Annotated in this window: 54 protein-coding genes (2 of these 54 cut by a window edge); 38 read left to right on the top strand and 16 right to left on the bottom strand. The window is 66.3% G+C overall.

What is annotated here, in order from left to right; all coding sequences use genetic code 11:
- The 4 genes in view from pgi to zwf are tightly spaced (at most 11 nt apart) and all read right to left on the bottom strand, a layout consistent with a single transcriptional unit that may run on beyond the window.
- Positions 1-1,279, bottom strand: the 5' portion of a protein-coding gene (pgi, locus tag ACW7G3_RS02690) for a glucose-6-phosphate isomerase (protein ID WP_456980928.1). Its footprint begins 392 nt before the window's first position; only the first 1,279 of its 1,671 coding nucleotides appear in the window; the start codon lies at positions 1,277-1,279; the stop codon falls past the left edge of the window.
- An 11-nt stretch (positions 1,280-1,290) separates the two neighbouring features.
- Positions 1,291-2,376 carry a transaldolase gene (gene tal, locus ACW7G3_RS02685; RefSeq protein WP_456980927.1) on the bottom strand — a complete coding sequence of 362 codons (1,086 nt, stop codon included), beginning with the start codon at positions 2,374-2,376 and terminating at the stop codon, positions 1,291-1,293.
- A complete protein-coding gene (locus tag ACW7G3_RS02680; RefSeq protein WP_456980926.1) occupies positions 2,373-3,119 on the bottom strand; it encodes an HAD family hydrolase in 747 nt (248 codons plus the stop codon). The genes tal and ACW7G3_RS02680 overlap by 4 nt, the downstream gene beginning before the upstream one ends.
- The gene (gene zwf, locus ACW7G3_RS02675; protein ID WP_456980925.1) at positions 3,113-4,501 is read right to left on the bottom strand and encodes a glucose-6-phosphate dehydrogenase; all 1,389 of its coding nucleotides are present in this window, start codon (positions 4,499-4,501) and stop codon (positions 3,113-3,115) included. The genes ACW7G3_RS02680 and zwf overlap by 7 nt, the downstream gene beginning before the upstream one ends.
- 260 nt (positions 4,502-4,761) lie before the next feature.
- Between zwf and ACW7G3_RS02670 the strand changes: the two genes are divergently transcribed.
- Both ACW7G3_RS02670 and ACW7G3_RS02665 read left to right on the top strand, forming a co-directional pair.
- The gene (locus ACW7G3_RS02670) at positions 4,762-6,546 is read left to right on the top strand and encodes a copper resistance system multicopper oxidase (protein WP_456980924.1); all 1,785 of its coding nucleotides are present in this window, start codon (positions 4,762-4,764) and stop codon (positions 6,544-6,546) included.
- Between the two features lie 5 nt (positions 6,547-6,551).
- Positions 6,552-7,649 (top strand): copper resistance protein B, encoded by a 1,098-nt coding sequence (locus tag ACW7G3_RS02665; protein WP_456980923.1) that lies wholly within the window; start codon positions 6,552-6,554, stop codon positions 7,647-7,649.
- Between the two features lie 343 nt (positions 7,650-7,992).
- On the opposite strand, the gene ACW7G3_RS02660 is transcribed toward ACW7G3_RS02665, so the two are convergent.
- The 5 genes from ACW7G3_RS02660 to ACW7G3_RS02640 form a co-directional block, all read right to left on the bottom strand.
- Positions 7,993-9,285, bottom strand: coding sequence for a replication-associated recombination protein A (locus ACW7G3_RS02660; RefSeq protein ID WP_456981147.1), 1,293 nt, complete (start codon positions 9,283-9,285; stop codon positions 7,993-7,995).
- 147 nt (positions 9,286-9,432) lie between these two features.
- Positions 9,433-10,725, bottom strand: coding sequence for a Yip1 family protein (locus ACW7G3_RS02655; protein ID WP_456980922.1), 1,293 nt, complete (start codon positions 10,723-10,725; stop codon positions 9,433-9,435).
- A gap of 136 nt (positions 10,726-10,861) precedes the next feature.
- A complete protein-coding gene (gene lolA, locus ACW7G3_RS02650) occupies positions 10,862-11,488 on the bottom strand; it encodes an outer membrane lipoprotein chaperone LolA (protein WP_456980921.1) in 627 nt (208 codons plus the stop codon).
- 108 nt (positions 11,489-11,596) lie between these two features.
- Entirely contained in the window at positions 11,597-13,948 is a 2,352-nt protein-coding gene (locus ACW7G3_RS02645) for a DNA translocase FtsK (RefSeq protein WP_456972128.1), read from the bottom strand.
- 98 nt (positions 13,949-14,046) lie between these two features.
- Entirely contained in the window at positions 14,047-15,111 is a 1,065-nt protein-coding gene (locus ACW7G3_RS02640) for an alanine dehydrogenase (protein WP_456980920.1), read from the bottom strand.
- A gap of 163 nt (positions 15,112-15,274) precedes the next feature.
- Here ACW7G3_RS02640 and trxB point away from each other — a divergent pair, with 163 nt between their 5' ends.
- The 4 genes from trxB to infA all read left to right on the top strand — a co-directional run bounded on the left by trxB (position 15,275) and on the right by infA (position 18,720).
- Positions 15,275-16,228 (top strand): thioredoxin-disulfide reductase, encoded by a 954-nt coding sequence (gene trxB, locus ACW7G3_RS02635; RefSeq protein WP_456972124.1) that lies wholly within the window; start codon positions 15,275-15,277, stop codon positions 16,226-16,228.
- Between the two features lie 137 nt (positions 16,229-16,365).
- The gene (locus ACW7G3_RS02630; protein WP_456980919.1) at positions 16,366-17,484 is read left to right on the top strand and encodes a GNAT family N-acetyltransferase; all 1,119 of its coding nucleotides are present in this window, start codon (positions 16,366-16,368) and stop codon (positions 17,482-17,484) included.
- Between the two features lie 164 nt (positions 17,485-17,648).
- Positions 17,649-18,401, top strand: coding sequence for a leucyl/phenylalanyl-tRNA--protein transferase (gene aat / locus ACW7G3_RS02625; protein WP_456980918.1), 753 nt, complete (start codon positions 17,649-17,651; stop codon positions 18,399-18,401).
- A 100-nt stretch (positions 18,402-18,501) separates the two neighbouring features.
- On the top strand, positions 18,502-18,720 hold the full coding sequence (gene infA / locus ACW7G3_RS02620; RefSeq protein WP_095209467.1) for a translation initiation factor IF-1: 219 nt from the start codon (positions 18,502-18,504) through the stop codon (positions 18,718-18,720).
- A 112-nt stretch (positions 18,721-18,832) separates the two neighbouring features.
- Here the strand turns inward: infA and clpA are convergent, their stop codons facing one another.
- Positions 18,833-21,115 carry an ATP-dependent Clp protease ATP-binding subunit ClpA gene (gene clpA, locus ACW7G3_RS02615; RefSeq protein WP_456972118.1) on the bottom strand — a complete coding sequence of 761 codons (2,283 nt, stop codon included), beginning with the start codon at positions 21,113-21,115 and terminating at the stop codon, positions 18,833-18,835.
- Between the two features lie 78 nt (positions 21,116-21,193).
- Complete coding sequence (gene clpS / locus ACW7G3_RS02610; RefSeq protein ID WP_456972116.1) at positions 21,194-21,514, bottom strand: ATP-dependent Clp protease adapter ClpS; 321 nt, start codon at positions 21,512-21,514, stop codon at positions 21,194-21,196.
- 96 nt (positions 21,515-21,610) lie between these two features.
- Here clpS and ACW7G3_RS02605 point away from each other — a divergent pair, with 96 nt between their 5' ends.
- The 6 genes from ACW7G3_RS02605 to ACW7G3_RS02580 all read left to right on the top strand — a co-directional run bounded on the left by ACW7G3_RS02605 (position 21,611) and on the right by ACW7G3_RS02580 (position 28,059).
- Complete coding sequence (locus tag ACW7G3_RS02605; protein WP_456981145.1) at positions 21,611-22,099, top strand: NUDIX hydrolase; 489 nt, start codon at positions 21,611-21,613, stop codon at positions 22,097-22,099.
- Positions 22,100-22,187: 88 nt separating this feature from the next.
- Positions 22,188-23,351, top strand: a complete 1,164-nt coding sequence (gene mnmA / locus ACW7G3_RS02600) for a tRNA 2-thiouridine(34) synthase MnmA (protein ID WP_456980917.1) — start codon at positions 22,188-22,190, stop codon at positions 23,349-23,351.
- Entirely contained in the window at positions 23,351-23,950 is a 600-nt protein-coding gene (gene hflD / locus ACW7G3_RS02595) for a high frequency lysogenization protein HflD (protein ID WP_456981143.1), read from the top strand. The genes mnmA and hflD overlap by 1 nt, the downstream gene beginning before the upstream one ends.
- 105 nt (positions 23,951-24,055) lie before the next feature.
- Entirely contained in the window at positions 24,056-25,249 is a 1,194-nt protein-coding gene (locus tag ACW7G3_RS02590; protein WP_456980916.1) for a methyl-accepting chemotaxis protein, read from the top strand.
- Between the two features lie 81 nt (positions 25,250-25,330).
- Complete coding sequence (locus ACW7G3_RS02585) at positions 25,331-26,302, top strand: ATP-binding protein (protein WP_456980915.1); 972 nt, start codon at positions 25,331-25,333, stop codon at positions 26,300-26,302.
- A 41-nt stretch (positions 26,303-26,343) separates the two neighbouring features.
- Complete coding sequence (locus ACW7G3_RS02580) at positions 26,344-28,059, top strand: EAL domain-containing protein (protein ID WP_456980914.1); 1,716 nt, start codon at positions 26,344-26,346, stop codon at positions 28,057-28,059.
- 2 nt (positions 28,060-28,061) lie between these two features.
- Here ACW7G3_RS02580 and ACW7G3_RS02575 read toward each other — a convergent pair whose 3' ends face one another.
- The 4 genes from ACW7G3_RS02575 to flgA form a co-directional block, all read right to left on the bottom strand.
- A complete protein-coding gene (locus ACW7G3_RS02575; RefSeq protein WP_456980913.1) occupies positions 28,062-29,261 on the bottom strand; it encodes an ATP-binding protein in 1,200 nt (399 codons plus the stop codon).
- A gap of 65 nt (positions 29,262-29,326) precedes the next feature.
- Positions 29,327-29,686 carry a flagellar protein FlgN gene (locus ACW7G3_RS02570; protein WP_456980912.1) on the bottom strand — a complete coding sequence of 120 codons (360 nt, stop codon included), beginning with the start codon at positions 29,684-29,686 and terminating at the stop codon, positions 29,327-29,329.
- Positions 29,686-29,997, bottom strand: a complete 312-nt coding sequence (flgM, locus tag ACW7G3_RS02565) for a flagellar biosynthesis anti-sigma factor FlgM (RefSeq protein ID WP_456980911.1) — start codon at positions 29,995-29,997, stop codon at positions 29,686-29,688. The genes ACW7G3_RS02570 and flgM overlap by 1 nt, the downstream gene beginning before the upstream one ends.
- A 91-nt stretch (positions 29,998-30,088) precedes the next feature.
- A complete protein-coding gene (gene flgA / locus ACW7G3_RS02560; protein WP_456980910.1) occupies positions 30,089-30,754 on the bottom strand; it encodes a flagellar basal body P-ring formation chaperone FlgA in 666 nt (221 codons plus the stop codon).
- A gap of 108 nt (positions 30,755-30,862) precedes the next feature.
- Between flgA and ACW7G3_RS02555 the strand changes: the two genes are divergently transcribed.
- The 14 genes from ACW7G3_RS02555 (at position 30,863) to ACW7G3_RS02490 (ending at position 45,031) form a co-directional block, all read left to right on the top strand.
- Positions 30,863-31,834, top strand: a complete 972-nt coding sequence (locus ACW7G3_RS02555; protein ID WP_456980909.1) for a chemotaxis protein — start codon at positions 30,863-30,865, stop codon at positions 31,832-31,834.
- Between the two features lie 99 nt (positions 31,835-31,933).
- On the top strand, positions 31,934-32,347 hold the full coding sequence (flgB, locus tag ACW7G3_RS02550) for a flagellar basal body rod protein FlgB (protein WP_456980908.1): 414 nt from the start codon (positions 31,934-31,936) through the stop codon (positions 32,345-32,347).
- 3 nt (positions 32,348-32,350) lie between these two features.
- A complete protein-coding gene (gene flgC / locus ACW7G3_RS02545) occupies positions 32,351-32,758 on the top strand; it encodes a flagellar basal body rod protein FlgC (protein ID WP_456980907.1) in 408 nt (135 codons plus the stop codon).
- Between the two features lie 20 nt (positions 32,759-32,778).
- A complete protein-coding gene (locus tag ACW7G3_RS02540; protein ID WP_456980906.1) occupies positions 32,779-33,453 on the top strand; it encodes a flagellar hook capping FlgD N-terminal domain-containing protein in 675 nt (224 codons plus the stop codon).
- Positions 33,454-33,491: 38 nt separating this feature from the next.
- Positions 33,492-34,715 (top strand): flagellar hook protein FlgE, encoded by a 1,224-nt coding sequence (gene flgE, locus ACW7G3_RS02535; protein ID WP_456980905.1) that lies wholly within the window; start codon positions 33,492-33,494, stop codon positions 34,713-34,715.
- A gap of 50 nt (positions 34,716-34,765) precedes the next feature.
- Positions 34,766-35,512: a flagellar basal body rod protein FlgF gene (locus tag ACW7G3_RS02530; protein WP_456980904.1), complete on the top strand. Its 747-nt coding sequence runs from the start codon at positions 34,766-34,768 to the stop codon at positions 35,510-35,512.
- A 72-nt stretch (positions 35,513-35,584) separates the two neighbouring features.
- The gene (flgG, locus tag ACW7G3_RS02525; RefSeq protein ID WP_456980903.1) at positions 35,585-36,370 is read left to right on the top strand and encodes a flagellar basal-body rod protein FlgG; all 786 of its coding nucleotides are present in this window, start codon (positions 35,585-35,587) and stop codon (positions 36,368-36,370) included.
- 17 nt (positions 36,371-36,387) lie between these two features.
- Positions 36,388-37,077, top strand: coding sequence for a flagellar basal body L-ring protein FlgH (gene flgH / locus ACW7G3_RS02520; RefSeq protein ID WP_456980902.1), 690 nt, complete (start codon positions 36,388-36,390; stop codon positions 37,075-37,077).
- 10 nt (positions 37,078-37,087) lie between these two features.
- Positions 37,088-38,218, top strand: a complete 1,131-nt coding sequence (locus ACW7G3_RS02515) for a flagellar basal body P-ring protein FlgI (RefSeq protein WP_456980901.1) — start codon at positions 37,088-37,090, stop codon at positions 38,216-38,218.
- The gene (gene flgJ / locus ACW7G3_RS02510) at positions 38,218-39,252 is read left to right on the top strand and encodes a flagellar assembly peptidoglycan hydrolase FlgJ (RefSeq protein ID WP_456980900.1); all 1,035 of its coding nucleotides are present in this window, start codon (positions 38,218-38,220) and stop codon (positions 39,250-39,252) included. The genes ACW7G3_RS02515 and flgJ overlap by 1 nt, the downstream gene beginning before the upstream one ends.
- Complete coding sequence (gene flgK, locus ACW7G3_RS02505) at positions 39,249-41,126, top strand: flagellar hook-associated protein FlgK (protein WP_456980899.1); 1,878 nt, start codon at positions 39,249-39,251, stop codon at positions 41,124-41,126. Before flgJ ends, flgK begins: the two co-directional genes overlap by 4 nt.
- Positions 41,123-42,325: a flagellar hook-associated protein FlgL gene (flgL, locus tag ACW7G3_RS02500; RefSeq protein WP_456980898.1), complete on the top strand. Its 1,203-nt coding sequence runs from the start codon at positions 41,123-41,125 to the stop codon at positions 42,323-42,325. The genes flgK and flgL overlap by 4 nt, the downstream gene beginning before the upstream one ends.
- A gap of 169 nt (positions 42,326-42,494) precedes the next feature.
- Positions 42,495-43,652: a flagellin gene (locus tag ACW7G3_RS02495; RefSeq protein ID WP_456981141.1), complete on the top strand. Its 1,158-nt coding sequence runs from the start codon at positions 42,495-42,497 to the stop codon at positions 43,650-43,652.
- Between the two features lie 236 nt (positions 43,653-43,888).
- Positions 43,889-45,031 carry a flagellin gene (locus ACW7G3_RS02490; protein ID WP_456980897.1) on the top strand — a complete coding sequence of 381 codons (1,143 nt, stop codon included), beginning with the start codon at positions 43,889-43,891 and terminating at the stop codon, positions 45,029-45,031.
- A gap of 116 nt (positions 45,032-45,147) precedes the next feature.
- On the opposite strand, the gene ACW7G3_RS02485 is transcribed toward ACW7G3_RS02490, so the two are convergent.
- Entirely contained in the window at positions 45,148-45,921 is a 774-nt protein-coding gene (locus tag ACW7G3_RS02485; protein WP_456980896.1) for a flagellar brake protein, read from the bottom strand.
- A 243-nt stretch (positions 45,922-46,164) separates the two neighbouring features.
- Between ACW7G3_RS02485 and fliD the strand changes: the two genes are divergently transcribed.
- The 12 genes from fliD to ACW7G3_RS02425 form a co-directional block, all read left to right on the top strand.
- On the top strand, positions 46,165-47,556 hold the full coding sequence (fliD, locus tag ACW7G3_RS02480) for a flagellar filament capping protein FliD (RefSeq protein ID WP_456980895.1): 1,392 nt from the start codon (positions 46,165-46,167) through the stop codon (positions 47,554-47,556).
- Positions 47,557-47,569: 13 nt separating this feature from the next.
- A complete protein-coding gene (gene fliS, locus ACW7G3_RS02475) occupies positions 47,570-47,983 on the top strand; it encodes a flagellar export chaperone FliS (protein WP_456980894.1) in 414 nt (137 codons plus the stop codon).
- A complete protein-coding gene (locus tag ACW7G3_RS02470; RefSeq protein WP_456980893.1) occupies positions 47,983-48,285 on the top strand; it encodes a hypothetical protein in 303 nt (100 codons plus the stop codon). Before fliS ends, ACW7G3_RS02470 begins: the two co-directional genes overlap by 1 nt.
- Positions 48,282-48,845 carry a PilZ domain-containing protein gene (locus ACW7G3_RS02465; protein ID WP_456980892.1) on the top strand — a complete coding sequence of 188 codons (564 nt, stop codon included), beginning with the start codon at positions 48,282-48,284 and terminating at the stop codon, positions 48,843-48,845. The genes ACW7G3_RS02470 and ACW7G3_RS02465 overlap by 4 nt, the downstream gene beginning before the upstream one ends.
- A 56-nt stretch (positions 48,846-48,901) precedes the next feature.
- Complete coding sequence (locus ACW7G3_RS02460; protein WP_456980891.1) at positions 48,902-49,534, top strand: response regulator; 633 nt, start codon at positions 48,902-48,904, stop codon at positions 49,532-49,534.
- 179 nt (positions 49,535-49,713) lie between these two features.
- A complete protein-coding gene (gene rpoN, locus ACW7G3_RS02455; RefSeq protein ID WP_456980890.1) occupies positions 49,714-51,123 on the top strand; it encodes an RNA polymerase factor sigma-54 in 1,410 nt (469 codons plus the stop codon).
- Positions 51,124-51,133: 10 nt separating this feature from the next.
- Positions 51,134-51,529 carry a response regulator gene (locus tag ACW7G3_RS02450; RefSeq protein ID WP_456980889.1) on the top strand — a complete coding sequence of 132 codons (396 nt, stop codon included), beginning with the start codon at positions 51,134-51,136 and terminating at the stop codon, positions 51,527-51,529.
- Positions 51,522-52,970, top strand: coding sequence for a sigma-54 dependent transcriptional regulator (locus ACW7G3_RS02445; RefSeq protein WP_456980888.1), 1,449 nt, complete (start codon positions 51,522-51,524; stop codon positions 52,968-52,970). Before ACW7G3_RS02450 ends, ACW7G3_RS02445 begins: the two co-directional genes overlap by 8 nt.
- Positions 52,971-53,042: 72 nt before the next feature.
- Complete coding sequence (fliE, locus tag ACW7G3_RS02440; protein WP_456980887.1) at positions 53,043-53,432, top strand: flagellar hook-basal body complex protein FliE; 390 nt, start codon at positions 53,043-53,045, stop codon at positions 53,430-53,432.
- Positions 53,433-53,457: 25 nt separating this feature from the next.
- A complete protein-coding gene (fliF, locus tag ACW7G3_RS02435) occupies positions 53,458-55,134 on the top strand; it encodes a flagellar basal-body MS-ring/collar protein FliF (RefSeq protein WP_456980886.1) in 1,677 nt (558 codons plus the stop codon).
- A gap of 10 nt (positions 55,135-55,144) precedes the next feature.
- Positions 55,145-56,140 (top strand): flagellar motor switch protein FliG, encoded by a 996-nt coding sequence (gene fliG, locus ACW7G3_RS02430; RefSeq protein WP_456981139.1) that lies wholly within the window; start codon positions 55,145-55,147, stop codon positions 56,138-56,140.
- Positions 56,137-56,568, top strand: the 5' portion of a protein-coding gene (locus ACW7G3_RS02425; RefSeq protein ID WP_456980885.1) for a FliH/SctL family protein. It continues 198 nt past the right edge of the window; 432 of the gene's 630 nt are visible here — the first part of the coding sequence; it begins with the start codon at positions 56,137-56,139; its stop codon lies off the right edge, out of view. Before fliG ends, ACW7G3_RS02425 begins: the two co-directional genes overlap by 4 nt.

Below are 56,568 nucleotides of genomic sequence, written 5' to 3'. Positions count from 1 at the left end.
CGCGCAGCGGACTGAGTGGTTCGCAGAAGCCGATAAAATCGCACGGCACCAGCCGCGTGCCCTGGTGGATCAGCTGGTAGAACGAATGCTGGCCGTTGGTGCCCGGCTCGCCCCAGTACACGGGGCCGGTCTGGTAGTCGACGCGGCGCCCGCCGAGGGTCACCGACTTGCCGTTGCTCTCCATCGTCAGCTGCTGCAGGTAGGCCGGAAAGCGCTTGAGGTACTGCGCGTACGGCAGCACGGCTACGGTTTCCGCGCCGAGGAAGTTGGTGTTCCAGATCGCTACCAGCGCCATCAGCACCGGCAGGTTGCGTTCAAGCGGCGTGTCGCGGAAATGCACGTCCATGGCGTGGAAGCCCGCGAGCATGTCGCGGAAGTGGTTCGGGCCGATCGCGATCATGGTCGACAGGCCGATTGCCGAATCCATCGAGTAACGGCCGCCGACCCAGTCCCAGAAGCCGAACATGTTGTCGGTGTCGATGCCGAAGTCGCGCACGCCGTCGGCGTTGGTGGACACGGCCACGAAGTGCTTCGCGACGGCCCCGCTCCTGTCGGCATGCGCGTCGCCGCCCAGTCCGTCCAGGCACCAGCGGCGCGCGGCGTGCGCATTGGTCAGCGTCTCGAGCGTGGTGAAGGTCTTGGAGCAGACGATGAACAACGTCTCTGCCGGGTCAAGACCACGCACGGCCTCGGTGAAGTCGGTGCCGTCGACGTTGGAGACGAACGCGAAGCGCATCTCGCGCGTGCTGAAATCGCGCAGCGCCTCGTAGGCCATGACCGGCCCGAGGTCCGAGCCGCCGATGCCGATGCTGACCACGTTGCGGATGCGCTGGCCGGAGTGGCCGGTCCATTGCCCGTCGCGCACGCGGTCGGCGAAGGCCGCCATGCGGTCGAGCACTTCGTGCACCTGCGCGATCACGTCGAGGCCGTCGACCTCCACGCGCTCGTTCTTGGGCATGCGCAGCGCCACGTGCAGCACCGAGCGGTCCTCGGTGCGATTGATGCGCTCGGCGGCAAACATCGCCGCGGTGCGTGCCTGCACTCCGCAGGCTTCGGCCAGTTCCAGCAGCAGGCGCAGGGTGTCTTCATCGACGCGCTGCTTGGAGTAGTCCAGGTACAGGCCGGCGCCTTCGGCACTGAGCCGCTGCCCGCGCGCGGGGTCGGCGGCGAACAGTTCGCGCAGGTGCGTGCCGACAAAGGCTTTCGCGTGCTCGGCCAACGCCGTCCACTGCGGACGCTGCGTCAGGGAAACCGGGCGATCCGTGGCAGGCGTGTCCATGGACATCTTACTCAGCGGACGCCGGCCAGCGACCGCGCCTTGTCGGCGATGCGCTGCAGCAGCTGGTTCCAGGACGTGACGAAGGCGTCGGCGCCGTCGCGCTGCAGCTGCGCGGCCAGCGCGTCGATGTCGACTCCGGCCGCGGCGATCTTCTCCAGCGTGCTGGCGAAGTCGCCGCCATCGTCGGCCAGCGCGCCGCGCACCTTGCCGTGCTCGGCGAAGGCGCGCAGCGTCTTCTCGGGCACCGTATTGATCGTGTCTGGTGCGGCCAGCGCTTCGACGTAGAGCGTGTCGGACGCCTTCGGGTCCTTGGTGCCGGTGCTCGCCCACAGCAGGCGCTGGGGCCGCGCGCCTGCCGCGGCGAGCTTTTTCCAGCGATCCGAAGCCAGCAGATCGCGATAGGCGCGATAGGTCTGCTGGCCCACCGCGATGCCCAGGCGGTTGTGCAGTTCGTCCGGCAGTTGCTCCGCGCTGGCCTTGTCCCAGCGGCTGATGAACAGCGAAGCGACCGAGCCCACCACCGGGTCCAGGCCGGCCTCGATGCGCCGCTCGATGCCGCGCATGTACGCGTCCGCGGACGCGACGTACTGCTGCATGGAGAACAGCAGGGTCACGTTGATCGGCACGCCGGCGAAGATCGATTCCTCGATCGCCGGCACGCCTTCCGGCGTGCCCGGGATCTTTACGTACAGGTTGTCGCGCCCGGCCTGCGCGTGGATGCGCCTGGCGGCCTCGATGCTGCCGGTGGTGTCTGCGGCCAGCAGCGGCGAGAGTTCCATCGACACCCAGCCGTCGACGCCGCCGGTGGCGTCGAACACGGGGCGGAACAGGTCTGCCGCCCGGCGCAGATCCTCCAGCGCCAGCTCGACGAACAGCTCCGCGTCGCGCTTGCCGGCGGCGAATTTCTCGCCGATGCCGGCATCGTAGGCGTCGCTGTCGCCGATCGCCTGGTCGAAGATCGTTGGATTCGAAGTCAGGCCGGTGATCGCGTACTCGTCGATGTAACGCTGCAGCGTGCCGTCGTCGAGGATCTCGCGGGTAATGTTGTCCAGCCACAGGCTCTGGCCGAGCTCGCGCAGGGATTGCAGGTGGTTCATGACGACTCCTGTCGTGTCGATACGGATTCGGGGCCCGCTGCCGATGCGGCGTGGCCGCAGGCGCGCGGGCCGAATTGTTGCAGGTCGAAGGCGGCCAGTTCGCCGATGTCGTCGATGGCCAGGTCGGGCGGCGGCTCGATGGACTGGCCATCGGCCTCGGACGCGTAATGCCCTTGGCGGACGAAGACGGTGGTCAGGCGTTCGCCCATCACGCGCTTCATGGCCGCCAGCAGCTTCGGCTTGTCGTCGACCATCACGTAGTGCCGCGCCGGGTAGCGCCGCTGCACCGCGTCGAGCATGTGCTGCTTGTGCAGGTAGATCAGCACCCTGCCCCGCATCGCTTCCCACAGGCCGGAATGCTGCACCTTGCGCGGCTGGAACACCACGTCGCCGTCGGACAGCACCACCGGCGTGCCAAGGTCATGCAGCCGCTCCACCGCTTCGAACGCGCCGGGGTAGACGCGCTCGGCGAACGGGTAGTCGAGCATGTAGCCGGACATGCGCAGCAGGTCGGGATCGTCTTCGCGGCCTTCGCGGAAGGCCTGCAGCGCGGCGAGGTAGTCGGCGTAGCCCAGCCGGCCGCGTTCGCGTTCGTACAGTTCCCAGTAGCGGTCGCCGGCGTCGGTACCGAAGTCGCGCCGCACGCGCGCGTCCAGGTCGGTCTTGAAGCGATCGTTGTCCAGCAGGGTGTTGTCGACATCCAGCAGGAAGACCACGTCGGTGGCGGGGTCGCGGTCTAGCACGGCGTGCTCGTTTCGGGCTTCGGGTCGTGCCAGCCTTCCTCGCCCTCGACGATGGCCGCCGCCGACGCCGGCCCCCAGGTACCGGGGTCGTAGATTTCGACCGGCGCGTGGTCGCGCAGCACCGGGTCAACGACCCGCCATGCCGCCTCCACCGCCGCGTCGCTGGTGAACAGGCCGGCATCGCCGCGGATCGCATCGCCGAGCAGGCGTTCGTACGGCGACTTTTCGTCGACGTGCTGGTGACGGGCGGTCAGCTCGACGGCCTCGCCGCGCATCTGGTCCCCGGCGCGCTTGACCCGCACACCGGTCGAAATCACCACTTCCGGGCTCAGGCGCAGGCGGAAGTAGTTCGAATGCGCCGGCTGGCTCTCGTCGAAGATCGACAGCGGCGGGCACTTGAGGTCCACCATCACCTGGGTCGAGGTGATCGGCAGGCACTTGCCTGCGCGGATGTAGAACGGCACCCCCGCCCAGCGCCAGGTGTCGATGTACAGACGCAGCGCGGCGAAGGTCTCCACGTCCGAATCCTTCGCCACCCCCGGCTCGTCGCGATAGCCGCGGAACTGGCCGCGCACCAGCTCGCCGGGCTCCAGCGGGCGCATGGCGCGGAACAGGCGCAGCTTCTCCGCCCGGATCGACTCGGGATCACCACCGATCGGCGCGTCCATCGCCAGCAGCGCGACCACCTGCAGGAGGTGGTTCTGGACCACGTCGCGGATCGCGCCGACACCGTCGTAGAAGCTGCCGCGGCCCTGCACGCCAAAAGCCTCGGCCATGGTGATCTGCACGTTGTCGACGTAGTCCCGGTTCCACAGCGGTTCGAGAAAGGCGTTGGCGAAGCGGAAGTACAGCAGGTTCTGCACCGCTTCCTTGCCCAGGTAGTGGTCGATGCGGAAGAGTGAGGATTCCGGGAACACCTCGTGCAGGGTGGCGTTGAGCACCCGGGACGAGGCCAGGTCGCGGCCGAAGGGCTTCTCGACTACCACCCGCGCCCCCCGTGCGCAGCCGCTGGCGCCCAGCGCGCGGACCACGGCCCCGAACAGGCTCGGCGGGATGGCCAGGTAGTGCAGCGGCCGCTGCGCGGCCCCGAGTTCCCTGCGCAGGCGCTCGAAGGTGCCGGCGTCGGCGTAGTCGCCGTCGATGTAGCGCAGCTGCGCGGAAAGCCGGGCGAAGGCGGCTTCATCCACACCGCCGTTGTGCTCCAGGCTGTCGCGGGCGCGTTCGCGCAGCTGGTCGACCGTCCAGCCGGCGCGGGCCACGCCGATCACCGGCATGTCAAAGCGGCCGCGCGCGACCAGTGCCTGCAATGCCGGAAAGATCTTCCTGTAGGCAAGGTCGCCGGTGGCGCCAAAAAGAACGAATGCATCGGAAGCGGAAGTCACGCGAACTCCTGATCCTCGTATCCATACTGCGTGTTGACGTACGGCCCTTGCCAATCAACACCATGCCATCGGTGGCGTAAGGCGCGTGTGTTCCAAATGTTCACCAGCCCCCCGTTCACCTTTATGCTTCGGACCGTCCGGGCGATACCAGGCCGACAGGTTCCGGATTGGTGCGCACATCAGGATCAGCGAGCGCACCATGGATCACTGCAGCTGAGATTCCCCCACCGCTGGTGGTCATCAACCTTTCCGGAGTTCCCATGTCATCCAGCTCTTTCGACCGTTCCGGACGGGTGTCTGCCCCGTCGCGGCGCCGCTTCGTCCAGGGCCTTGCTGCCGGAGGTGCCATCTCGGCCCTCGGGCTCTGGCCGCGTTCAAGCTGGGCCGTCAAGGCCGAAGGCGTACCCAACGTGCTCTCGGGCACCGACTTCGACCTGACCATCGGCGAAACGCCAATGAACTTCACCGGCGCCACGCGCCCCGCGATCACGGTCAACGGATCCATTCCGGCGCCGCTGCTGCGCTGGCGCGAGGGCACCACCGTCAACCTGCGGGTCCGCAATGCCCTGCCCCGCGGCTTCATCCATGGAGACCAGGCGTCGATCCACTGGCACGGCATCCTGCTGCCGGCGGACATGGACGGCGTGCCCGGGCTGAGCTTCAACGGCATCGACCGCGGCGACACTTGGCAGTACCGTTTCAATGTCGTGCAGGGCGGCACCTACTGGTACCACAGCCACTCCGGTTTCCAGGAGCAGGCCGGCCTCTACGGCCCGCTGGTGATCGAACCGCTGGAACCCGAACCCTTCGCCTATGACCGCGACTACGTGGTCATGCTCAGCGACTGGACCGACCTGGATCCCAAGCGCCTCTTTGACCGGCTCAAGAAGCGGTCGGATTTCGACAACTACGCCAAGCAGACGGTTGGCGACTTCTTCGACGACGTGAAGCAGCATGGCCTGGCCGCAACGGTCGAGGACCGCAAGATGTGGGGCCAGATGCGGATGACGCCTACCGACCTGTCGGACGTCAACGGCAATACCTATACCTTCCTCATGAACGGCACGACGTCACTCGGCAACTGGACCGGGCTGTTCCGGTCGGGCGAGAAGGTCCGCCTCCGCTTCATCAACGGGTCCGCGATGACCTACTTCGATGTGCGCATCCCGGGCCTGAAGATGACCGTGGTCGCGGCCGACGGCCAGTATGTGCACCCGGTCGCGGTCGATGAATTCCGCATCGCCACCGCCGAAACCTTCGACGTGATCGTCGAGCCGACCGGGCAGGACGCGTTCACCATTTTCGCCCAGGACACGGGCCGCACCGGTTATATCAGGGGAACGCTTGCCGTCAGGGAGGGCTTGCGGGCGCCGGTGCCCGATGTCGATACCAAGCCACTCCTCACCATGGACGACATGGGCCACGGCGGCATGGGTGGCGGCGGTCATGACATGTCCTCGATGTCGCACGGCGCCATGACCGGCAGTGCGATGGCCGGGATGGACCACGGCGCCGGCGGGATGCAGGAACACCCCGCGACCGAAACCGGCAATCCCCTGGTCGACATGCAGACGATGACGCCATCACCCCGGCTGGACGATCCAGGCATTGGCCTGCGCGATAACGGCCGCCGCGTGCTCACCTATGCCGATCTGCGGAGCACGTTCCGCGATCCCGACGGGCGCGAACCCGGGCGCACGGTGGAGTTGCACCTGACCGGCCACATGGAGCGCTTCGCCTGGTCCTTTGACGGACTGAAGTTCGCTGACGCGGAGCCCCTGCGCCTGAACTACGGCGAGCGCCTGCGGATCGTGCTGGTCAACGACACGATGATGTCGCACCCGATCCACCTCCACGGCATGTGGAGCGACCTGGAGGACGAATCCGGCAACTTCATGGTGCGCAAGCACACCGTCGATATCCCGCCGGGCACCAGGCGCAGCTACCGGGTGCGCGCCGATGCCCTTGGCCGCTGGGCCTACCACTGCCATCTGCTCTATCACATGGAAGCCGGCATGTTCCGCGAAGTGCGAGTGGAGGAATGAGCGCGATGATCCGTTCCAGCCGCCATTCCCTGGCCATCAGCCTGGCCTGCGCACTGTCTCTTGCCGCTGGGTTCGCGCCGGCTTGGGCGCAGGAGACGGACCACGCCTCGCACCATCCGGAAGCAGCTGCAACCCAGCCACCGGCCAAGCCCGTCGACCCGCACGCCGATCATGAGCCGAACCCGTCAGACAAGAGTTCCCATGATCACGGGACCATGGACCACGGACACATGGATCACGGCGCCATCAAACATGGGGCTGCGGATGCTCCCCGCAGCGACCACTCCACAATGGATCACTCCGGGATGGATCACCCGGACATGGACCACGCGGCCATGGGTCATCAGCCTGGTGCCGACCAGGATCTCCCCCCCACGGCCGAGCCGCACGAGCCCATCCCGGTTGTCACGCCGGCAGATCGGGCCGCGGCGTTCCAGGATCTCGACGCGCACGTGATGCACGGCGAATCGATCAACTCCTACTGGGCGCTCGATCGGCTCGAGGCGTGGGACGCGGATGAGCACGGCACCGGCATGGCCTGGGAAGCGAAGGGCTGGATCGGATCCGATTTGAACAAGTTCTGGCTCCGCAGCGGGGGCGAGCGTGCGGGGGGAACCACCGAGTCGGCGGATGTGGAAGTCCTGTACGGTCGTGCGATCGCACCATGGTGGGACGCAGTTGCCGGTGTACGCCATGACCTCGGCTTTGGCGGAAGCCCCTCGCGCACGTATGCCGCGCTCGGCCTCATCGGTCTTGCCCCGTACAAGTTCGAAGTCGAAGCCACGGCCTACCTTGGCGAGTCGGGCCAGGTCGGGCTCGCCGCGGAAGCCGAGTACGAAATGCTGTTCACCAACCGGCTGATCGGCCAGTGGCTGGTTGGGGGCGAGGCCTGGAGCAAGGACGATCCGGAGGTTGGAATCGGCAGCGGGCTGAGCACGCTCGAAGCCGGCTTCCGCCTGCGTTACGAGTTCCACCGGCAGTTCGCTCCCTACCTCGGGGTGGCCTGGGAACGCGCCTACGGCGGAACCGCGGACCAGCGTCGCGCACGCTCCGCAGGCGTCGACGACACCCGCATCGTGGCTGGCGTGCGAATCTGGTTCTGATGCGCGTGCAGGCGCTCCGGTCTTCGACTCCGGTATGAACAGCGCGCCTTCAGCGCTGTGACCAGAACAATTTCACGATGGGCGCTGCCTCGCGCCATTCCACACGGTAAGGCGCCCGCTCCCACGCGCGGCGAACGTGCGGCTCGATCTCCTTCCATGGACGGCCCGGATATATATCGCGGGCCTCGCGGGCGTAAAGCGCGCACAGTCGACTGTGACCGGACTGTAATGGAGATGCCTGACTACTCATGGTGTGCCCTCCCACTGCCATGCCGCCCCCTGCCCAGCCAGCATATACCTGCCACTGACCCTAAACAAACAATTCAATATCAAAGTATTGCAACTACTTCTTGATGTTGTTCCTGACCCCGCGGGCGCGGGCCTGCGCCCTCTTGGCCCGCAGCCGGTCCAGCTTCTCACCCAGCTTGATCTCCAGCCCCCGCTCCACAGGCTCGTAGTACACACGCTCCCCCATGGCATCCGGAAAGCCGGTCTGCTCCAGCGAAACACCCCCTTCCGCATCGTGGTCGTACTGATAACCACGACCGTAGCCCAGCTCCTTCATCAGCCCGGTGGGCGCATTGCGGATATGCATGGGCACTTCCTGGGTGCCGTATTTGCGCACGTCGGTACGCGCGGTGCCCCAGGCCTTGTAGGCGGCGTTGGATTTGGCGGTGCTGGCCAGGTAGATCGTCACCTGGGCAAGGGCCAGCTCGCCCTCCGGGCTCCCGAGCCGATCGAAGGCGTCCCAGGCGTCGATGGACATCTGCAGCGCACGCGGATCGGCCAGGCCGATGTCTTCCACCGCCATGCGGGTCAGCCGGCGAGCCAGATAGCCCGGATCCGCACCGCCGTCGAGCATGCGCGCCAGCCAGTACAGCGCGGCATCGGGGTTTGAGCTGCGCACGCATTTGTGCAGGGCGGACATCTGGTCGTAGAACTGCTCACCGCCCTTGTCAAAGCGGCGGGTGCGGTCGGCCAGCACCTGTTCCAATACGGCATCGGTGATGGTTCCGCCCTCGCCCCCCGCCACTTCCGCGGCAATCTCCAGCAGGGTCAGGGCCCTGCGCACGTCGCCATCGGCGGCAACGGCCAGCAGCTGCAGCTGCGCGGGCTCGATGCGCACTTCCCTGCCCCCCAGGCCGCGCTCACCGTCGGCCAGGGCCCGCTCGAGTGCCTGGCGGATATCGTCCGGCGACACCGCCTCCATCACATGCACCCGGCAGCGGGAAAGCAGCGCGGAATTCAGTTCAAACGAAGGGTTTTCGGTCGTTGCGCCAACGAAGATGATCGTGCCCTGCTCGATATGCGGCAGGAAGGCGTCCTGCTGTGCCTTGTTGAAGCGGTGCACTTCGTCCACGAACAGCACCGTGCGCCGGCCGCTGGCAAAGGTCTGCCCGGCTTCCGCCAGCACCTTGCGCACCTCCGGCAATCCGGACAGCACTGCGGAAACAGCGCGGAATTCGGCGTCGGCGTAGTGCGCGAGCAACAGCGCCAAGGTGGTCTTGCCGCAGCCGGGCGGCCCCCACAGCACCATCGAATGCACCCGGCCGGCTTCGATCGAGCGGCGCAGCACCGAATCCGGGGCCAGCAGCCGCCGCTGGCCGACCATTTCATCAATGGTCCGCGGCCGCATGCGCTCGGCCAGCGGACGCAGTCCTGCAGAGAGATCAGGACCGGGGGAAAGCAGGTCTTCCTGCACAGGGCACCTCACAGAATACGTGCGCCCAAGATACCAAGTTGGAAAACAGGCCGGTCCGCATGACCGACCCTTGCGCAGGATTTACTGGAGGGTCGCGACCTGCCGTTCGAGCTGACCAACGACGTTCCGGAGATCGTCGATGCTGTTGACCCGGCCGCTGGCTTCCACCCGGAACCGGTTGCCAACCACCACGCTGTACTGGCCGCGGTTGCTGCCGGAACTCCACTCCTCGTTGACCAGCTGGCCATCGCGGGTGAAGGTGCGCTCGTATCCGCTGTCGGTTTCATGGCTCTGGTCCATACCGAAGGCGCCGGCCATGGCCATCATCCCCGACATCGCGGCCATGTCCTGGATTTCCACGCTGATCCGGCCTGACCCGTCTTCCTCGGCATATTCGGCCGAGGCCTCGCTGATCTGCATGCCCATGGCGCCACTGCGGCTGGCGGAAATGCCGGTTCGGCGCATGTTGCCGATGGCTTCCGGCAGCAGCGCCCGCAGCTGATCGGCCGCCACCGCTTCCACCACCTGGCCATCCGCATCGGTACTTCCGGCGACCGCCCCCATCAGCGCGCCCAGCGCCTTGCCCTGCTCATCCGCGCTGCCGCTGGCCCGGGCCTGGTCCATCTGCTTGCCGGCTTCTTCCATCCGCCGGCCGAATTCCACCAGCTGGCCCATCCTGCTGTCGGGGTTCACAGTGACATTGCTGCTGTTTCCTCCCCCACCGGAGACGCTGCCCAGCATCCCCCCAGCCAATGCACCCATGCCGGTCACCGCTGCGATCAGCAGCCCCACGATCCAGCCAAGCACGATCGCAGCGATCACCGAGACCAAGGTGTAGATAGCTGCCTTCTCTGGCGGACATTTCATCGTATGCGGCAGGCCCAGGTACAGCAGATAGATGCTGTAGACCCCGCCGGCCAGCGCCAGCAGCCAGCCAACACCGGGAACGATCACGGCAATGCCGGCCACCCAGGCAGCGGTCCAGGCATAGCCGACCGCCTTGAGCGCCTGCACCTGGTTCTTTTGCCCCTCGAACTTCGGCGCCAACGCGTTGACGATCATCGCCACCACGTACAGCACGACCAGTCCCAGTACGTACCCGAGCACCATGCCCATCAGGCCCGCCATGAACGGCGTGGTGATCCTCATGCCGAACACGCTGTGGCCGATCAGGCTGCCCTTGATGAAGCCGGCCACCGCCGGAATTGCAGCCAGCAGCATGAAGTAGCCGGTATACAGGCTGGCGGTAGTTGCCGGCTCGGCCGCGATCGCGGGCCATTCGCTGCGCGGGGACAGCAGGATCGCCTTCGCCCGTTCAATGAGTGCGTTTGAACGACTATGGTCCTGCGCGGGAATCTGTGGTTCTGGCTGCATGTGACTGCCACTTCCTTAGCTGTTGGGTCTGTCCAATGCATACGCCGAACGCACGGCTTGCAGGACAGCCCAACGCAACCGGCCCGCGTTCGCACGCGGGCCGGAGTCATTCAAGCAGTCAGTCTGGCGGCAGAACTCAGGGCTCGCCCACCACGTCCACGCCGGGCGGCGGGGTGAAGCGGAAGGCATCCGCAGCGAAGGACGGGTTCTTCTGCCAGTTGGAAAATTCGATCGTGGTGCGCTGGCCCAGCGCATCCAGAATTTCCATCTTCACCAGGGAGCTATCGGCAAAGCCGAGCTGCGCGTTCTGGAACCCGGCGTCGGTGGCCTGGCGCGGCGCGATCTCCAGCCATTCCAAACCGTCTCGGGTGCCGCCCTTGCCGATCACGAAGTCGCGATCGAGCATGGCCGGGTCGATCAACGCTGCCAGGGGATTGCTCTGCTCTTCCTCGCCCTGCGGCCGCACGGTGACCTGCTCCAGGTCCGGATCGTAGACCCACACCCGGGTGCCGTCGGCAATGATCAGCTGCGGATACGGGTTTTCGTACTCCCAGCGGAACAGCCGCGGCGCTGAAAGGGCCACGCTGCCGCTGGAGCTTTCGCGCAACCGGCCGCTGCCGTCGTAGACCTGCTGGGAGAAGTTGCCCTGCAGTCCGCGCAGGTCGCTGGTGAAGCTGTCCAGGCTGGCGCGCGCATCGGCATGCGCATTCCCGGCAAAGGCGGCCGCAAGCAGGACAACCATGACACTGAGGATGCGGTTCATTGGTGCTCCGGGAATCAATCGGGTTGCGGAAAGTGTGCACAGGCGTGGCTGAATACGAGCCATGACGGCGCCGGGCCGTCACGCCCGAGCCGCTTGGTTGTTACCGGGCTACCTGGGAGGCGGAGGCGCCAGCACCGTGCGATCACCGTTGTTTTCAGGCGGACTCACGACCCCTGCCGCCTCCATGGCTTCGATCAGGCGCGCCGCGCGGTTGTAGCCGATCTTCAGCCGCCGCTGCACGCCGGAAATCGAGCCGCGCCGGGTTTCCGTGACGATCTTCACCGCCTCGTCGTACAGCGGGTCGCTTTCATCGCCACCGTCGGATTCAGGCAGCCCGGTGGCACCCACCACCACGCCGTCGCCCATGGTCTGGACCTCTTCCAGCACGCCGTCGATGTAGTTGGCACCGGTCCCCTGCTTGAGCTGCTCGACCACCCGGTGCACTTCTTCGTCGGACACGAAGGCACCGTGCACGCGCTCCGGCAGGGCCGTACCAGGCGGCATGTACAACATGTCACCGTGGCCCAGCAGGGTTTCGGCGCCGGACTGGTCCAGGATGGTGCGCGAATCGATCTTGGAGCTGACCTGGAACGCGATGCGGGTCGGGATGTTGGCCTTGATCAGGCCGGTGATCACGTCCACCGATGGACGCTGGGTGGCGAGGATCAGGTGGATACCGGCCGCACGCGCCTTCTGTGCCAGGCGTGCAATCAGCTCTTCCACCTTCTTGCCGACGATCATCATCATGTCGGCGAACTCGTCGATGATCACGACGATGTACGGCAGCGCCTCCAGCGGCTCGGCCACCGCCTCCGATTCGGAGTCGGGCCGGAACAGCGGGTCCAGCAGCGGCTGGCCGCTGTCCTGCGCTTCCTTGACCTTCTTATTGAAGCCGGCCAAGTTGCGCACGCCCACCGCGCTCATCAGCTTGTAGCGCCGCTCCATTTCGGCCACGCACCAGCGCAGGCCGTTGGCGGCCTCCTTCATGTCGGTGACCACCGGCGCCAGCAGGTGCGGGATGCCCTCGTAGACGCTCAGCTCGAGCATCTTCGGATCGATCATCAGCAGCCGCAGCTGGTCGGGGGTGGCCTTGAACAGCAGGCTCAGCACCATGGCGTTGACCGCCACCGATTTGCCGGAGCCGGTGGTACCGGCGACCAGCAGGTGCGGCATGCGCGCCAGGTCGGCAACGGTTGAGCGCCCGCCGATGTCCTTGCCCAGCGCCAGGGTCAGCGGGCTGGGCGATTTGTCGTACTCCTTGGAACGCAGCAGCTCGGACAGGTAGATCATCTCGCGCCGCGTGTTCGGGATCTCCAGGCCGATCACCGATTTACCGGGGATCACATCCACCACGCGTACAGACTTGACGCTCAGCCCGCGGGCGATGTCCTTGTCCAGCGAGCTGATCTGGCTGACCTTGATACCCGGCGCCGGCTCCATCTCAAAGCGGGTGATCACCGGCCCCGGCTGGGCCTCCGTCACTTCCACATCGATGCGGAAGTCCTTGAGTTTGAATTCGATCTGGCGCGACAGGGTTTCCAGCGTGTCCTCGTCGTAGCCCTTCGGCTGCGGCTTGGGTTCGTCCAGCAGCGACAGCGGCGGCAGGCCGGAATCACCGCCGCCAGTGCCGGTGAACAGCGGAATCTGCTGCTCACGCTTGGCCCGCTCGCTCTTTTCCACCTGCGGCGCGGCCGGCGGTTCGATCCTGACCGGCTCACGACGCACGCGCTTCTCGGTATCGGCCCGGCGTACTTCCACCCGCTCTTCGCGCAGGTCGCGCGCCCGTTTCCACTCTCCCGCCTGCTTGCTGCTGCGCCTGAGCAGGTCGGGCAGCTTCATTACCCAGCCGCCCAACCTGTCCATCACCGCCAGCCAGGACAGGCCGGTGGCCAGGGTGATCGAGGTCAATAGCAGGGCCAGCAGGAACAGGTTGCCGCCCACTCCACCGAACGCCGCGTACAGCGAATTACCCACCAGCCGGCCGAGGATGCCTCCGCCGCCGGCTGAGAAGTCGGCCGCGTTTGACGCGCCCAACGCAAGCAGGCCGCAGGCGGAGATCAGGAAGCCGCACAGTCCAACCAGGCGCAGCGCCGGCCCCAGGTCGGCCTTGCCATCGCCGTCGCTGTCCATGCCGAACAGCGCGATCCAGGCGATCGCTCCCAGCACCAAGGGCAGCAGGAACGCCACATAGCCGAACAGATAGCGCAGCACATCGGCCAGCCAGGCGCCCACGGGCCCGCCCACGTTGTGGAGCGGCTCGGTCACGTTGCCCGAATGACTCGACCAGGCCGGATCACTTGGGGAATAGGTGATCAGACTGGCAAACAGGTAAAGCAACAGCGGCGCGATCAGGATCAGCGCAATATCGCGCCACAGTCGCTGCCGGCGCGGATTGTCCCCTGCAACCTTGCGGGTGGTCCCGCGTTGCCGCTTGCCACGTTCTGTAAGCGCTTTCGCCACCGTGCCCTTTACCTTAAAAGTGTTCGCTATGCGGTTGATCTTAAATCAACAGTCGGGGCCCGGCGAATCTCTTTGCCTGCGCAAGGTGGTGCCACGGCTCAGCTGAGGTCCTGCAGCGCCGGATGGACCAGACTGCCGGCTTCCACATTGATCCCACGCACCAGCGCACGGTTGCCGCGCCAGTCGCCGTTGGCCAGTGCATCCACCCACGGGGTGATCGCCGCGCAGATCGCCTGCGATGCGGTCTGCGGCACCGCGCCTGGCATGTTGCCCACGCAGAAGTGGGTGACATCCTCGTCCACATAGGTTGGATCGTCCCAGCTGGTGGGCCGCGAGGTTTCAAAGCAACCGCCCTGGTCGATCGAGATGTCCACCAGCACGCTGCCGGTCTCCATCTGCCTGAGCATCTCCCGGCTCAGCACCCGGGGGGCCCGCGCGCCGGGAATCAGCACCGCGCCGACCAGCAGATCCGCCCCCGCCACCTCTTTCGCGATTGCTTCCTGATAGGGATACAGGGCAGTCACGTTTGCGCCCAGGCGCATCATGGCGTCCATCCGCTCCAGGCGCTTTTCAAACACCACCACGTTCGCGCCCATGGCGGCGAGCGTGGCGGCGGCCGATCCACCGGCCTGGCCGGCGCCGAACACCACCGCCTTGCCGCGCGAAGCCGCGGGCACGCCGCCCAGCAGACGGCCCTTGCCCCCGTTGGTGGCGTGCATGAGGGTGGTGCCCACCTGTACGGCGAGCTTGCCGGCAATCTCCGACATGGGCGCCAGCAGCGGCAGTGCCCCGCTCTCAAGCTCCACTGTCTCGAAAGCAACCGCAGTCAGTCCGATCTCCAGCAGACGCCGGGTCAGCTTTGGCTCGGCCGCCAGATGCAGATAACAGAACAGGAGATGGTCGCTGCGCAGGTACTCGATTTCGGCGCCGACGGGCTCCTTGACCTTGACGATCAGCTGGCCCCTTTCGTAAAGCGCAGCAGCATCGGGAGCAATGTTCACCCCAAGGCTGGCATAGGCCTGGTCGGCATGGCCGGAACGCTCGCCTGCGCCCTGCTCCACCCAGACCTCATGGCCGGACCTCACCAGATCGCCGGCGGCAGCGGGCACCAGGGCAACGCGTCCCTCGGCCGTTTTGGTTTCTTTCGGTACGCCGATTCGCAAGATCGTCTCCCTGGTGGCAACAGCAGCCGGGAGCAGCCATGCACGCCTGCGGATGCGGACGCTGTGTCGCGCTGGCAGCCTGCTGCTCGCCTTGTTTTGCGCTGGTCCGGCCCTCAAGCTATATGGCCCGAAAGGTCGTCTTTCCGCTGTCGCGAGTATACATGTGAGCACCCCCAAACACTGTCATCTGCTGATCCTCGGCTCTGGTCCTGCAGGCTGGACCGCTGCCGTTTATGCCGCCCGCGCCAACCTCAAACCGGTGGTCGTGACCGGCCTGGAAATGGGCGGTCAGCTGATGACCACCACCGAAGTCGACAACTGGCCGGGCGATGCCCATGGCCTGATGGGACCGGACCTGATGGCACGCATGCAGGCGCATGCCGAACGCTTCGAAACCGAGACGGTGTTCGACCACATCCACACCGCCGACCTGTCGCAGCGGCCGTTCCGGCTCAAGGGCGACAACGGCGAGTACACCGCAGACGCGCTGATCATCTCCACCGGCGCCACCGCCAAATACCTGGGGCTGGAGTCGGAGGAAAAGTTCAAGGGTCGCGGTGTGTCCGCCTGCGCCACCTGCGATGGATTCTTCTACAAGGACAAGGAAGTGGCCGTGGTCGGCGGCGGCAATACCGCGGTCGAAGAAGCCCTGTATCTGTCCAACCTGGCCAGCAAGGTCTATCTGGTCCACCGCCGCGACAGCCTGCGCGCCGAGAAGATCATGCAGGACAAGCTGTTTGCCAAGATCGAAGCCGGGAAGATCGTGCCGGTCTGGAACCACGTGGTGGACGAGGTGCTTGGCAACGAGGCCGGCGTGACCGGGCTGCGGGTGAAGTCGACGCTTGACGAGTCAACCCGGGAGATCGCCGTGCACGGCTTCTTCGTGGCCATCGGCCATACGCCCAACACCGGGCTGTTTGAAGGCCAGCTGGCCATGAACGACGGCTACATCGAGATCCGTTCCGGGCTGTCGGGCGGCGCCACGGCCACCTCGGTTCCCGGCGTGTTCGCTGCGGGCGACGTGGCCGACCAGCACTACCGCCAGGCGATCACTTCGGCCGGCTTCGGCTGCATGGCCGCGCTGGATGCCGAAAAATTCCTCGACAAGGGCGAGTAACTGCGCCTGCTGACCGCCTCATGGGCGGCTCCCGCCATTTGCGAACGCCCGGCCGCGGATGACCGCGCCGGGCTTTCCGGAGCCGCCAGGGTCATGCCATCTATCGTATCAATCCGGAAGATCATGCCGCCCTCGCAATGCTGACCACACGCATCGTTGATTCCCTTGCAGACGTCTCCCAGGCCCAGTGGGACGCGCTGCACGACGGTGCCAATCCCTTTGTGACCCAGGCCTTCCTGGCAGGACTGGAACGCCACGGCTGTCTGCGCGCCGAATGGGGCTGGACGCCGCATCACGTGACTCTGTGGCAGGGTGAAACCCTGGTTTCCGCGGTGCCGGGCTACCTGAAAACCAACTCCCACGGGGAGTTCGTTTTTGACCACGCCTGGGCACATGCATACGCCCAGTACGGACGCGACTACTTTCCGAAGTGGCTGGGCGCGGTGCCCTACTCTCCCGTTACCGGCCCCCGCCTCCTGGGTGACGCCCAGTACCGACCGGCCCTGCTCCAGGCAATTGAGTCCACGGCCACCCAACTCGGTTTGTCGTCGGCACACATCAACTTCCACACCCCGACCGAGGAGGCCGACTTCGGCCCCGCCTGGCTGCAGCGCACCGACGTGCAATATCACTGGCACAACAACGCCGGGTGGCCCGATTTCGAAGCGTTTCTTGCCGCACTGGACCGGCGCCGACGCAAGAACATCCGCCAGGAGCGGGCGAAAGTGGCCCGCGCCGGAATCAGCTTTCGCGTTGTCCACGGCGATGAGGCCAGCGAGCAGGACCTGGAGGCGATGTACGGCTTCTATCTGGCCACTTTCGCCGATTACGGCAATTCGCCGGCGCTGACGCTCGGGTTCCTTCAGCACCTGGCCCGCGCCATGCCACGTGCCCTGGTCATCGTACTGGCGGAGCTGGATGGCGAGCCCATCGCCGGCGCCCTGTGTCTGCGCGGCGGCGACACCCTCTACGGGCGCTATTGGGGTGCGGAGCGGGAGGTGCCCGGGCTGCATTTCGAGACCTGCTACTACCAGGGCATCGAGTACTGCCTGCGCGAGGGGCTGCGCGTGTTCGAGCCGGGGGCACAGGGCGAGCACAAGATCGCGCGCGGGTTCCTGCCAACATACGTGCGCAGCCGGCACTGGATCGCCGACCCGGCGTTCGCCGATGCCCTGCGCCGCTGGTGCGCGGAAGAGACCGCCTCCGTGCACCGCTACAAAGCCCTGCTGGACACCAGATCACCATTCACCCTGTAGGAGCGCGCCATGCGCGCGAAGCCGCGGGCCCTTGAGGGTCAGAGGGGTGGCCGCCAACCGTGGATCCTGGGGTCGCTTTCAACAAGGCTTCGCGAAACGAAGCAGATTTCACGCGGCTTCGCGCGCATGGCGCGCTCCTACAGGTCAGCCTCTAGAATGTGGGGATGCATTTCCGCCCGCCGCTGCTGTCTGCCGATCCGGATGCGCCGTTTCCGCCGGTGGAATCTGCCCTGCGTGAGCCGGACGGGCTGCTGGCGATCGGCGGCTGTTTGTCCCCTGCCCGACTGCTCAACGCCTACCGCCACGGCATCTTTCCCTGGTATTCGCAGGGTCAGCCGGTCCTGTGGTGGAGTCCGGATCCGCGCATGGTGTTCCACACCGACGGTGTGCACCTGGCCTCCCGGTTCCGCCGCACCCTGCGCCGCAGCAGCTGGGAGCTGCGCGCCGATTGCGCCTTCGCCGAAGTGGTCGAAGCCTGCGCCAAGGCACCGCGTCCCGGCCAGGCAGGCACTTGGATCACCGATCCGATGCGCCAGGCCTACCAGCAGTTGCACGACCTCGGCCACGCCCACAGCGTGGAGGTGTATGACGGCACTCGCCTGGTGGGTGGAATCTATGGCGTGGCCGTAGGCCGGATGTTCTTTGGCGAAAGCATGTTCAGCGCCGAATCGGGCGGTTCCAAGGCGGCCCTGGCCGGCTTGGCCGGGTGGCTGTCGGCCAACGGCTGGCCGCTGCTCGATGCCCAGGTGGAAAATGCGCACCTGCTGCGGATGGGGGCGGAGCGCTGGCCAAGGACGCGCTTCCAGGCCGAAGTGCAGCGCCTGGCCGCCCTGCCGGGTCTGGTCGGGTCCTGGAACGAGCCATTCGGCCGGGTTCCCGCGGCCGACCTGGTCCCACCCACCCCCGGTCCGGGCTGAGCCGGGCTGAGCCGGGCTTTGCCCGCGGACTTGGCCGTGTGGCATAATGGTTGACTGTTTTCATGGGCCGACCTCAGGCCCGCCAACCGACACAGGACGCATGGCGAAAGACGACGTCATAGAATTTGAAGGCACCGTTTCCGAGACCCTCCCGAACACCATGTTCCGGGTCAAGCTCGAGAACGGACACGAGATCATTGCCCACATCTCCGGGCGGATGCGCAAGCACTACATCCGCATCCTCACCGGCGACCGGGTCAAGGTAGAGATGACTCCCTACGACCTGACCAAGGGCCGTATCACCTACCGGATGAAGTAACCGCGCAGCGCCCAGGCGCGCCGGATACAAAGAAGGCGGCCAATGGCCGCCTTCTTTGTGTGCCCGCTGTTCGTGGACGCGCCCTTCCCGGGCGCGCCGCCGCACCGGGTGTTCACTCCACTGCGGCAGGCAGCAGCTTCTCCGACTCCGGCCAGGACTCGACCACCAGCTCGTCGTCCTTCACCTGCACGCTGACCCGGCCGCCGTTGACCAGCTTGCCGAACAGCAGCTCGTCGGCCAGCGGACGCTTGATCCGGTCCTGGATGATCCGCGCCATCGGGCGCGCGCCCATCTGCGGGTCGAACCCGTGCCTGGCCAGCCACTCCCGCGCCTCGGCGCTTGCGGTGACGGTGACATTCTTCTCCTGCAGCTGGCTCTCCAGCTCGATCAGGAACTTGTCCACCACCCGCAGGATGTGGTCGAAACCCAGCGACTGGAACTGGACGACCGCGTCCAGACGGTTGCGGAACTCCGGGGTGAAACTCTTGCGGATCACCTCCATCGCATCCGTGCTGTGATCCTGCTGCGTGAAACCGATGCTGCGCCGCGCGGCGTGGGCGGCCCCGGCGTTGGTGGTCATCACCAGGATCACGTTGCGGAAGTTGGCCTCGCGTCCATTGGTATCGGTGAGCACGCCGCGGTCCATCACCTGCAGCAGGATATTGAAGATGTCCGGGTGGGCCTTTTCCACCTCGTCCAGCAGCAGCACACAGTGCGGCGTCTTGACGATCTTTTCGGTCAGCAGCCCGCCCTGGTCAAAGCCCACGTAACCCGGGGGAGCACCGATCAGGCGGCTCACCGAATGCGACTCCATGTACTCGGACATATCGAAGCGCACCAGCTCAATGCCCAGTTGCAGCGCAAGCTGGCGGGTGACCTCGGTCTTGCCCACGCCGGTGGGGCCGGCGAAGAGGAAGTTGCCGATCGGCTTGTCCGGGTTCGCCAAGCCCGAGCGGGCCAGCTTGATCGCCGAGGCCAGCGTCTCGATCGCCGGATCCTGGCCGAAGATCACCATCTTGAGATTGCGCTCCAGGTGGCCCAGCACATCCTTGTCCGAAGCGCTGACCTGCTTGGCCGGAATCCGCGCCATCTTGGCGACGATTGTCTCCATTTCTTCCACATCGATCAGCTGCTTGCGCACGTCCTCTGGCAGCAGGCGCTGGCGCGCGCCGGCCTCGTCCATCACATCGATGGCCTTGTCCGGCAGCAGACGGTCGGCAATATGCTTGACCGACAGGTCCACGGCCGCCTGAAGGGCATCATCGGCGTAGGTGACGTCGTGGTGGGCCTCGTACCTGGGCTTGAGCCCGCGCAGGATCTCGAAGGCCTCGCTGGTGGTCGGCTCCACGATGTCGATCTTCTGGAAACGCCGGGCAAGGGCCCGATCTTTTTCGAAGATGCCGCGGTATTCCTGGAACGTGGTCGAGCCGATGCAGCGCAGCTCCCCGGAAGCCAACGCCGGCTTGATCAGGTTGGACGCATCCATGGTGCCGCCGGAGGCCGAGCCGGCACCGATGATGGTGTGGATCTCATCGATGAACAGCACCGCGCCGTCGTGCTTGCGGATCGCCGTCAGCACCGCTTTCAGGCGCTTCTCGAAGTCACCCCGGTACTTGGTGCCGGCCACCAGCGCGCCCAGGTCGAGCGAATAGATGGTGGCATCGGCAAGCACCTCGGGCACCTCGCCATCGACGATGCGCTTGGCCAGCCCTTCGGCAATCGCGGTTTTGCCTACGCCGGCCTCGCCTACGTAGAGCGGGTTGTTCTTGCGCCGACGACACAGGATCTGGATCGTGCGCTCGATTTCCTCGGCCCGGCCCACCAGCGGGTCGATCCTGCCCTCGCGAGCCATCTGGTTCAGATCGGTCGCGTACTCGCTCAGGGCGTCACCCTTGGTCTCGCCGCCTCCGCTGCCGCTGCCTTCCTCGGCCTCCTCGCCGCTGGGTGTCGGCTCATCGTCGCCAGCCTTGGCAATGCCGTGCGACAGGTAGTTCACCACGTCCAGCCGGGTGACATCCTGTTGGTTGAGGTAGTAGACCGCGTGCGAGTCCTTCTCGCCGAAGATGGCCACCAGCACGTTGGCACCGGTGACTTCCTTCTTGCCCGATGACTGCACGTGATAGACAGCACGCTGCAACACGCGCTGGAAGCCGAGCGTGGGCTGGGTGTCCCGCCCGTCATCGTCGGGAAGCTTGGAAACGGTGGTCAGTATCGCCTGCTCCAGCTCGGATCGCAGGCGCTGGAAATCGGCTCCGCTGGCCTTGAGCACTGCTTCCGCCGACGGGTTGTCGAGCAATGACAGGAGCAGGTGCTCGACCGTCATGTACTCGTCGCGTGCCTGTCGGGCGTGCTTGTAGCACTGGCCGATGGTGTATTCGAGATCCTTGCTGAACATGGGGCTGGGTGCCTCCGAAAGTAGCTACTGCTGCCTTGGATGGGGGCGATGACGCCGGATTTCCACTGCCCTCCCCGTTTACGCTTTTTCCATGGTGCAGAGCAAGGGGTGCTGGTTCATCCTTGAGTATTCATTCACCTGCGCCACCTTGGACTCGGCCACCTCGCGGCTGAAAACGCCGCAAACCCCCCGACCGCGGGTGTGGACGTGCAGCATGACCTGGGTGGCGCGTTCAACGTCCAGGGCGAAGAAGCGGACCAGGATCTCAACCACGAAATCCATGGGCGTGTAGTCGTCATTGAGCAGGATCACCGAATAAAGCGGCGGTCGCGCGACCTCCGGCCGGTCAGCCTGTACCGCAACGCCGTGGTCGCGTTCGTGTTCGTTCTTGCGTGTCATGGAGGTGATTATACGGGCCCGGTGCATCCGCCACGTAGACGCCGCCGGGCCGCGCAAGGACAATGTGGGATGTTTGAAGACCCGAACGCCCCTGATATGAGCTACCGCGAAGGCCGATTCTGGCAGCCAGACGTCACCGTGGCCACGCTGGTCGTGGAGGGCGGTCGACTGCTGTGCGTGGAAGAACGCGTCAGCGGCCAGCTGGTGATCAATCAGCCGGCGGGACACCTTGAGCCGGACGAAAGCCTGGTGGACGCCGCCGTACGCGAGACCCTGGAAGAAACCGGCTGGCAAGTGCGGTTGACCGCTTTCGTCGGCGCCTACCAGTGGAAGGCCCCCGTGGCCGAAGACGGCCGCGGCGGCCGCCACTACCTGCGGTTCGCGTTCGTGGGCGAGCCGGTCGCCCACGATCCAGAGCGGCCGCTGGATGATGGCATCCTGCGGGCCCTGTGGCTGACCCCTGCCGAGCTGCAGGAATCCGCCGCGCGCCACCGCAGCCCGCTGGTGTGGCGGACTGCCGCGGACTTCCTGGCCGGTCGCAGCTTCCCGCTGTCGCTGCTCAACCAGCTGCCTGACACCGCCTGACCACGCTGGTCAGGCACGACCGCCCTTGTCGGCAAGCGGCCCAGCCCTCATACCGGCCTTACCCTGTCCACACGCACCGCGCACCCTCATGACCTCCCCCCGCACCATCATCGGCATGTCCGGCGGCGTCGACTCATCCGTCGCCGCCCTGCTGCTGCGCGATGCCGCCGAGCCGTTGGCCGCGCTGTTCATGCAGAACTGGGCCGACGACGGCAGCGGCGACTGCCGGGCCGAGGATGACCGCCGCGACGCGGTCGCAGTCAGCGGCCGGCTGGGTATCCCGATCCACTTCCGCGATTTTTCCGGCGAATACTGGCAGGGGGTGTTCGAGCATTTCCTGGCCGAATACGCCACCGGCCGCACGCCCAATCCCGACGTGCTGTGCAACCGCGAAATCAAGTTCAAGCATTTCCTGGACGCCGCCCGCGACCTGGGAGCCGAGCGGATCGCCACGGGCCATTACGCCCGCATCGACCGCCAGGGCGACCGCTGGCGGCTGCTTCGCGCCCGCGATGCGGCCAAGGACCAGAGCTATTTCCTGCACCAACTGGGCCAGGAGCAGCTGGCGGCCACCGTGTTCCCGCTTGGCGAGCTGGTGAAGGCCAACGTGCGCGCCATGGCCCGCGAGGCCGGGCTGCCCACGGCGGAAAAGAAAGACTCCACCGGTATCTGTTTCATCGGCGAGCGCGACTTCCGCGAGTTCCTGGGCCGGTATCTGCCCGCGCAGGCCGGCGAAATCCGCACCCCCGCGGGCCAGGTGCTGGGCGAACATCCGGGCGTGTTCTATTACACCCTGGGACAGCGCGGCGGGCTCAACCTGGGTGGCGTGCGCGGCTTTGCGCCGGCGCCCTGGTACGTGGTGGGCAAGGATGTAGCCAGCAACGTGCTGTACGTCGACCAAGGCGGTGACAGTCACTGGCTGATGTCCACAACGACCTGGACCGAGCTGGCCCACTGGATTGCCGGCGCTCCGCCCGCGGCCACATTCGAATGCCTGGCCCAGACCCGGTACCGCCAGCCGCCCGAGCCGTGCCGGGTGCAGGTGAGCGATGACGGGCGCCTTGAAGTGACCTTCCAGCGACCCCAGCGCGCCGTCACCCCCGGTCAGTCACTGGTGCTCTACGACGGTGATGTGTGCCTGGGAGGCGCGGTGATCGAGACCACCGACGCCCCGCTGGAGCGCAGCCACAACCCGTCAGCAGGTACCATTGCCGACCTTGGATCCGCACTACGGAGTGCAGCAGCAGAATGATGCAGGAACGGGTACTGGCCCTCGCTGGCCTTGCGCAGGCGCTCAAACAGGTGCGCCGGATCGCCGAGACCGGCCAGGCCGACGCCGCGGTGCTTGGCACCGCGTTGCAAAGCGTGCTCCGCATGGATGCCGCCTCGGCCGAAGACGTCTACGGCGGCGCCGAGTTCGTACGCCCCGGCCTGCGCCTGCTGCACGGCTATTTCAACAACCTGCCCGACGACGAGCAACTGCCCAAGCTGGCCCTGGCAGTGATGCAGCTGGAACGCCGCTTCATCAACGACGGCGAAATGGTCCAGCGCGTGCAGCGCGGCATTGCCGCCGCCAATATCGAAGCGGCCCGCACCAGCCCTACCCATCCTGAGGTCCTCAGCAGTCTGGGCACCCTGTATGCCGACACCGTCAGCCACCTGCGCCCCCGGGTCATGGTGCAGGGCAATCCGCACTACCTGGGCCAGGCCGACATCGTTTCTGAAATCCGCGCGGTGCTGCTCGCTGCGGTGCGCTCGGCGGTGCTGTGGCGCCAGATGGGCGGCAGCTACCTGGATTTCCTGCTGCGTCGCAAACAGCTGCTGGCGGCGGTGGAAGCCGCTCTGGTCTGATCAGGGCCCTTCGCCCCGGGCTGCCACTGTGTCGGGGTAACTGGAAGCTAAAGTTGACGGGGATGGCGCCGATACCGGGTATGTAGAACCGGCCGAGTAGCGTCCATGTATGCACGTATCCTGATTCGCCTTGCTGCCCCACTGATCCTGACCCTGTTGCTGCCGCTGGCTTTTGCCCTCGGCTGGTCCGCTCCGGTGCGTTGGGCAGTCCTTATCACCATGACCACCAGTTGGCTGGTTCTTGCGTTCTGGCTTGTCCGGCGCGAAGTCACCCGACCATTGGCGCACCAGCGTGTGTTCCAGGAACAGGACCAGCTGTTGACAGATCTGCGCCAGTTCGTGAGCGCGGAGATCGACGGCTCCCGCGCAGAGGTCGAGCGCACCCGCGAACTGGTCCGTCAAGCGGTCGCCGGACTGGGCACCAGCTTCGAGGCAATGAACCACAAGTCACGCCAGCAGGCACAGGCGATGTCGCGCATCCTTGACCAGACCGGTGACCAGAATGGCTCGAAGGGTTCCGATGTGGCCCGCTTTGCACAACACGCCAGCCAGCGTATGGAACAACTGGTTGAAGCCCTCGAGCAGGTGAGCGGCCAGAGCGTTACCACCGTCACCCATATCGACGAGATGGCAGGTCACCTGGACGGCATTTTTGCCCTCCTTGAGGACGTGAAGTCGATTGCCGACCAGACCAACCTGCTGGCGCTCAATGCAGCCATTGAAGCGGCGAGGGCTGGTGAGGCGGGCCGGGGTTTTGCCGTTGTGGCAGACGAAGTACGCAACCTGTCGGAGCGTTCCACCGCGTTCAACGAGCAGATCCGCAAGCTTGCCCACAGTTCGAAGGAATCAATCACCAAGGTCCGCGGAACCGTGTCGAATATGGCGTCCCGGGACCTGGACCGCTCACGGGAGGCGCGTGCGGAAGCCGCTGAAATGCTCGACCAGGTGGCTGCTATCAACCGCTCGCTCGGCGACGGCATGCGGGAAATTTCCGACTGCGGCCGGGCCATCGACACCAGCGTGGGCGAAGCAGTACGTGCCTTGCAATTCGAGGACATCGCTACGCAGGCCCTTGGCGGCGTGCATTCGCACCTGGAGCGGCTGAGCGCCATCAACCGCGAAGCCATAGACCTGCAGGACCTGTTGCGCCGCAACGGCGGAACCGTCGACGATGAGATGATGCGCGCGCTCAAGCAGATCGGCCAGCGGCTGCGCGAACAGCGCAGCGTCTGGGAAAAGCCGCCGCACAAACCGGTGGCCCAGGAATCCATGGGAGCGGGGACGGTCGAGCTGTTCTGAGCCCCTCGTCAGGGGTGCCCCGCGAAGTACACTGGCGGCCTCCCGTGTTGCAGACATGCCATGTCCTCCGGAACCCCAAGCATGCATGAGCTGCTCCACCTGCTTCCCGGTGGCGCCCTGCTCTTGCACGACCACCGGGTACAGGCCATCAATGCCGCGGGCGCCCGAGCTTTCGGCGCCACACCGGAGGATCTTGCCGGCCGGCTGATCACCGAGCTGGTGGATTCCAGCTGCGCTGCCAGTCTGCGGAACTGGTTGGAACAGCCGCGATCTGGCGGCCAGCATTCGGGGGGCTTCTTCCTGCCACTTGCCCCCCCGTATCCGGACAGCACTCTTGTGGTCAAGACCGGCCCGGCACATCAGGCCGGGGGCGCTTGGCAGGTGCTACTGATCGAGACGATCGCAAACCAGGAAGGCGAAGTAGGCCCCACGAGCCTGGTCAACCGTCTTTTTCCCGCCCATGAGGAGGAACGCTACGGAACCGTGCGGGCTTTGCACGACGGCCCGAGTCAGGCCCTCGCTGCCATCCGGATGTCCGCATACGGCGCGCTGCACGAGCTTGATCCCCTGTTGCACACCGATGAACTGCAGAACATTCTTGCCCAGGCGGATGTCGCATTGGGGCAGCTCCGCTCGCTGTCCAACTACTTGCAGCCTCCACAGCTCAGGTCACTCGGCCTGGAAGCAGCGCTGCGCTGGTACGTCGGAGAAATCAATAAAGACATTGACCTGCCAATCAACCTGGAACTGCTCCCACTGCCTCGACGCCCCACGCGGCACGTAGAAGAAGCAGGTTTCCGCATTGCGCAGGAGGCACTCGCCAACGCGCTGCGCCACGCCGGCGCGGAGCACATCACCGCCTGCCTGCAAGCTGGAGAGGATGTGCTGACTATGGAGATCCGTGACGATGGTCGCGGATTTGATCCGCAATTGGAGCCCGGCGATGGACTGGCCGAAATGCGCGCGCGGGCCCAGGGTATCGGCGGTAGACTGAGCGTCACCTCATCACCCGGGTGCGGCACCTGCGTCATCGTGCGGCTCCCTTGGCATTGAGCCACCTTGGTGCCGTTTTACGGCGCGCAACCGACTGAACCATGTTGACGCCAGACGCTGACGCCCCTCCCCAGCCCCTGCCCCGCTTGGGCGCTGGCCATCCAGCGCTGGAAACATTGCTACGCAGCGCCGGGGTGGGCACTCATAAGGTGCTCCTGCTCCACATCGATATCGAGCACTTCGCCTCGATCAACCAGAACATGGGTATCGAAGTCGGCGACCGCGTCCTCGACGTGGTGGGCCAACGCCTGCGGGCAGCCATCGCCGGACGCGGCGAAGTATGGCGCCACGGCAGCGATGAGTTTTTGGTTGCGATGCAGCTGGATGGCAACGACCTGACACCCGGACAGGCGTGCGAAGCACTGATTGCGTTGATCGAACAACCAGTTTCGGTGTTGCCCTACACCCTGGTGCTCACCGCCAAGGCCGGGATGAGTGTTTGTCCGGACCAGGGTAACGACGCCTCGGCTCTCCTCCAGATCGCCGAATCTTCACTGTGGCGTTCACCGTCTGGGGAAACGTTGTCGCCTGAGGACCCAGACCCCACGGAACAGCCGTCCGGGGATCGGGTGATAGCCAAACTGATTATCGAGGCCGCCGCACGCGACGAACTTCGACTGAAATACCAGCCCAAGATAAGCGCGCGGGACGGCCGGGTAGTCGGGATGGAAGCACTGATCCGCTGGAAGTCCCCGATACTGGGCGAACTGATGCCGGAACGCTTCATCCGCACCGCCGAGCGACTCGGGGTGATCCTGCAGATCGGCGACTGGATGATCGAGCGCGTTGTGGCCCAGGCACGGGCGTGGCGGGCCCAGGGCCGCGACGATTTTTTCATAGGGGTCAACGTTTCCACGCTGCAACTGCTGCAACCGGGGTTTGTTGACCATCTGCTTGGAAGCATGCAGCAGGCCGGACTGCCCTCGTCTGCGATCATGCTTGAACTCAACGAAAGCGCTCTCAATGACGACGTGCAGCAGGTGTTCCGCACTACCCGGGCATTGCGCCGCGAGGGCATTGGCCTGGTGCTGGACAACTTTGGCACGGGCGATGCCAGCTTGCGTCTGCTCGCGCGCTATCCGGCCGACGTGCTCAAGGTCGACCGCAGTTTCGTCAATGCTGCCCTCCAAGGCAGCCGCGAGACCGCGATCGTTCGCGCCATGATCGCCATGGCGCACCAGCTGGGAATGAAGGTGGTCGCCAACGGCGTGGAGTCCGAAGCCCAGCTCGGATTCCTGCGGCGAACGGATTGCGACTACTTCCAGGGGTATCTGTTCCGCGAACCCGTGGACGCAAAAACTGCAGGACAGATCCTGCTGGGCCGGTATCTGCGGCCTGAACTCTTCCTCCCCACCCGCTCGGACCGCACGCTGCTGCTGGTGGACGATGAGGAGAACGTACTCAGCTCCCTGGTACGCCTGTTCCGGCGCGATGGTTATCGCATCATCACCGCCACTACGGTGAGCAATGCCCTGGAATTGCTGGCCAGCAACGAGGTACAGGTGATCCTGTCCGACCAGCTGATGTCGGAAATGAGCGGGACGGAGTTTCTCGCCCGGGTAAAAATGCTTTACCCCGACACGGTGCGCCTCGTATTGTCAGGCTATGCCGACCTGGAGACCGTGACTGAAGCGATCAATCATGGTGCGATCTATCGCTTCCTCACCAAGCCATGGGACGACGGCGAGTTACGCGATCACATCCGGCAGGCGTTCCGGACCTATGCAGCACAGCACGCCCGCGCACCTGTCGACTGATCTCAGGTCGCGCCTCCCGGCTGTTTCACCGGCAACACCACCCGGAAGCAGCTGCCCCGCCCGGTTTCGCTGTCCACTTCAATCCGGCCATTGTGCTTGGCCACGATCCCGTAGGAAATGGACAGCCCCAACCCGGTGCCCGTGCCAACCGGTTTGGTAGTGAAGAATGGATCGAAAATGCGCTGCAGGGTGGATTCCGGAATGCCGGCGCCCGAATCGACAACCTCCACCCAGACATTCTCATCCACCACGCCGGTGCGGACTGTGACCGTACCCTGCTCTTCGATCGCATGGCCCGCATTGAGCAGCAGGTTCAGGAAGACCTGGCTGATCTCCGATGGGAGGCACTCGACCATGGGCAGCGTGCCGTATTGTTTTTCCAGCCGGGCTTTGTAGCGCAGCTCGTTCCAGACGATGTTGAGGGTCGAATCCAGGCTGACATGCAGGTCGGTAAGCTTCCAGCCGATTTCCCCATCCGCCCGTGAGAAGTCCTTCAGGTCCCGCACGATGCGGGTCACCCGCTCGACCCCTTCCCGCGACTCGGTGAGCAACTGCGGCAGGTCGCGGCTGATGAAGTCGATATCCAGGCGCTCACGGGCGGCTTCGACTTCAATCCTGCTGGCTGCCGGATCAGGCGCCTGCAGCGCACGTTCATAAGCATCGATAAGCGCAAACAGGCTGCTCACATACTCCTGGAGGCTGCCGAAGTTCGAATGCACATAGCCAATGGGATTGTTGATTTCGTGCGCAACGCCCGCTGCAAGCTGCCCGATCGATGCCAACTTCTCGGATTGCAGAAGTTTTTCCTGCGCAGCCGTCATGCGTACATTCAGCTCCTCATGGCGACGCAACAGTTCCTTGTCGCCATCGCGCACCAGGCCCGGGTTCTGCAGCAGCAGGATGGTGTGGCCGTCGGCCAGAACGTGCAATCGGGCGAACAGCATGCGCCCCTCGCCAAAGGGCACAAAGTCGCTCCAACTGCCCTGGTGATGCGCCTGTGCCAGCGCGTGATTGGAAAGCAGGTCATGGATGTGGTGCTCGTCATCGCTCCACAGGGGATGCAGACGGGCCATTGCATGGCCGGCCGGGTTGGCATAGACCTGTCGGCCGCCCCGATAAATGAGCACGCCTTCCTGCTGCCACTGCAGCGCAGCTGCCAGCAGTTCTGCCGGGATGGAAGGGGGTTGGGGAGTCGAGCCCATGGTGTCACGCAGGTGGAAGGGCTCTGCATTTTACGAGGTTGTGGGACCGGCGTTTTCTGGGGGGCTCAGACCACCGCCAGACCGCGTGACGGCCGCGAGTGACCGACCGCACCGGTCGCGTCATAGGCCGGTGCGCTTTCGGCCCGTCCCAGACAGCGAAGCGCCCAGTTCACCTCGCGCCTGCGCCGGGCGAGCAGCACGCCGTTGGCGCGGTTGAGTTCCGCCAGTTCCGCGAGTCGCGGGGCAAGCTCCGCCGGATCGCTGCCAATCCCGGCCTCAAGCTCGCGCAGCGCGGCGAGCTTGTCCTGGGTATTGCGCAACAATGCTTCGGCGTCACCAGCCACCAGTGCCTCGCGTTCCCCGGCCAGAGCCGCGGCCAGCTTCTCGACACTGGTTTTCTCCACGCTGACTCGGGAGGCCTCCATCAGCGGGTCAGCTGCGCATCCAGATCGAGCATGGCAACAGCTATCGCTTGCGGATCGATCCGGTAGGTACCCGATGCGATTGCTTCACGGACCTGCTGCACCTTTGCTTCGTCGATTACCGGGCGGGTGCCCAGCTCGCGTTGCAGTGCCTGGAGGCCCGCAGCTTCGCCGGTCAGGCGCAGGCTGTCGCCGGCGGCCGGCGCTTCAATGGCCTTGTCGCGGGCGTCTCCTGCCCTGCCCGCCGGAGCGGAGAGTGCGGAAGTGCTGCGGATCGGGAGGGGTGGTGCTGTTCCTTCGACTTTCTGGCTCATGTCCAAAGTCCTGACGTGGTGAGCGGAAATGGGGTCACAGCCTGTATCGGCGGCCCGGGAAAAATCTTTAGCAGGGGTCGCTGCCCTGCCCTCAATTGATCACGATGACGTCGCCGTCGGCGCTGACCCTGCCCTGCACGACCCGGCGCGAAGACAGGTTCTCAACGCTCACGCGCTCCTGTTCGCCGGCATCTGCCAGTGCGCGGCCGGCCATCCTGACTTCAACGCCGGCGTGCCGGGATACCAAGGCGATGGTATCACCGCGTCTCACCAGGCGTGGCGACACCAGGTCGTTGCTGGTCAACACAGCGCCTGCTACGAGGGTGCGCCGGGCCATGCGGCCGATCGCGGCTTCCGGGTCCGACAGTGCCGCACCGGCGATCCGGCCGGGGTCGCGGCGCTCCGCCACGTACATGTCCGGGCGAATGGCTTCCCCGGCAGCCACGCCGCGGACCAGCACCAGCACCTGCTGGGTGCGGCGTACCCGGACCGGCACGTACAGGCGCCAACCCGACGGGCACGCTACTTCCACCGTGCCGGAACCGGTCTGGCGCGCCTGTAGCGGCTGTGCACAGCTTGGCATGCGCAATGCGGGATCAAGGGTGGCTTCTGCGCTGCCGGCGTCGGCAAGGGCCGCCAATGCCGCGTCGCGGATCGACTGCACAGGCTGGAACCCTCCGGCCAGCGCCGTTGAGATGCCGCCGGCCGCAATGGCCAGAGCGGCCAGATATGCACACAGGCGGGGCAAGGTCTGCATCGCTGCTCCTGATGGATAACTCTTCAACGCGGGATCCTGCAAGGTGCGTGCCGGACCGGATTGCCGCCCGGGCTCAAGTCCGGGGGTCTCCGTGCCGATACCGGCGTTATGTCGCACGATCTGCTCGACCGAATTGACCAGCGCACCCGTCTGGCGGGCCATAACCGGCTGGCGCTGCTGCTGTTCCGCCTGGGGGGGCGCCAGCTTTTTGGCGTCAACGTGTTCAAGGTGCGCGAAGTGCTGCGTCGACCGGGCCTGTTCCAGGTACCGGGATTGCCGCGTGAATTCGCAGGAGTTGCCGACGTGCGCGGCCGCAGCGTGCCCGTGCTCGACCTGGGCCTGGCGATCGGCCACCCGGAACGTGAGAGCGCAGAAGCCCCGGGGTATCTGGTGGTGACAGAGTTCAACCGTTCGATCCAGGGTTACCTGGTGAGCGAGGTCGAACGCATCGTGAACATTGCGGTGGAAGACATCATGCCGCCGCCCGACTCGGGATCCGAGCACGGCTACCTCACGGCGGTGACCCGCCACGCGGGCGAGCTGATCCAGGTGATCGACGTGGAGAGCGTGCTCGCCGACATCTCCCAGGCGCGCATGGACGCCCAGCTCCCACCGGAATACGCGCTGCCCGCCGATGCACCGCCGATGCAGGTTCTGGTGGTGGACGATTCGCGGGTGGCCCGACAGCAGATCCGCAGCGTGCTGGACCAGCTCGGTGTTGGAGTGACCCTGCTCTCCGACGGCCGCCAGGCACTTGACCATCTGCTGCAGCTGCACGCCGCCGGTGAGGTACCTTCCCAGCGCTACGCCCTGGTGGTGTCGGACATCGAAATGCCGGCGATGGACGGCTACACGCTGACGACGGAAATCCGTCGCCATCCGGGGTTGGCGGATCTTTTCGTCCTCCTCCATACATCGCTGTCCGGGGTGTTCAACACCTCCATGGTGCAGAGCGTCGGCGCGGACGCTTTCGTGGCCAAATACAGCCCGCACGACCTGGCCGAGCGCGTGCTGGCGCGCCTGCACGAAGTGGCGGCCGTCCATGGCGGCACCGCCACGCATCCCCAGGCAACCGCATAGCCGGGGATCGCGCGCCCGGGGCCGCACCTTAGCGAGTGGACGCTCCGTCAATGGCACGGGGCTTGCACCGGTGGTGATACAGATCCACCGGAGGGTGCCATGTCCAACCCGATTTCGTCCTACCTCGGATTGCAGGCCGACGCACTTCCGCTGCGCGAGCAGCGGCTCAAGCTGATCGCCAGCAATCTCGCCAATGCCGATACCCCGGGCTACCGGGCGCGCGACATCGACTTCAACTCCGCGCTTCAGGCGGCCGCACAGGTCCGCCAGGCTGGCGGCGGTCCGCGACCCGCCGAGCCCCACCCCGACCATCTGCAGATATTGGGCCAGGACGCCGGCCTGGCTGCCTTCGGGGTGGTCCGCGTCGCGTCGCAGCCCAGCCTGGACGGCAACACCGTCGATCCCGACGCCGAGCGCGCCGCCTTTGGCCGTGCCGCGCTCGAATATCGCGCCTCGCTGAATTTCCTCGAGTCGAAGGTGCGCAACCTGATGACCGCCATTACCGGACAGTAACCAATGAGCAACCTGCCAATCTTTGATGTCGCCGGATCCGCGCTGCAGGCGCAGTCCGTGCGCATGAGCACGCTGGCCAGCAACCTGGCCAATGCGGACTCGGTCGCCGGGTCCCCCGACCAGGTATATCGGCCGCTCGAGCCCATTTTCAGCGCGGTACGCCACTCTGGCGATCCCACGTTGACCGGGGTCGAGGTGAGCGCGGTCGTTGAGCGCTCCACTCCGCCGGTGCAACGCTACGAGCCGGGCCATCCGCTGGCAGACGAACAGGGCTATGTGTATTCGCCCGACGTGGATCCGGTGTCGCAGATGGTCAACCTGATTTCCGCCTCGCGCAATTACCAGGCAGGCGTGGAAATGCTCAATACCGCCAAAGAACTGGCCATTGCCACGCTGACCATCGGCCGCTGAGCGGCCCGCGGAGCACACAGATGAGCAACATCCCCAACGATATCAACGCCACCTCCGGGCTCGGCGCCGCGGCCGGGGCGGCGGTAGCCGGCGGCACCGACCGCGCGCTGGGCCAGGCCGACTTCCTGCGCCTGATGACCGAGCAGCTCAAGCACCAGGATCCGCTCAATCCGATGGAAAACAGCGCATTTTTGGGGCAGCTGGCCCAGTTTTCCACCGTCCAGGGCATCCAGGACCTCAACGGCTCGGTCAACGGCTTCGCACACTTGATGCAAGCCGACCAGATCCTGCGCGGCACCGCGCTGATCGGGCGCGAAGTACTGGTGCCATCGGAGCGGCTGGCCCTGGGTGAGGACGGCGGGGCCGGCGGAATGGTCGCCGCGCCCGGGCCGGGCACGGTCACCTTCCAGATCACCGATGCCAGCGGCCAGCTGCTCCGCGAAATGGTCGTCCCGGCCGACACTGCGGGCGAAGTCGCCTTCGAGTGGGACGGGACGGACGCCCATGGCGTGCCGCTGCCACCCGGCCATTACGGCATCACCGCCCAGCACAGCGGTGCCGACGGCGAGCGCTCCGCCCTCACCACTTACGCACGCAGCCGGGTCGAAAGCGTTTCGGTCGGCAACGACGGCCTGTACCTCGATCTCCACGGCCTCGGCACCGCGCCGATCGGCTATGTCCTGCGGGTCAACTGATCCCGCCCCGAGCCCCATACGTTTCCACGGAGTCCGCCATGAGCTTCAAGACCTCGCTGTCCGGCATCAACGCAGCCAACGCCGACCTGAACGTCACCGCAAACAACATCGCCAACGTCAACACCACGGGCTTCAAACAGTCCCGGGCAGAGTTTGCCGATCTGTTCTCGTACACCACCTATGGCCTGTCCCAGAACGCGATCGGTTCTGGCGTGAAGCTGAGCAACGTGGCCCAGCAGTTCTCGCAGGGCAATATCGATCCGACCGGACGCAACCTGGACATGGCCATCGACGGCGAGGGTTTCTTCACCCTCAATGCCAATGGTTCCGTTGTGTACTCGCGTGCCGGCAACTTCCAGACCGACAGCGACGGCTACGTGGGCACACCTGACGGTGCCCGCCTGCAGGCCTACCCACCGCGCGCCGATGGTGACGGCTTCGACGTGGGACGCACCACCGACCTTCGCCTGCTCACCACCGACAGCCCGCCACGCCAGACCGGCCTGGTGGAACTGATGTTCACCCTGCCCGGCAATGCGGCCGAGCCCACGGTGACCCCTTTCGATCCGTCCGAGCCATCCAGCTACAGCGCTTCGACCGGCGGCATCACGGTGTTCGATTCGCTCGGCGTGAGCCATGTACAGACGTCGTACTTCACCAAGACGGCGAACCCCAACGAGTGGGCTGTCCACAACTATGTTGACGGCCAGCCGGCCGGCGCCCCGGTGGTACTGCAATTCTCCGACAGCGGCGCCCTGCTTTCACCGACCAACGGCCGGATCGCGCTGGATCCGTTCACGCCTTCCACGGGCGCCGGCGTGCTCGACCTGACCCTGGACCTGGGCGGATCCACCCAGTACGGCGAGAAGTTCCAGCTGCGTGCCACCCAGCAGGACGGATACGCAGCCGGCAAGCTCAATGAAATCAGCATCGCCGCCGATGGCGTGGTGTTCGCCCGCTATTCCAACGGCGCGGACACGGCGCTGGGACAGGTGGCCCTGACCACTTTCGTCAATCCGCAGGGCCTCCAGGCACAGGGCAACAACACCTGGGCCCAGACCCACACGTCAGGCACGCCGCGCACCGGCGCGCCGGACACTTCCGACTTCGGCCAGATCCAGTCCGGAGCGCTTGAGTCGTCCACTGTCGACCTCACCGAACAGCTGGTCAGCATGATCACGGCCCAGCGCAATTTCCAGGCCAACGCCCAGATGATCTCGACCCAGGACCAGGTCACCCAGACGGTCATCAACATCCGCTGATGCCATCCGCGCGGCGGCCCGCACAACCGCCGCCGCGCACGGAGAACCATATGGACAAGGCACTTTACGTCGCCGCATCCGGTGCCCGCTCTTCGCTCCAGGCGCAGGGCACTGTTTCGCACAATCTTGCCAATGCCGATACCGCGGGATTCCGCGCCGCGCTGGTCAACACCACCTCGTACCCGGTGTCCGGCCCGGGCCACGCATCGCGCGTGGGCGTGCTGCACGTGGACCAGGGGTTCAACTCGAGCACGGGAGCGCAACGCGTCACCGGCAATCCGCTGGACGTTTCGCTGCGCCCGGACCGCTGGCTGGCGGTGCAGTCCAGCGATGGCGGGGAGGCCTACACCCGCGCCGGAAACCTGTCGCTGACCCCGAACGGCCAGCTGTTGGCCAACGGACAGCCATTGTTCGATGCCAACGGCCAGCCGCTGGCGATCCCCCCGCATCAGGCGCTGGAGATCGGCCAGGACGGCACGGTGTCCATCGTCCCACTGGGCGGAGGTCCCGACACTATGGCCATCGTCGGCCGCATCCGCGTGGTGGAAGCTCCGCCGGAGCGCCTGTCGCGCGGTCTGGATGGCCTGATGCGCAACACCGACCCGCTGCAGCCGTTCGCTCAGGCCGCCGGCGACGTCATGGCCACGGGAGCGCTGGAAGGCAGCAACGTCGACGCGGCCGGCGCGCTGGTGCAGATGATCCAGCTGCAGCGCCAGTTCGAAATGCAGGTGAAGCTGATCCAGCGCGGCGACGACAACGCCCAGGCGGCCAACAGCCTGCTGCGCCTGGGCGGCTGAACGCCCGGCGTGGCACACGCATTGCATCACCCATTCTGACGGCGCCGTGGCGCCCACAGCGAGGTACAGACCATGAACCAGGCCCTCTGGGTAGCCAAGACCGGACTGGACGCACAGCAGACCCGCATGTCGGTAGTGGCCAACAACCTGGCCAACACCAACACCACCGGTTTCAAGCGCGACCGCGCCAATTTCGAGGACCTGCTTTACCAGCAGCTCCGTCAGCCAGGCGGCGCCACCTCGGCGCAGACCCAGCTTCCTTCCGGGCTGCAGCTGGGCACAGGCGTGCGGGTGGTATCCACGGTGAAGGACTTCGAGCAAGGCAATCCGCAGCAGACCGGCCGCGCGCTGGACGTCATGATCAACGGCCGCGGCTTCTTCGAGGTCCAACTGCCCGATGGCACGCCCGCCTACACACGGGACGGCAGCTTCCAGGTCAATGCCGAGGGCGAGCTGGTCACCTCAAGCGGCTTCCCGGTGCAACCCGGCATCCAGGTCCCTGAAGGTACGCAGTCGATGACCATCGGCACCGACGGTACGGTGACCGTGCAGATGGCCGGCGAAGCGCAGGCACTCGAGATCGGCATGTTGACCGTCACCGACTTCATCAACCCCGCGGGCCTGCAGGCCCGCGGCCAGAACCTGTATATGGAAACGACCGCTTCAGGTCCCGCCCAGATCGGTACGCCGGGACTGGACGGAATGGGGCTGCTGGAGCAGGGAGCGCTGGAAGGCAGCAACGTCAACGTGGTGGAGGAACTGGTGGGAATGATCGAGACCCAGCGCGCCTACGAGATGAACGCCAAGGCGATCTCCACCACCGACGCCATGCTCGGCTACCTGAACAACAACGTCTGACCCCGGGATTCACCGCAATGAAACGTCCCACTCCACTGCATTTCCTCCGTTGGCCCACCAGTCTGGCGGCTGCGGCCCTGCTCGCCGGCTGCGTCGCCGCCGGCGACGTGCGTCCGTTTCCGCCGCTGGCCCCGATCCAGGCGGTTGTTGCGGTGCCGGTGGAGGCCAACCCGGGCGCGATCTACCGCGGCGGAAGTAGCGGAATGTCACTGTTCTCTGACCGGCGTGCCCGCGACGTGGGTGACTTGCTGACCATCCAGCTGGTTGAAAGCACCACCGCCCAGACCACGGCGACCACCCGGGTCGGCAAGGAGAGCTCGATCGAGATGGGTGCGCCGAGCCTGTTCGGCGGCGCCCCCCTGAACGCATTGGGCGCCTCCGTCTCCGGCTCGCGGGACTTCGACGGCAACGGTCGCAGCGCGCAGAGCAACCGCTTGCAGGGCAGCGTCACCGTGAGCGTGGTGCAGCGCCTGCCCAACGGCAACCTGGTGGTGGAAGGCAGCAAGAGCCTGCGGCTCAACCAGGGTAACGAACTGGTGCAGGTGCAGGGCATCGTGCGCCCGTCCGACATCTCGCCCGACAACAGCGTGTATTCCAGCCGGGTAGCCGACGCCCGCATCGTCTATGGCGGCCGCGGCGCACTGGCACAGTCCAACGCCATGGGCTGGCTCGGGCGGTTCTTCAATTCGCGGCTGTATCCGTACTGAGGTGGCAGGCATGCATGTATCCGGTTCCCCAGTGGCACGTACCGCTATCGCGGTGGTGCTGGCATTGCTGTTCACTGCCGCTCCCCTGCATGCACAGGAGCGGATCAAGGACCTGGCCAGCGTAGGCGGCGTACGCGGCAATGCGCTGGTCGGCTACGGCCTGGTGGTGGGTCTGGACGGTAGTGGCGATCGCACCAGCCAGGCCCAGTTCACCGTGCAGAGCCTGCGCAACATGCTCAACGAACTGGGCGTGGTGATTCCGTCCAACGTCAATCCGCAGCTCAAGAATGTGGCCGCGGTGGCGATACATGCAGAACTGCCCCCGTTCGCCAAGCCCGGCCAGACCATCGATATCACCGTTTCCTCCATTGCCAACGCGGTGTCACTGCGCGGCGGCACCCTGCTGATGGCCCCGCTGCGCGGCGCCGATGGCGAGGTGTATGCGGTTGCCCAGGGCAGCCTGGTGGTGGGCGGCTTCGGCGCCCAGGGGCGCGACGGCTCGCGTGTGTCGGTCAACGTACCCAGCGTGGGCCGCATTCCCAACGGCGCCATGGTGGAGCGCGAGGTGGGCGGCGGCTTCGGCCAAGACGGAGAGCTGACCCTGAACCTCAACCGTGCCGACTTCACCACGGTTTCGCGCATGGTGGCGGCGCTGGACTCCAGGTTCGGACCCGGCACCGCCCGGGCGGTGGACGGCGTGACCGTTGCCGTGAGCGCGCCTTGGGACCCGTCGGCGCGGGTTGGCTTCCTCGCCGAAGTGGAGAACGTCCAGCTCACCCCTGGTGCAGCTCCGGCGAAGGTTATCGTCAATTCTCGCACCGGCACGGTGGTGATCGGCTCCAACGTCCGGGTCATGCCAGCCGCGATTGCCCATGGATCGCTCACCGTCACCATCACCGAAGGTTTCGACGTCAGCCAGCCGGAGCCTTTCAACCGCGGCGGCGCCACCGTGGTCACCCCGCACTCGGGGATCGAGGCAAGCCAGGATGGAAGCCGCATGTTCATGTTCTCCGGCGGGACCTCGCTTGATGAGATTGTCCGCGCCGTGAACGCCGTCGGCGCCGCGCCCGGCGACCTGGTGGCGATACTTGAAGCGCTCAAGCAGGCCGGCGCGCTGCGCGCGGAGCTTGAGGTGATCTGATGCAGATCACCAGCCAGCCTGTCGAGCTGCACGCATCGCCGCGTCCGGATGCCACGCGCATCGAACAGGCCGCGCGCGAGTTCGAGGGCCTGTTCGCCCAGATGCTGATCAAGAGCATGCGCGATGCCAGCTTTGGCGACTCCCTGTTTCCCGGAGAAAACCAGCTCTATCGCGACCTGTATGACCAGCAGCTGGCTAAATCGCTGACCGATGGGCCCGGCCTGGGTTTGGCTGCGGTCATCGCCCGCCAGCTGGGTACTGCCAGTGAATCGGTACCTACACTGGACACCCGGCTTTCGCCCTCGCTCGCACCGGCTACGCCCCCGCGCTCGCCGATGGATGCCTTCATCGAACGCCTCGGCGAACGTATCCGGCCGGCTGCCGAAGCAGTGGGCGCAGCGGTGTCTCGCCTACCCGCCGCGGTGGCCAATGCCCTGCCCGCTGTCGGCATCGACGCGCGCAGCCCCGAAGGCTTCGTGGCCTCGGTCTGGCCGCACGCGCAGCACGCCGCCCGGCAGCTGGGCGTGGACCCGCGCGCCCTGGTGGCCCAAGCGGCGCTGGAAACCGGCTGGGGCCGGCGCATGATCCAGCATGGCGACGGCGCCAGCGCGCACAACCTGTTCGGTATCAAGGCCACCGGCTGGCAGGGAGAACGCGCCGCGGCCAATACCCATGAGTACCGGGGCGGGGTGCGCCAGAACGAACGCGCGGAGTTCCGCGCCTACTCCTCACCTGCCGAGAGCTTCGACGACTACGTCCGGTTGCTGAAACACAATCCGCGCTACCGCCAGGCTCTGGAGGCAGGAGGCGACGTACGCCGCTTCGCCCAGGCGCTGCAGGGCGCAGGTTACGCCACCGATCCTGGCTACGCGTCCAAGATCAGCGCAATCGCCAACGGGCCGACGATGCAGCGCGCCCTGGCCGCCATCAACAGCGTTGCCCAGGCGTCCGTCGACTCCCTGCCCCGTCCAGCACGCGCCGCGCAGCTGGCTGCTGAGGCGGGCCAAGCCCTCTATCGCCAGGTGCGCCCATGACCAACATCCTTTCCACCGGCACCAGCGCGCTGATGGCGTTCCAACGGGCCCTGTCCACCGTCGGCCACAACGTGGCCAACGTGAATACTCCCGGATACAGTCGCCAGCGGGTTGATTTCGAAGCCCGAAGCCCGGCCAACGTGGGCGTGGGATATATCGGTCGCGGCACCCAGATTGCAGATATCAAGCGGGTCGTCGACGACCTGGCCACCGCCCGGCTTATTGACAGTGGTGGCGAACTGGCGCGACTGCAGCAGCTGTCCTCAATGGCCAACCGGGTAGACAGCCTGATGTCCGATCCGGCCACGGGCGTCGCCGGGCTGTGGTCGGACTTCTTCGATTCGGTCAGCGCGCTGTCGGCTGACGCGGCGGCACCGGCCCAGCGCCAGAGCGTGCTGGCCCAGGGCAATGCCCTGGCCGGACGGTTCCAGCAGCTGCAGGGTCAGTTTGACCAGCTGTCGGGCGAGGTCAACGGCCGGCTGGCTGCCGGCGCCGACGAGGTCAACCGGCTGGCCGGCGAGATCGCCCGCCTCAATGCCCGCATCGGCAGCGGGGCCCAGGCCGCCCCCGACCTGCTCGACAGGCGCGAACAGCTGATCGGTGAACTGGTCACCCTCACTGGCGGCAGCTCCATGCAGCAGGACGGAGCGGCGGTCAACGTGTTCACCGCCGGCGGCCAGGCGCTGGTGGTGGGCGTGCACGCATCCCGAGTGGCTGTTGTCCCCGACCCCTACCAGCCCGAACGGGCACAGCTGGCCCTGCAGGGCCAGGGCCACACGGTGCGGCTGGATGAGCGCGCAGTGGGTGGAAGCCTGGGCGGCCTGCTCGAATTCCGCAGCCAGGTGCTAGACCCCGGACAATCTGAACTGGGCCGGATCGCACTGGGCCTGGGCCTGACGTTCAACGCGGGGCACGCACAGGGCGTCGACCCGTACGGTGTGATGGGGAGCGACTTCTTCCACGTGCCCTCCCCCACTATCAATGCCCACGCAAACAACGGGGGCAGTGCGGCGCTGGCGGCCTCGGTCACCGACCCCGGTGCGGTAGACGGCCGCAATCTCGTCCTGCAGTGGCGGGACGGTGCGTGGTCGGCAAAGGATGCCGCCAGCGGCGCCGGCGTCATGCTGACCGGGACCGGCACCGCGGACGATCCGCTGCTGGTGGCAGGCCTTGCGGTGGTGGTGGACGGCACGCCAGCAGAACAGGATCGTTTCCTGCTCCAGCCCACTGCCCAGGTGGCAGGCGGTCTGTCGGTAGCCCTCACCGATCCCGCAAGGATCGCCGCGGCCAGCCCGCTCCGGGTGGAGGCGGAACTCGACAACCTCGGGACCGGCCAGCCATCCGCCGTGAGGGTGGATGATCCCGCGCACCCGGATTTGACTGCCGGGGCGACCATCGAATTCCTCGACGGTGACCAGTACATGGTCGACGGCATGGGCCCCCATACATGGGCGCCAGGCACCACCATCAGCGCCAACGGCTGGTCGCTCAGCCTGGACGGGGTTCCGGCAGCCGGCGACCGCTTTACTGTCCAGCCAACCGGCGCGGGCTCCAGCGACAATGGTCTTGCCGCACGGCTTGCCAACATCGATGACCTGCAGGTCCTCGACGGCGGCCATTTGAGCCTGAACGGCGCCATTTCCGGGTTGACCACCGCTATCGGCTCGGCGGCGCGCCACGCCAGCTACGCCGCCGAAGCGCAGGGCGTGCTGCACGAGCAGGCGCAGGCTTCGCGCGATGCCGTTTCCGGAGTCAACCTCGACGAAGAAGCAGCGAACCTGCTGCAGCTGCAGCAGGCCTATCAGGCCGCAGCGCAGATCATCGCCACCGCCGACACCCTGTTCCAGACCCTGCTCGGGAGCGTGCGCCGATGAGCCACCGCATTTCCACGCCCATGCTGTACCAGCGTTCGATCTCGACGCTGCAGTCCAAGCAGGCGGGTCTATCCCAACTGCAGCAGCAGATGGCTACCGGCAGCAAGCTGCTCACGGCCAAGGACGACCCCGTCGCCGCAGGCGCGGCGGTTGCTCTGGATCGGGCGCTGGCCGAACTGGAGCGTTTCGGTTCCAACGGGGACGCCATTCGCCACCGGCTGGGATTGCAGGAAAACGCGCTCACCCAGGCCGGCGACGCCATGGGGCGTATCGCCACCCTCACCGTGCAGGCCAACAGCGGCACCCTGTCGGATGGAGACCGGCGCGCGATTGCGATCGAAGTGGAAAGCCTGCGCGGCACACTCATGGACCTCGCCAACACGCCGGACGGCGCCGGGCGCTACCTGTTCGGCGGCACCCGCGATGCCAGCCCCCCCTTCGCGCGGTCTGCCGGCAGCGTGGCCTATTCCGGAGACCAGACCCGGCGCAGCGTGGAAGTCGGACCCCACATGTTTGTCCAGGACACGTTGCCCGGCAGCGAAGCATTCATGCGCGTTCGCACCGGCGATGGCCGGATCAATGCCGCGGCGGCATTGGGCAATGCCGGATCGGGCACTGTCAGTGGATTTGGCCTGGTCGATTCCAATCAGTGGAGCGGCAGCAGTTACAGCATCGTATTCGCCGCTGATGGCGCATATTCGGTGGAAGACCATCTCGGCACCGTGGTGGCCAGCGGCACGCACACGCCCAGCGATGCAATTGCCTTCGACGGCGTGCAGGTGGTGATCGAGGGCACGCCAGCTGCGGGGGATGCGTTCACCGCCGGCCCGGCCGGCACCCGTGACATCTTCGCCACCATTGATCGCCTGCTCGACGCGCTGGCCATGGATCCCACCACGTCGGCCCAGCGTGCCGGCCAGCAGAATGCGCTGCAGGCCTCGATGCGCGACATCTCCACCGCGCAGGAGCACCTGATCGACGTGCGCGCCGCGGGCGGGGCCAGCCTGGCCATGCTCGACCAGGCTGATGACCTGCGCTCGGCCCACGGGCTGACCATCGAATCCACCCTGTCCGACCTGCGTGACCTGGATTATGCCGAGGCGTTTTCCCGCTTCGAGCTGGAGATGATGGCGCTGGAAGCCGCCCAGCTCAGCTTCATGCAGATGCAGCGTCTATCGCTGTTCAATCTGATTCGCTGATCCCGTGATGCGCCCTTCCGGGGGCTGGATGTTGTGACTTGCCCTAAAGCCTGCTGATTTTCCGCCGTTAATGGAATCAGCAGAGGACATCCCCGCCGGAAACGGAAACCCCTGCGAAGTTACCGGCCAGGTCAGCGCCCGCGCCGGATCCCCATCTCAGGAGACCAGCATCATGTCCGTCATCAACACCAACACCATCGCGCTCAACGCGCAGCGCAACCTGTCCACCAACAGCGCCAGCCTGTCGACCACCATCCAGCGCCTGTCGTCGGGCCTGCGCATCAACAGCGCCAAAGACGACGCCGCCGGACTGGCCATCTCCGAGCGCTTCAGCACCCAGATCCGCGGGATGAACCAGGCCGCCCGCAACGCCAACGACGGTATCTCGCTGGCGCAGACCGCCGAAGGCGCGCTGGGTGAGATCGGCAACAACCTGCAGCGCATCCGTGAGCTGGCCGTGCAGTCGTCCAATGCCACCAACTCGTCGAGCGACCGCGCCGCGCTGCAGAAGGAAGTGGAGCAGCTGACCGCCGAGATCGGCCGCGTCGCCCAGCAGACCAGCTTCAACGACACCAACCTCCTCGACGGCTCGTTCTCCGGCGTGGCCTTCCAGGTCGGCGCTAACGCCGGCCAGCTGATCACCGTCGACGGCATCACCAATGCCAACACCGACGCGCTGGGCGGCACCATGTTTGCCGCCAGCACGGCGACGATCACCGCCCCCGCCGACGAGAACACCGACGTCTCCTTCACAAGCATCCAGATCAACGGCGTCGACTTGGACGACATCACCGTCGCCGCCAGCGGCGACACCGCCGCCGCGACCCAGACCTCGGCCGTCAACGCGCTGGTGGGCGCGATCAACGCCAGGTCGGCGGAACTTGGCGTGGTTGCCGAAGCCGACGCAACAACTGCCGGCCAGGTCAACGTATCCTCGTACAGCGAGGGGACGAGCGCGATCGCCTTCACCATCACCGGCGCCACTCCCACCAATCCCGCCCCGACCGCGCAGTCTTTCGTCGGCGACGTGGATATCTCCACCTTCGCGGGCGCCCAGCAGGCCATCGCAATCATGGACAACGCCTTGGGCAACGTGAACGATGCCCGCGCAGACTTGGGTGCCATCCAGAACCGCTTCAGCTCGGTCGTGGCCAACCTGCAGACCACTTCGGAGAACCTGTCGGCCTCGCGCAGCCGGATCATGGATACCGACTTCGCCGCCGAGACCGCGGAGCTGTCGCGCACGCAGATCCTGCAGCAGGCCGGTACCGCGATGCTGGCCCAGGCCAACCAGATCCCGCAGAACGTGCTCAGCCTCCTGCGCTGATTGCTGCGGAACACGCACGCCCGGGGACAGCACCTCCCGGTGGCAATACGAAAGACCCCCGGCCCGCGCCGGGGGTCTTTCCATGTTCACCAACCCGCTTTTCCTAAAGTCCAGCGCATTCCTGCCGTTAATGGATACAGCAGAGGACAGGTCCGCAAGTAAACGGCAAGCCCCTGCGGAGTTCCCGGCCAGGCCTGAGTCCAGAGCCGGATACCCACACCAGGAGACCAGCAAGCATGTCCGTCATCAACACCAACACCATCGCGCTCAACGCCCAGCGCAACCTGTCCACCAACAGCGCCAGCCTGTCCACCACCATCCAGCGCCTGTCCTCGGGCCTGCGCATCAACAGCGCCAAGGACGACGCCGCCGGCCTGGCCATTTCCGAGCGTTTCACCACCCAGATCCGCGGCATGAACCAGGCTGCCCGCAACGCCAACGACGGCATCTCGCTGGCCCAGACCGCCGAAGGCGCGCTGGGTGAGATCGGCAACAACCTGCAGCGCATCCGTGAGCTGGCGGTGCAGTCATCCAACGCCACCAACTCCGCCAGCGACCGCCAGGCCCTGCAAAAGGAGGTCGAGCAGCTGACCGCTGAGATCGGCCGCGTCGCCCAGCAGACCAGCTTCAACGACACCAACCTCCTCGACGGCTCGTTCTCCGGCGTGGCCTTCCAGGTCGGCGCCAACGCCGGCCAGCTGATCACCGTCGACAGCATCGCCAATGCCAACACCGATGCGCTAGGCGGCACCCGGCTCGACAGCGGCACCGTAGCGATCACCGCCCCCGGCACCTCTGGCGACCCGATCACGCTCAGCGGCATTTCCGTCAACGGCGTGTCCATCGGCGACATCACCGTCGTGGCCGGCGCGACCGATGCGGACACCCAGGCCGCTGCCGCCACCGCGCTGACATCCACCATCAATGCCCGTTCGGCAGAGCTCGGCGTCATCGCCACGGCCGGTTCAACGGCCAGCGAGATCGCGTTCACATCGATCAAGGACGGCACCACGACCTTCGACATCTCTGGCGGCACCGCCATCGTGGCCACGCCGACCGCCGACACCTTCGTCGGCGACGTGGACATTTCCGATTTCGCAGGCGCCCAGCAGGCCATCGCAATCATGGACAAGGCTCTGGGCGCCGTGAATGACGCCCGCGCCGACCTGGGCGCCATCCAGAACCGCTTCAGTTCGGTCGTGGCCAACCTGCAGACCACCTCCGAGAACCTGTCGGCCTCGCGCAGCCGGATCATGGACACCGACTTCGCCGCCGAGACCGCGGAGCTGTCGCGCACCCAGATCCTGCAGCAGGCCGGTACCGCCATGCTGGCCCAGGCCAACCAGATCCCGCAGAACGTGCTCAGCCTGCTGCGCTGATCCCTGCGGAACGCCCGGGATCCACTCCGGATCCCGAGCAACAGCAGTCAAGACCTCCGGTTCGCGCCGGAGGTCTTTTTTTTGTCAAATATGAGCGGAGCGAATTGATGCGAGGCTCAGGCGGAACCTTTGAGCCGGGCGCGACGCTCGCGGTCGATGCGGAAAATATGCCGCTGGATGGCCGTCTCCGCACCACCCGGCAAGTTCTCGAAGCGCAGCCCCACGCGCAGCTGCGGGATGCCGTCGGCGCGGGCCTGCGAGATCAGGCTGCGAACCGCCAGATCGACTGTCATGTCCGCGTCCCCGGGCAGTTCCAGCACGCAGCCGGCGTGGCGTTGTCCCGGTTCAAGCAGCTTCTGGTCGACCGGCAGCAGGACGGCCATTCCCCCGGCGCTGATGTCGACAGCGCGCAGGCGCAGCGGTTCGCCCCCCGCCGGGCCGGGAATACGGCACCAGGGTGAGTACTCTCCTGAGACTTCGACCCGGTACAGGCTGCGTCGCTGCAGATAAAAGAGTTCTTCGGGCAGAGCCGTCCGGAAAGCAACGTATCCGCTCTGCTCCAGCTCACGCGGCTGTTGACCGCGAAATTGCATCGCGATCCCATCCACCTGCGCGCAGCAGAGCAGGAAGCCGGCCCCGGCCACCCTGCGGTTGACCGCCGGCCGGGCACTCCCATCGAGCAAAAGCGTGCCTTCTTCCACTTCCAGTACCGCGCTGGGGAAAGAGGGCCCGCGCCCGTCCACCTGCGCGCTGAGCGTGGCGCGCTGGTCAATCAGTGCCCGCATCAACGCGCGGATCTGCACCGGATCGCGAACGACGTACTTCTCGTCGGCATGCTGGGTGCGGTCATGCGTGGTGTGCGATGGCTCCATGGGTTCGTGCCCGGACATATCAGACGCGCAAGCGGATCCTTTCCAGCCAGCCACAGCACATCCGTGGCCCATTGATGGGATTGCCAACGATAGCGGCGCACCTCGCAGCTTCTTTAGTCCATGGATGCGCGGCCGGCCGCGGGGGCATAGTTCTTGCATCTTCCAGGGAACTCAAGAACCGTGGCCGCAGGCCGTTAGTACATCCACGGGCCGCCCGACGGCCGGGTCCCCAGGGTGCGGGACCAGGACATGGAGACAGACATGGCGGACTATTCCTTCGGCTACGGCGGCATCGGCTCGGGACTGGACATCAGTTCGATCGTAAACCAGCTGGTGGCATCCGAGCGCGCGCCCCAGGACGCCAGGCTGAACAAGCTGGAAGCCGGCGCCAAATTCAAGCTGTCCGGTCTCGGCGGCATTGCATCGGCGTTCGATACGCTCAAGGGAGCGCTTGAGAAGCTGCAGAAGGCAGACTCGCTCGGTTCACGCTCGGTAACCACCCTGTCCGGTGCCGGCGCCTCCGGCCCGGAGGCAAGCGTGCTGACCGCCACTGCCGGGAGGAACACGCCGATCGGCCGCTACCAGATTGAAGTACTTTCCCTGGCCAGCGCGCACAAGCTGGTGGGCAACGGCATGGAGGCAGACACCACCTTCGATGCCGGCAGCCTGGTGCTGGAGATTGGCGGGGAGACGGTCGGAATCGGAATCGAGGCCGGCTCCAACTTGGCTGACGTCCGCAGTGCGATCAACAGCGCCGCTGCCCGCCACGGTGTCCAGGCGGCCATTTTGACCTCGGACCAGGGGCGTCACCTGTCCATAGCCGGTTCGAAAACCGGATCCGAGCACGCGATCTCGATCACCGTGGACAGCGGTGGCCCTGATCTCCACGCCCTGGTGGACAGCCTGGAGGAGCGCACTCCCGCCGCCGACGCGCAGGTATTGATAGACGGGTTGCCCAGCACATCCACCGGCAACAGCATCGGCGAGGCCGTCCCCGGTCTTACCCTGCAGCTGCGCGCCACCGGTTCGATGACGGTGGATGTGGCCGCGGACCCCACAGGCAGCCGCGCCGCCGTGCAGGAGTTCGTCAACTCCTACAACGCCGCGCTCAAGGCGATTGCGGGCGCCACCTCGTACAACACTGAAACCCGTACCCCCTCCGCGCTGACCGGTGACGCCCAGGTCCGCGGCGCCACGGCGCAGCTGCGCGGCACCATGGGCGGGCTGCTGGCCGGGTTGGCCAGCCGCGGACTGGATGCCGGGACCCTGGGCCTGCAGACCCGCGGCTTCCCGGATGCCGACGGCAGCCTGGTACTGGATGCAGCGAAATTCGACGCAGCGCTGGCGGAAAACGCCGCGGGCATCATCGACGCTTTTACCGGGGAAGACGGGCTGGCTGCCCAGCTCAAGACCGTGGTCGATGGTTACGTGGGCAGCGACGGTGCTTTCACCACGCGCAACAAGAGCCTCAACGACCAGATCAAGGACGTCACCCGGCAGCGCGAGGCGCTCGACACCCGTATGGAGAACGTGGCCCGGCGGTACCAGACCCAGTTTGTGGCCCTGGATTCGCTGATGGCCCAGATGACCACCACAAGCAGCTACCTCTCGCAGCAGCTGAGCATGCTTTCGCTCCAGGCGCAGGCGAAGTAGTGAGGATCAGCCAATGATGTCCCGAACCTACGCCCAGCAATACCGCCAGACCCAGGTCGAGAGCACGGTGATGGAGGCCGATCCTCACGGCCTGGTCGCCCTGCTGTTGTCCGGTGCCTGCGAACGCATCCGCCTGGCCGAGGCCTGCCTTGCCCGCGGCGATCATGCGCGCAAGGGCAAGGCCATCGGCGAGGCGTGCGCGATCGTCGGCCATCTCAACGGCTCGCTTGACCACGAAGCCGGAGGCGAGATCGCTGGAAACCTGACAGCGCTTTACGACTATGTGGTCCGCCTGCTGACCGAAGCCAACCTGCACAACAAAGCCGAGGCGCTGCGCGAAGCCCTGGGACTGCTCGACGAGATCGTTTCAGCCTGGAACGCCATCGCCCCCGGACAGCGCAACGGCGGCGCGCCGGGTCAGCCTTGATGGACGGCTCCGGGTTGCAACACCTGCATGGGGCACTGGACAGGCTCAGTGCTGCTGTGGACGAGGACGATCTGGAAGCGGCAGAGCGGATGATGGCCGACTACGACGGCAACCTGCGCGAATACCTGCACCAGCAGGGGCCGCAGGCTCCATTGGCTCCACTGCAAGAGCTGCTGCAGATGCAGGAAGGCGTGGTCCGGCACATGCACCAGCGGCAACGCACGATCGGTGCCGAGCTGGAGCGGATGCGCAAGGCGGGCACCGCGTCACGCGCCTACGCTGCGGGTGGAACACAGCCATGACGGGCTATTCGCGCGCGGAAGACGGCGCGGAGCATCGCCTGTTTGCCGACGTGTTGAGCTGCGAACTGGACCTGCCACTGGCCATGGCCGCATCCGACGGCCGCGGCCGCCAGACCGAAGCCACCACCCTGCTGGCCAGCCTTGCCCAGCTCGAAGACCTGCGCAAGGACGATGGCGAGGAGCATGGTGATCTTTCCCAGCTGGCCCAGCGCATGGACGCCAAGCTGGACCTGATCCTCGCGCTGCTTGGACGGCTGGTCCAGCACGCAGGAAGGATGCCGGCGCGCAGGCTGCGCTGGTCCCGGCACGGCCTGAGGGTGGACCTGGAAGGCGGCGCGGAGCTGGTCGCCGGCACGGCCGTAGTGGTCAGCCTGCAACCGGCCGAATGGCTCCCCGACCACATCGAGCTTCCGGCCGTGGTGTTGGATCTGGCCGCGCTGGACGCCGGGATGCGGGTCTGGCTGGGTTTTTCCGACTTGCGCGAGGACCTGGGCGAAGCGATCGACCGGCACCTGTTCCGCCTTCATCGCCGCCAGGTGGCAAGGGATCGCCGCCGCTGAGCCTGCGGGTTTCGCGTATCCTTGCCGAGGGCAGGGAACTCGGGAGATGCTGCAGGGTGCGCGTACTGATCGTCGATGATCACACCTTCGTTCGCGCCGGTCTGGTCCGGCTGTTGCAGGGCTTCGACAACGTGGATGTCTGCGGTGATGCCAGCCGCGCGGAGGAAGCCCTCGACCTGAGCCTGATCCACCGCCCAGACGTGGTACTTATGGACCTGTCGCTGCCCGGCCGCAACGGCCTGGAGGCAATGGCGGACATCCTGGCGGAACTGCCGGATATCAGGGTGCTGATCATGTCGATGCATGACGACCCGCTGCACGTGCAGGCGGCTCTTGAACAAGGCTCAGCCGGTTTCATCGTCAAGGATGCGGCGCCCCTGGAACTCGAACTGGCACTGCGCACGGCCCATGCCGGCGAGGTGTTCATCAGCCCCCGCCTGTCCTCGCGGATGATGGCTCCGCTGTTTGCCCGTGGCAAAGCGGAGGGCGTGGATGCACTGTCACCCCGCCAGCGGCAGATTCTGGGGATGATCGGCAACGGCTTGGGCAACAAGGAAATCGGCGCGCAGCTGGGCATCAGCGTGAAGACCGTTGAAACCCATCGGGCCCGGATGATGGAGGCGCTGGGTTGCCGGCGCGCCACGGAACTGGTCCTGCTCGCCGCGCGACACCAGCAGCGTCTGGACTGAAACGGACCTCCGCGCCGGGTTTCCGGCGCAGCGCGCCAGTCGACATGTAGGTGAACCCCTTACAGCTGTAGGGCTCACCCCTGCCCCCGCCGGGAATATCCCGATAGCCATTCCGTCGCGACGGATCCACGCTATTGCTGACGCGCCATGGTCCCGGCGCGGAGCAAGGAAACGACGCGATGAAGGCAACAGTCAGCACCACGATGCAGCTCGGTCAGCAGCTGAACCTGACCCCGCAGTTGCTGCAGTCGATCCGCTTGCTGCAGTTCAACGGCCTGCAGCTGGAACAGGAGGTGCAGCGCACCCTGGAACACAATCCGCTGCTGGAACTGGAAGAAGACACGGATTCGGCCCCCGTCGATGACCAGCCCGATCCGCAGCTTGAGGCCGCGGCTTTCGACGAACTTCCCGAACCTGCAATGTGGGATGTGCCGGGCAGCGGCTGGCAGGGCGCGCCGGATGACGGGATGCATCGCATCGCGGCCCGGGAATCCAGCGATCCGCAGCTGCGGATCCTTCAGCGCATGGCACTGGAACTGCCTGCCCGTGACCATTTGATCGCAGCGTTCTGGCTCGAACACTGTGACGATGCGGGATACCTGACCGCGCGTCTGGATGAGCTGACGCTGCGCGCCTGCGCCAGACTCGATCGCACCGCCGCCGACATCGAACGGGTCCGCCAGCAGCTGCTGGCGGGCGATCCGGCCGGCATTGGCGCCCGCGACGTGCGTGAATGCCTGGAGGCACAGCTCGCCGCCCTGCCCCATCCCGCGCCGGCACGGCCACTGGCCGCGCGGATCCTGGACCAAACCCTTGAACTTCTGGCCGCGCACGACGTGGACGCTATCGCCCGCAGACTCGGGCGTGAAGCCGACGATGTGCGAGAGGCGATCGACCTGATCCTCACCCTGGATCCCCGTCCGGGCGAGGCCGCCGCCCCCCAGGAACAGATCGCGATCATCCCGGAAGTGGTGGTCTGGCAGGCGGGCGGGCGCTGGCGGGTGGCCCTGAACCCTGCAACCTCGCCCAAGGTGAGGATCAACGCCGGCTATGAGCAGGCACTCGCCAACGCCGGCAGCTCGGCCGCCCCGCTGCGCGATATGTTGCAGGAGGCGCGCTGGTTCAGCCGCGCCCTGTCGATGCGCTACGACACCCTGTTGCGGTCTGCACGGGTGATCGTGGAGCGCCAGGCCGCATTCCTCGAGCACGGCGAGGAAGCCATGGTGCCGCTCACCCTCAAGGAGGTCGCGGACGCCATCGGCATGCACGAGTCCAGCGTGTCCCGGATCAGCACCGGAAAATACCTGCAGACGCCGCGGGGCACCATCGAGATGAAGCACTTCTTCGGCGTGCGCTTGGAGGGCGCCAGCGTGGCGGGCACCGCGGTCAAGGCCATGGTGCGGCGCTTGATCGACGCCGAGCCCCCGCACCGCCCGCTCCCGGATGAGGCGATCGCCGGCCTGCTGGCACGCCAGGGGGTGCGCATTGCGCGGCGAACGGTGGCCAAATACCGGGAGCAACTCGACATCGCCCCGGCGCGCGCCCGCCGCCGCAACGCCTCTCCTCCACTGATGGCCCACACGGGCTGAGGAACGTCCCATGAGCGCGATCACCGTGCTGCTGGTCGATGACCACGATGGCTTCATCAACGCCGCGATGCGGCATTTCCGCAAGGTGGCCTGGCTCCAGGTCGTAGGCACTGCCAGCAATGGATTGGAGGCCATCGAGCGCTCGGAAGCGCTGCGGCCGCAGGTGGTCCTGATGGACCTGGCCATGCCCGAGATGGGTGGCCTGCAGGCCACCCGGCTGATCAAGGCCCAGGACGATCCGCCCTACGTGGTCATCGCCAGCCATTTCGACGACGCCGAACACCGCGAGCATGCCACCCGCGCCGGCGCCGACAACTTCGTCAGCAAGCTGTCCTACGTGCAAGAAGTGATGCAGATCCTTGAATCACTGCACGGAAAACAAGACCAGGTGAAACCCAATGAGTGAACCGCGCATCCTCGTCATCGACAGCGACGGCAAACGTGCCGAGCGTCTGTGCACCCTGCTCGAGTTCATGGACCTGCGCCCGCGCTGGGTCGCCGAGATCGCCGACGTCCCCCTGGCCCGGCATCGCCCGAGCGAATGGATGGCTGTCATCGTCGGCTCGATCGGTGACGACCCCGGGGCGAGTACATTTTTCAGCTGGATGGGAAGCGGCGGCCTCGCCCCTCCGGTGCTGTTGCTGGACGGTGACCCGGCCGCCTTCGCCCGGGCGCATGGCTTGCACGAGGCCGGCATCTGGCCGCTCGAATCACCGCTGCGCCACACCCAGCTGGAAAACCTCCTGCGCATGGCCAGCCTCAAGCGGATCGACGCCGAAGAGCAGGCCGGCGCTGATCAGGGTGGCGGCCCCACTGGCACCAGCGGGGCTATCCAGCGGCTCAACAGGCTGATCGACCAGGTGGCTCCCTTCGAGACCACGGTGCTGATCCTCGGCGAGTCCGGCACCGGCAAGGAAGTCGCGGCACGGGCCCTCCACCAGCGCTCGACGCGGCGCGACGGCCCGTTCGTGGCCATCAACTGTGGCGCGATCCCGGCCGAACTGCTGGAAAGCGAGCTGTTCGGCCACGAGAAGGGAGCGTTCACCGGCGCGCTCACCGCGCGCAAGGGCCGCTTCGAGATGGCCGAGGGCGGCACGCTGCTGCTCGACGAGATCGGCGACATGAGCCTGGCCATGCAGGTCAAGCTGCTGCGCGTGCTCCAGGAACGCTGTTTCGAACGCGTGGGTGGCAACCGCTCGATTGAATGCGATGTGCGGGTGATCGCCGCCACCCATCGCAACCTGGAGGTGCGCATTGGTGAAGGGCAGTTCCGCGAGGACCTGTTCTACCGCCTCAACGTGTTTCCGATCGAGATTCCGCCGCTCCGCGAGCGCTGCGGCGACCTGCCGGAGCTGGTGCGGACCATCACCGCCCAGCTGGCCCGCAGCGGGCGGGGTGAGATCCGCTTCGCCAGCGATGCGCTCGATACGCTGGCCAGCTATGCGTGGCCGGGCAACGTGCGCGAGCTGAGCAATCTGGTCGAACGCCTCGCTGTGCTCAATCCGGGCGGACTGGTGCGCGTGCAGGACCTGCCGCAGCGCTATCGCGAACATCTGGCCGGTGCGGAGATTTCCCCGCCCGCCAGCCCTGCTCCTTCGCTGGCCGAATCCGCACCTGGGGAGACACAGGCGCCCGAGCCGCCGGAGACCGGGCTGCCGGAGGACGGCATGGACCTTCGCGAGTACATGGCCCAGGTCGAGCTGGGACTGATCCGCGAGGCGCTGGCGCGCACCGACGGCGTGGTCGCCCACGCTGCCCAGCTGCTGGGACTGCGCCGCACCACGCTGGCGGAAAAGCTGCGCAAATACGGCGTCGAGCGTGAACCAATGACGGCTGGACAAGCCTGATCCTGACCGCGCTCCGGTGCTCCGGCACGCGGCTTGCATCAGCTCCAGCGTCCCATTCCAGTCTTCGTCCGTATGAGCCATTCGGTTGACTCCATCCTGTCGCAGATCCGCAGCTACCAGACCCAGGTGGGCCAGGGGCGCCGGAACGTGGCCGCGGACCTGCCCCGCAGCGACGCGATCCCCACCGGTGACCGGAATGGCAGCGTGGCCGGCCCGGACCGGGTGGGTGGCGCCGCCACGCCCAGCTTCGGCGCCACCCTGCGGAGCGCGCTGGACGGCGTGAGCGCTGCCCAGCACCGTTCCGGCGAGCTGGTACGTGCATTCGAAATGGGTGAACCCGGCGCCGACCTGGCCCGGGTGATGGTTGCGGCGCAGCAGTCCCAAGTGGCATTCCGCGCCACCGTGGAAGTGCGCAACCGACTGGTACAGGCGTACCAGGACGTCATGAACATGCCGCTGTGACGGCCACCGGAGAAACTGGATAACCATGGCGATGACAGCTACCAAGTCGGCGCTCAGGGCCGACAAGGCCGGTGAGAAGGCGGTCGAGGTCCTGGACCGGCTGCAGAACATGCAGCTGGCCCGGCGGCTGGGCAAGATGCTTCTGCTTGCGGCGGGGATCGCGATTGGGCTGATGGTGTTCTTCTGGTCGCAGCGCCCCGGACACGTTCCGCTTTATGCGGGACTGGACGCCAAGGCCACGGCCGAAGCCACTGACCTGCTCCGCACCGCCAACATTCCGTTCCGGATCGACCAGGGCACCGGGGCGATCTCGGTGCCCGAATCGCACCTCCATGACGCACGACTCAAGCTCGCGGGCTCTGGCCTGACCGAATCAGGGCGCCTGGGCTTCGAATTGATGGAGCGTGACCCGGGTTTCGGCGTCAGCCAGTTCGTCGAGAACGCCCGCTACCAGCACGCACTGGAAACCGAGCTGGTCCGCACCATCAGCGCGCTGCGGCCGGTTCGCGACGCACGCGTGCACCTGGCGATCCCCAAGCCCAGCGCCTTCACCCGGCAGCGCGAAGCTGCCAGCGCTTCGGTCGTGCTGGAACTGCGCGGGGGCGCTGCCCTCGAGCGCGGCCAGACGGACGCCATCGTGCACCTGGTGGCGTCCAGCATCCCCGATCTGGCCCCCGATCGCGTCACCGTGGTCGACCAGAGCGGGCGCCTGCTCAGCAACAACAACCGTGATCCGGATGCCACCCTCAGCTCGCTGCAGTTCGAGCAGGTGCGACGCCACGAAACCTCCTTCAGCCAGCGCATCCGCGAACTGCTTGAACCGATGACCGGCGCCGGCCGGGTCAACGCCGAAGTCACCATCGACATGGACTTCTCGACCAGCGAAGAGGCGCGGGAGATGTTCAACGCGGAACCGCCCAAGCTGCGCAGCGAGCAGGTCAGCGAGAACAGCGCGACCGCCGGACCGGGCGGCATTCCGGGCATGACCAGCAACCTGCCGGAAACGGTAGTTGATCCCGAAGGGGCTGCAGCCGATGTGGCCACCGCCGCTGCCGCGCCCGCCGAGTCCGCACGCAGTTCCACCCGCAACTACGAGCTTGACCGCACCCTGCAGCACACCCGCCAGCCGCCCGGGCGGATCCGGCGGATCACCGCCGCGGTGCTGGTTGACCACGTGCCGCGCATGGATGCGGAAGGCAAGCAGGTCCTGCAGCCGCTGGCGGATGATGAGTTGCAGCGGGTCGAGGCACTGGTGCGCCAAGCGGTTGGTTTTGATGAAACCCGTGGCGACGTGGTGTCAGTGATGAACGCGCCGTTCGTACACGAGCGCATCGAAGATGGCCCCCCGACACCGTGGTGGCAGCTGCCACTGGTGCGTGACCTGGTGCGCCTGCTGCTGGGTGCGGTGGTAGTGCTGGCATTGGTGTTCGGCGTGGTGCGGCCCGCCGTCCGGCAGATCGCCAACCCCGGTCCACGTGGGGCGGCAGCCGGAGACAACGACGTCATGCGGGCCCAGGTGATCGAGGATGAAGATCCTGCCCTGGCCGATGACCGGGCAGAGATCTCGGAGAAGACGCCGATGGCGCTGGCCTCCGATGCGTATGAAGACCAGCTGCGCCACGCGCGCGAAGCTGTGAAGACGGATTCCAAGCGCGTGGCGCAGGTGGTCAGGGGATGGTTGAACGATGAAGCGACCGCCTGAAACAGGTGAACTGGCCGGCGTGGAGCGCGCTGCGGTGCTGCTGCTGTCACTTGGCGAGAACGACGCCGCCGAGGTGCTCAAGCACATGGGCGCCAAGGAAGTCCAGAAGCTCGGCCTGGCCATGGCCACCATGAGCTCGATCAGCCGCGAGCAGGTATCGGCAGTGATGGGCGACTTCCATTCCGCCCTTGAGCGCCAGACTTCGCTGGGCGTTGGCGCGGACGAATACATCCGCGCGGTGCTGGAGCAGGCACTGGGCGCGGACAAGGCTGGCAGCCTGATCGACCGCATCCTGCTGGGACGCAACACCAGCGGCCTGGACACGCTCAAATGGATGGACCCGCGTGCGGTGGCCGACGTGGTCCGTAATGAACACCCCCAGATCATTGCCATCGTGCTTTCGCACCTGGATCCGGACCAGGCTGCGGAAACCCTGGCCCTGCTCCCGGAACGCACCCGCGCCGACGTGGTGCTGCGCATCGCCACCCTGGATGGCATTCCTCCCAACGCACTCAACGAGCTCAACGAGATCATGGAGCGTCAGTTTTCCGGCAACCAGAACCTCAAGTCCTCGGCGATCGGCGGAATCAAGGTGGCGGCCAACATCCTCAACTTCATGGAGTCTGGACAGGACCAGGCCCTGCTTGGCGAAATACGCAAGATCGATGACCAGCTTGGCCACCGCATCCAGGAACTCATGTTCGTCTTCGACGATCTGGTGGAACTGGACGATCGGGAGATCCAGACCGTACTGCGGGAAGTGCCCGGCGAGCGCCTGGGCGTTGCGCTGCGCGGCGCTGAGCCGCAGGTGCGCGAGAAGATGACCCGCAATATGTCACAGCGCGCCGCCGAGATCCTGATCGAAGACATGGAAGCTCGCGGCCCGGTGCGCCTGTCCGACGTTGAAGCAGCGCAGAAGGAAATTTTGGCCATCGTGCGCCGGCTGGCGGATGAGGGCGTCATCGCGCTGCGCGGCAGCGGCGGCGGCAGCGAGGAGCTGGTATGAGCGCCGCACTGGCGGTGCGCTGGCAGGCGCCTTCGATCGAGTCCGCGCAGGACCCGGCGATCGCGGCGGAGGATATCGACGCCGCACAGATACCCCGCCCGCCCTCGCTGGAGGAGATCCAGCGCATCCGTGACGATGCCTGCCGGGAAGGCCGCGAAGAAGGATTGGCCAGCGGCCACGCCGAAGGCTTCGCCCAGGGCCAGGCGGAAGTCCGCCGCCTGATTGCCCAGATCGAAGGCATCCTGGACAACTTTTCCCGCCCGCTGGCCCGCCTCGAGGATGAAGTGGTGAGCGCCCTTGGGGAACTGGCCGTGCGCATCGCCGGCAGTCTGGTCGGTCACGCCTACCAGACTGATCCAACGCTGCTGGCCGACCTGGTGGGCGAAGCGGTCGACGCGGTCGGCGGCGCAGGGCGCGAGGTGGAGGTG

It is taken from the genome of Luteimonas sp. A478 (assembly GCF_054052025.1).
This window is presented reverse-complemented; position numbering and strand designations above follow the sequence as displayed.

What these genes read in the sequence shown, in the direction of transcription:
- tal (WP_456980927.1), bottom strand. Translation starts at nt 2,376, where the DNA reads ATGAACCACCTGCAATCCCTGCGCGAGCTCGGCCAGAGCCTGTGGCTG.
- ACW7G3_RS02670 (WP_456980924.1), top strand. Translation starts at nt 4,762, where the DNA reads ATGTCATCCAGCTCTTTCGACCGTTCCGGACGGGTGTCTGCCCCGTCG.
- ACW7G3_RS02665 (WP_456980923.1), top strand. Translation starts at nt 6,552, where the DNA reads ATGATCCGTTCCAGCCGCCATTCCCTGGCCATCAGCCTGGCCTGCGCA.
- ACW7G3_RS02660 (WP_456981147.1), bottom strand. Translation starts at nt 9,285, where the DNA reads ATGCGGCCGCGGACCATTGATGAAATGGTCGGCCAGCGGCGGCTGCTG.
- ACW7G3_RS02655 (WP_456980922.1), bottom strand. Translation starts at nt 10,725, where the DNA reads ATGCAGCCAGAACCACAGATTCCCGCGCAGGACCATAGTCGTTCAAAC.
- lolA (WP_456980921.1), bottom strand. Translation starts at nt 11,488, where the DNA reads ATGAACCGCATCCTCAGTGTCATGGTTGTCCTGCTTGCGGCCGCCTTT.
- ACW7G3_RS02630 (WP_456980919.1), top strand. Translation starts at nt 16,366, where the DNA reads ATGCTGACCACACGCATCGTTGATTCCCTTGCAGACGTCTCCCAGGCC.
- aat (WP_456980918.1), top strand. Translation starts at nt 17,649, where the DNA reads ATGCATTTCCGCCCGCCGCTGCTGTCTGCCGATCCGGATGCGCCGTTT.
- infA (WP_095209467.1), top strand. Translation starts at nt 18,502, where the DNA reads ATGGCGAAAGACGACGTCATAGAATTTGAAGGCACCGTTTCCGAGACC.
- clpA (WP_456972118.1), bottom strand. Translation starts at nt 21,115, where the DNA reads ATGTTCAGCAAGGATCTCGAATACACCATCGGCCAGTGCTACAAGCAC.
- clpS (WP_456972116.1), bottom strand. Translation starts at nt 21,514, where the DNA reads ATGACACGCAAGAACGAACACGAACGCGACCACGGCGTTGCGGTACAG.
- ACW7G3_RS02605 (WP_456981145.1), top strand. Translation starts at nt 21,611, where the DNA reads ATGAGCTACCGCGAAGGCCGATTCTGGCAGCCAGACGTCACCGTGGCC.
- mnmA (WP_456980917.1), top strand. Translation starts at nt 22,188, where the DNA reads ATGACCTCCCCCCGCACCATCATCGGCATGTCCGGCGGCGTCGACTCA.
- hflD (WP_456981143.1), top strand. Translation starts at nt 23,351, where the DNA reads ATGCAGGAACGGGTACTGGCCCTCGCTGGCCTTGCGCAGGCGCTCAAA.
- ACW7G3_RS02590 (WP_456980916.1), top strand. Translation starts at nt 24,056, where the DNA reads ATGTATGCACGTATCCTGATTCGCCTTGCTGCCCCACTGATCCTGACC.
- ACW7G3_RS02585 (WP_456980915.1), top strand. Translation starts at nt 25,331, where the DNA reads ATGCATGAGCTGCTCCACCTGCTTCCCGGTGGCGCCCTGCTCTTGCAC.
- ACW7G3_RS02580 (WP_456980914.1), top strand. Translation starts at nt 26,344, where the DNA reads ATGTTGACGCCAGACGCTGACGCCCCTCCCCAGCCCCTGCCCCGCTTG.
- ACW7G3_RS02575 (WP_456980913.1), bottom strand. Translation starts at nt 29,261, where the DNA reads ATGGGCTCGACTCCCCAACCCCCTTCCATCCCGGCAGAACTGCTGGCA.
- ACW7G3_RS02570 (WP_456980912.1), bottom strand. Translation starts at nt 29,686, where the DNA reads ATGGAGGCCTCCCGAGTCAGCGTGGAGAAAACCAGTGTCGAGAAGCTG.
- flgM (WP_456980911.1), bottom strand. Translation starts at nt 29,997, where the DNA reads ATGAGCCAGAAAGTCGAAGGAACAGCACCACCCCTCCCGATCCGCAGC.
- flgA (WP_456980910.1), bottom strand. Translation starts at nt 30,754, where the DNA reads ATGCAGACCTTGCCCCGCCTGTGTGCATATCTGGCCGCTCTGGCCATT.
- ACW7G3_RS02555 (WP_456980909.1), top strand. Translation starts at nt 30,863, where the DNA reads ATGTCGCACGATCTGCTCGACCGAATTGACCAGCGCACCCGTCTGGCG.
- flgB (WP_456980908.1), top strand. Translation starts at nt 31,934, where the DNA reads ATGTCCAACCCGATTTCGTCCTACCTCGGATTGCAGGCCGACGCACTT.
- flgC (WP_456980907.1), top strand. Translation starts at nt 32,351, where the DNA reads ATGAGCAACCTGCCAATCTTTGATGTCGCCGGATCCGCGCTGCAGGCG.
- ACW7G3_RS02540 (WP_456980906.1), top strand. Translation starts at nt 32,779, where the DNA reads ATGAGCAACATCCCCAACGATATCAACGCCACCTCCGGGCTCGGCGCC.
- flgE (WP_456980905.1), top strand. Translation starts at nt 33,492, where the DNA reads ATGAGCTTCAAGACCTCGCTGTCCGGCATCAACGCAGCCAACGCCGAC.
- ACW7G3_RS02530 (WP_456980904.1), top strand. Translation starts at nt 34,766, where the DNA reads ATGGACAAGGCACTTTACGTCGCCGCATCCGGTGCCCGCTCTTCGCTC.
- flgG (WP_456980903.1), top strand. Translation starts at nt 35,585, where the DNA reads ATGAACCAGGCCCTCTGGGTAGCCAAGACCGGACTGGACGCACAGCAG.
- flgH (WP_456980902.1), top strand. Translation starts at nt 36,388, where the DNA reads ATGAAACGTCCCACTCCACTGCATTTCCTCCGTTGGCCCACCAGTCTG.
- ACW7G3_RS02515 (WP_456980901.1), top strand. Translation starts at nt 37,088, where the DNA reads ATGCATGTATCCGGTTCCCCAGTGGCACGTACCGCTATCGCGGTGGTG.
- flgJ (WP_456980900.1), top strand. Translation starts at nt 38,218, where the DNA reads ATGCAGATCACCAGCCAGCCTGTCGAGCTGCACGCATCGCCGCGTCCG.
- flgK (WP_456980899.1), top strand. Translation starts at nt 39,249, where the DNA reads ATGACCAACATCCTTTCCACCGGCACCAGCGCGCTGATGGCGTTCCAA.
- flgL (WP_456980898.1), top strand. Translation starts at nt 41,123, where the DNA reads ATGAGCCACCGCATTTCCACGCCCATGCTGTACCAGCGTTCGATCTCG.
- ACW7G3_RS02490 (WP_456980897.1), top strand. Translation starts at nt 43,889, where the DNA reads ATGTCCGTCATCAACACCAACACCATCGCGCTCAACGCCCAGCGCAAC.
- ACW7G3_RS02485 (WP_456980896.1), bottom strand. Translation starts at nt 45,921, where the DNA reads ATGTCCGGGCACGAACCCATGGAGCCATCGCACACCACGCATGACCGC.
- fliD (WP_456980895.1), top strand. Translation starts at nt 46,165, where the DNA reads ATGGCGGACTATTCCTTCGGCTACGGCGGCATCGGCTCGGGACTGGAC.
- fliS (WP_456980894.1), top strand. Translation starts at nt 47,570, where the DNA reads ATGATGTCCCGAACCTACGCCCAGCAATACCGCCAGACCCAGGTCGAG.
- ACW7G3_RS02470 (WP_456980893.1), top strand. Translation starts at nt 47,983, where the DNA reads ATGGACGGCTCCGGGTTGCAACACCTGCATGGGGCACTGGACAGGCTC.
- ACW7G3_RS02465 (WP_456980892.1), top strand. Translation starts at nt 48,282, where the DNA reads ATGACGGGCTATTCGCGCGCGGAAGACGGCGCGGAGCATCGCCTGTTT.
- rpoN (WP_456980890.1), top strand. Translation starts at nt 49,714, where the DNA reads ATGAAGGCAACAGTCAGCACCACGATGCAGCTCGGTCAGCAGCTGAAC.
- ACW7G3_RS02450 (WP_456980889.1), top strand. Translation starts at nt 51,134, where the DNA reads ATGAGCGCGATCACCGTGCTGCTGGTCGATGACCACGATGGCTTCATC.
- ACW7G3_RS02445 (WP_456980888.1), top strand. Translation starts at nt 51,522, where the DNA reads ATGAGTGAACCGCGCATCCTCGTCATCGACAGCGACGGCAAACGTGCC.
- fliE (WP_456980887.1), top strand. Translation starts at nt 53,043, where the DNA reads ATGAGCCATTCGGTTGACTCCATCCTGTCGCAGATCCGCAGCTACCAG.
- fliF (WP_456980886.1), top strand. Translation starts at nt 53,458, where the DNA reads ATGGCGATGACAGCTACCAAGTCGGCGCTCAGGGCCGACAAGGCCGGT.